Here is a 46,552-nt window from a genome sequence, read left to right on the forward strand (position 1 = left end):
CACGCGTCCAGGGTCCACGAGTGCTCACCTGCCAGCCGGCTACCGACCAGGAGTGTGCCGGATAACTCACTCCCAGAACTGATTAGGGTCGTTCACCACGCTGGACGACAGGAAAGGGTCGTTCATGACGTCGCCAACCACCGCCAAACGTCGCGAATGACTCATTCGGGACCTCCGACGCCCCCAATGACCCATTCGCGACACCCGACTCCGCGCGCGGCCGTGACTTTGCCGGAGCCCTGGCCTCCGACGTCATGAACGGCTCGTTCATGACCTTCAGGACCGCCGGCGCTCGTCCGGGGGCCCCGATCGCACCGACCGCGCTTCACGCCCCGCGCAGGTGATCGCGCAACGCCCGGGCCACCCGGGCCATCAGCACGTCCGCCTCGGGCTGGAGCACCGCCGGGACCCGGGACTCCGTCAGCGCCACCACCCCGAACACCCGCCCGTCCGCGTGCTCGACGACCCCGGCCTCGTGCCGCAGGTTCAGCAGCGTCCCCGTCTTCGACGACCAGCGGGCCGCGTCCGAGGCGAAGTCCGGGGTCAGGCGGTGGCGGATCACGTTGTGCGCCATCAGCTCCCGGACACCCGCGGCCACCGACGGGTCGATCCGCGACGGCGTCCACAGCGCCTGCAGCAGCTCGAGCACCGCCCGCGCCGACGCCGCGTTCGCGCGCGTGACGTCGAGCTGCGCCAGCCGGTGGCCTGCCCCGCCGTGCCCGCGCCGATCGCCAGCGCGTGCGCCAGATCGACCTCGCCCGCGTCGAACCGCTCAGCCGGGGTGTCGACGAGGTCCGCCATCAGGTGCCGCACCGCGATGCCGGACAAGCCCCAGCCCTCGAGCGAAAGCATGACGCCCGAAGGCGGGGTCAGGCCGAAGAGGACGTCGGCCGCCACGCCGTCGCTCAGCGCCGTGCTCAGGTACAGCAGGTCATCCACGGCGATCCGGGCCGGGTGGCGGAACCGCGTCAGCCCGATCGGCCCGGGCGTGGTGACCCCGCCGGGCTCGACCTCCAGCTGCGTCGCACCGTCCAGTTCGCCGCGGCGGACGCGCTCCAGAGTCGCCGCCGCCAAAGGGACCTTGACCAGCGACGCGATCGGGTACACCCGGTCCGGGTCGATCCCCAGCTCGTGCCCGGACCGCAGGTCGCGGACCAGGAACGACCCGCGCAGCCCACCTTCGTCCAGCTCGGTCCGCAGCTGCCCGACCAGCGCTTCGGCGCTCACGCCTCGGCTCCCAAGCACCGTGCGACCGCCGAAGACAGCCCGCCGAGCAGCCGCTCGGCGTCTTCGCCCAGCCCGGCGGCGACGCCGAAGCCGCGCGCCAGCGAGACCTCCCCGACCGGCCGCCAGTGCAGCCGCAGCTCGCCGGCCTGCGCGGCCGAGCACAGCAGCAGGTCCGCCGAGCCGAACACCGCCGCGGCGGCCTCGGTCAGGGAGCCGGCCACGGCGACCTGACCGGGCGGCAGGCCCACGACGTCGCGCACCCGCAGCAACCGGTCGCGGACGTGCGGGACGTCGTCCTCGGGCTGGATCCGGACGTGCCGCCGGGCGCCGCCGGACCGCCCGGCCCGCAACGTCTCCAGGTGCACGACCCGCGCCGGCGGCGGTGCCACGCCGGCCAGCCCCAGCGGCACGGACCACACGCCTTCGTCGGCCGGGACGGCGACCAAAGCCGCCCGCACCTCCTGCGTGCGGACGAGCTCGGCCCGCTCCCCCGGCGGCGCCACGCGGAACTCCAAATGGACCTCCAGTGCGCGGGCCTCGGCGGCCAGTTCCGCCAGTTCGCGCACGCCGCAGGTCTCCGGGACGGCCACGCGCATCGGCCGCAGCCGCGCGCGCCGCGCGTCGTACTCCAGCGCGTCGGCCAGCTGCACGAGCCGCCGGGCCGAGGGCAGCACGTCCCGCCCGAACGGCGTGAGCCGCGCCCGGCGGGTCGAACGGTCGAACAGGCGCTCGCCGAAGTGCCGTTCGAGCGCGGCGATGCGCCGGCTCGCGACCGGCTGCGGGATCCGCGCGACGGCCGCGCCCGCCGTGAAGCTCCCCGCCTCGCTCACGCTCACGAACGCCCTGCAGCCGCCGACCAGGTCCACGACGCCACTCTATGCGATTCCCGCATCGAACCGGTCGTTTCCGTCTTGGACAGCATGGGCGAACCCGGCGAAACTGCGGAGGTCGATCAAGATCGGAAAGGATCCCTCGTGCCGTTCCCCCACGTCCGGCGGGCCGCGCTCGCCGCGCTGGCCCTCCTGTCGCTCACCGCCTGCACCGCCGAAGCCCCCGCACCAGCGGCGCAGACGACGACGTCGTCGACCGCCGCGGCCGCCCCGCAAGCGGACTTCGCGCCCCTGGAGCGCGAGTTCGACGCCCGCCTCGGTGTGTACGCCGTGGACACCGGCTCCGGCCGCGAACTCGTCCACCGCGCCGACGAACGCTTCGGCTACGCCTCGACGCACAAGGCGTTCTCGGCCGCCGCCGTCCTCCGGCGCACGAGCCTCGACGGGCTGGCGAAGGTGCTGAAGTACACCCGCGCCGACCTCCAGCCGAACTCGCCGGTCACCGAAAAGCACGTCATCACCGGCATCACCCTGCGCGACGCGATGGACGCGGCGCTGCGCTACAGCGACAACACCGCCGCGAACCTGCTGTTCGAGGAGCTCGGCGGCCCGCAGGGGCTCGGCGCCGCGCTGCGCGGGATCGGCGACACGACCACGCACGTCGACCGGACCGAGCCGGGTCTCAACGACCTCGCGCCCGGCGACCTCCGCGACACCAGCACCCCGCGCGCGATGGCCACCAGCCTGCGCGCGTTCACGCTCGGCACCGCGCTGCCACCGGAGAAGCGGACCGTGCTCACGGACATGATGCGCGCCAACACCACCGGCGCGACGGTGATCCGCGCGGGCACACCCGCGGGCTGGGCCGTCGCCGACAAGACCGGCACCGGCGACTACGCGACGCGCAACGACATCGCGATCGTCTGGCCGCCGGGACGCGCGCCGATCGTGCTGGTGGTCATGTCCGACAAGAAGGCGAAGGACGCGTCCCCCGACGACCGGCTGATCGCGCAGGCGGCGAAGCTCGCCCTCAGCGGTCTTCGGTGAGGACGCGGGCTTCGAGGTCGACTCCGTGCGTGCCGACGACCTCGGCGCGGACGAGCGAGCCCGGCTCCGGCGCCGCCCCGGCGAACGTCACGTGCCCGTCGACCTCGGGTCCCTGGTGCGCCGCCCAGCCGATCCCGGCGGTTCCGACGACCACGTCGACGACCGCCCCGACCCGGTCCTCCGCGCGGCGGGAGACCAGGTCGTCGGCGAGGACCGACAGCTCCTCGACGCGCTCGGCGAGCAGCGGAGCCGGGACCTTGTCCGGCAGGCCGGCGGCCTCGGTGCCGTCCTCGTCCGAGTACCCGAAGACGCCGATGTAGTCCAGCCGGGCCTGCGCCAGGAAGCGCTTCAGCTCGGCGAAGTCGGCGTCGGTCTCGCCCGGGAAGCCGGCGATGAAGTTGGACCGCACCCCGGCGGCCGGCGCCACCGCCCGGATCCGCTCGAGCAGCTGCAGGAACCGCTCCCGGTCGCCGAACCGGCGCATCCGGCGCAGCACCGGGCCGCTCGCGTGCTGGAACGAGAGGTCGAAGTACGGGGCGACGCCCGGCGTCCCGGCGATCGCCTCGACGAGACTCGGGCGCAGCTCGGCCGGCTGCAGGTAGCTCACCCGGACGCGGCCGGCGACGGCGGCGAGCTCCGGCAGCAGCTTCTCCAGTGCCTGGAGATCGCCGAGGTCCTTGCCGTAGGACGTCGAGTTCTCGCTGACGAGCACCAGCTCCCGCACGCCGTGGCCGGCGAGCCACCCGGCTTCGGCGAGGATCTCGGCGGGCGGCCGCGAAACGAACGCGCCGCGGAAGCTGGGGATCGCGCAGAACGTGCACCGCCGGTCGCAGCCCGAAGCCAGCTTCAGCGGCGCGATCGGGCCGCCGCCGAGCCGGTGCCGCAGCACTTTCGGGCCGCTCGCCGGGCCGTGCCCGGGAACGTGGGCGACGGTCGCGGCGGGCCGCTGCACCGGCGTGATCGGCAGCAGCGTGCGCCGGTCGCGCGGGGTGTGCGCGGGCCGGGCTCGGCCGTGGAGGACGTCCTCGATGCGGTCGCCGATCTCCGGGTAGTCGTCGAACGACAGGACGGCGTCGGCCTCGGGCAGCGCGTCGGCGAGCTCGCGGCCGTAGCGCTCGGCCATGCAGCCGACCGCGACGACCTTCGCGCCCTTGCCGGACGCGGCGAGCACCGTGTCGATCGACTCCTTCTTCGCCGCTTCGATGAAGCCGCAGGTGTTCACGACGACGACGTCGGCTTCCGTGCCCGGTTCGGCGAGGCGCCAGCCCGAGTCGCCGAGCCGGGCGGCGAGCTCGTCGGAGTCGACTTCGTTGCGCGCGCAGCCCAGGGTCACCAGGGAGACGGTGCGCACGTCAGTACGTGACGACGTCGCCGTGGCCCGGCTGGTCGCCGATCGCGGCCACGAAGTCGCCACGGCCGGGACCCGGGTCGCCGATCGCCCGGGTCTGCACCAGCACCGGCGCGTCGACCACCGGCGCGATCGCGTTCAGGGGCAGGTAGGCGGTGATCACCATGCCGCTGGCCAGCAGCACGCGGGCCACCTTCCGGCGCCGGTCGCCGACTTCGTGGACGCCCACACACGTGCCCCACTGCTGCCCGGCCGCTGCCTCCGGGGTGCTTTCCTTGCGGCGACGGCGTTCTTCGGCCATGCGCTCGAGCATGCTCACGGTTCCCCCTCGTCGGGCCGGTGCCGGGTCGAGCCGAGAATCGCACGCCGCCCGAAACCGCCTCAAGGTCTTCACCGGAAGTGGCCGGAACCGGTCAGTGACCACCGAACAGGTTCCGGACCTCGGATTCGACGTCGTCGAGCCACGCGGCCCGGCGCGGCTCGTCCGCGTCGGCGACCACCCGCAGCACCAGCCGGCGCACGTCCGGCTCGCCGAGGTAGGGCGCCAGGCAGCGCTTCCAGATCGCGTCGAGCGGGTCGCCGAAGAGGGTCCGCTCGCGCTCCTCGGTGGTGTCGGACGTGTTCACCACCAGCAGCCGCCGCAGCGAGAGCAGCGACTCCGGCGCGCCGCCGGCGTCGTCGAGGCGGTACGCGACACCCGGGACGAGGATCCGGTCGAGCCAGCCGCCGAGGATGGCGGGCGGCTTGCCCCACCAGTTCGGGTGGATCGCGACGAGCCCGCCCGCGTCGCGCAGCTCGTCCCGGTGCCGCCGCACCAGCGGATCCGGTTCGGCGGCGAGGAGCTCCTCCGCCCCGGTCCCGCTCGTGTAGGCCTCGTCCGCGGTGAGCACCGGGTCGAAGCCTTCGGCGTACAGGTCGTGGAAGAGCACCGGCCGCCCGGCGCGGGTCAGGGAGTCGCGGACGCGCGCGGCGAGCGCGTGGTTGAAGCTGCCCGGCCGGGGGTGGGCCAGCAGCACCACCACCGGCCGGGACGTCTCGTCGATCACCGCGTCAGCTTGCCACGGCGGCCGGCCGGCTCAGCCTGCGTTCGCCAGCAGGCCCGGCCCCGACGGCGCGCTCTGCATCAGGCAGGCGTGGCACGGCATCCCGCGCAGCCCGTCGAGCACTTCGGCCTCGCCGGGGAAGATGTCCTCCCCGCACAGCGCCGTCAGGTGCGCCGGCACGGCGCCCGCGGGCGGGACGGGGATCAGGTGGCAGACGCGTCTGCTTTCGCCGACGACGCCTCGGCGTAGCCGCACCAACGCGAGCATCCCACCGTTTTCACCCATACACGAAAAGTAGGCCGATCGGCTCATCCCGGCTTCGTGCCCGCGCACCAACGATCTTCGGCTGGGGTGGTCCGGGATACCAAAGTCACGCCTGCGCCAGCACGGCCGCACCCAGGCGATGGCTCAGGTTGAGCGCGAGCTCGACGTCCAGGCGGCTTTCGGCGAGTTCGCGCGGCAGCAGCTCCTGCGCCTTGCGGACGCGGTACTGCACCGAGTTCTTGTGCATCGTCAGCTCGGCCGCGGCCGCCGTGTAGCTGCCGCCGGACGCGAGGAACACGCGCAGGGTGTCACGCAGCCGCGCGCAGTTCTCCTCGTCGGCGCTCAGCGGCCCGAGCGTGCTCGCGACCCACAGCCGGGCCGCGTTGAGGTCGGTCGTCATCAACGCGACCGTGCCGACGTCCCGGAAGGTCAGCACGCGGTCGCAGTGCTCGCCGGCGGCCAGCGCCAGCGCGTGCACCCGGCGGGCCTGCTGGTGGGTGTCGCGGAAGCCGGCGACACCGCTGCCGGGGTCGCCGAGCGTCACGCGCACGCCCGGGTCGGCCTCGGCGAGCACCGCGTCCAGGTGCTCGCGGCGGACCGACGCGACCGGCAGCCACGCCCACGCGCCCGCCTCGTCGCGGGGTACGAACAGCGGACGTCCCTGGCCGCCGGCGCGCTCGAGCACCGCACCCGCGACCGACTCCAGCAGCGACAGCACGTCGTGGGTCTCGGACGCGTGCCAGACGATCATCCCCACGTGCGTGCCGCGCAAGCGGTAGCCGATGACCGCCTCGGCCGCGTCGACGTCCGACGGACCGCCGTTCTCGCTCAGCAGGTCCAGCACCTTCGCCGCCCGCGCGGCACTCCGGTTGAGCAGCCACTTGTCGCGTTCGTCCTGGTAGACGTTCACGAGCTGGCGTACGACCCGCGTGATGAACTCGTAGGCGACCTTGAGCAGCCGGCGCATCATGGCCCCGAGCAGGGCCGCGTCGTCGACGAGCCGGATGCACTCCTGGAACCCGAAGTCGAGCATCGCGGCCTGTCCGAGGTCATACGCGCGGATCAGGTCGAACACCGGGGTGCCGCGCTGGGCCAGCCGGCGCGCGTACTCCATGGCCGCGGCCGGCGGCTCGACGTTCGCGGGGTCGATCCCGTGCTGGAAGATCTGCAGAGCGGTCTCGATGTTCTGGTAGACGCTCGCCGACAGCAGGCTCACCATGCGCTCGTCGTCGTTGACCAGCTGCGGCAGGTCGGCCGCGTACAGCTGGACCAGCTCCCCGGTCAGCTCGGCCGCCCGGTCCGCGAGCGTGGCGGCGATCTGCCGGATGCGGTCCGAGACGACCTCTTCGTCCACCATGGAGCCACTCTACGGGGTCGACGATCAAGCTCGTCCGGCGAACTCGTCGATCAACGCGAACGTTTCGGCCGGTGCCTGGACGTGGGGTACGTGACCCGCGCCGGCGACGACCTCGAACCGGGCGTCGGCGAAGGCGGCCGCGTAGACCTTGCCGAACTCCGGGGGCACGACGACGTCGTCGGCACCCCAGATGAGCAGCGCCGGGATCCGGACGCGCGCGAGCCGGCGCAGCAGCTTCGGGTCGGCGATCTCCTCGCCCGCGTAAACCCGCAGCGCGGCCATATCCGCCGGGTCCGGCCCGGGCGCGCCGGGCGGCGGCTGCGGCAGGCTGATGGGGTGGCCCTCGACCTCCGCGCCGATGCCGTCGAGGATCACGAGCCGGCCGATCCGGTGCCCGCGGTCGCGGACGGCCATTTCGGACGCGACCCAGCCGCCGAAGGAGCTGGCGACCACGAGGACGTCACTCACGTCTTCGTCGTCCAGCAGGTCGAGGTAGGTCACGGCGAGGTCGTCGACGCCGGAGAACCAGTCCGGTCGGGACGTGCCGGCCCAGCCCGGGTGCGTCGGCGCGAGCACGCGGGCGCGCGGCGCGAAGTGCTCGACGATCGGCTCGACGCCCCGCGGGCCGGCGCCGCCGTGCAGGACCAGCACGGTGCGGTCGCCGCGGCCGGTGTCGACGAGGGGGAGGTCCAGTCCCGGGTGGGGACGCAGTGTCCGGGTCATCTCGGGTTCCTTTCGGTCAGCGGTGAGCGTGGGCGAGCATCTGCTCGACCATGGCGGCGGGCGCGTCCGGCCGGAAGCAGGCTTCGAGGTTGTCCGCCGAGTCGCGGGCGGCTTCTTCCGCCCGCGGGAACAGCGCGGCTTCGTAGGCCGCGAGAGCGCTTTCGACGTCGTCGTGGGCAGCCAGCGCGAGGGCCAGTTCGGTGGCGTCGAGCATGGCCAGGTTCGCGCCCTCGCCCGCGAACGGCGACATGACGTGCGCGGCGTCGCCGAGCAGGGTCACGCCCGGCACCCGGTCCCACCGGTGGCCGGCCGGCAGGGCGTGGATCGGGCGCGGGATCAGGGTGTCGTCGCTCTCCTCGAGGAGGGCGCGCAGCCCGGCGTCGAAGTCGGCGAACACCTCGAGCAGGCGCGCGCGGTCGGCCAGGCCCGTGACCGCGGCGGGATCTTCGTTCTTGACGGCGGCGTACACGCGGATCCGGCCGCCGCCGTTGCGCTGGGCGATCAGGCCCTTCCCGCCGGCCAGCGCGAACATCGAACCCGGGCCGACGAGCGCGGCCACCGCCGGGTGCTGCTCGTCCACATCGGACAGTTGAGCCTCCACGAACGACAGTCCGGAGTAGACCGGGACGGCGGCGGACAGCAGCGGCCGGACCTTCGACCACGCGCCGTCGGCCCCGACGACCAGGTCGGCTTCGACGACCTCGCCGGTGCTCAGGGTGAGCCGGCCGGCGGACACCGCGGTCACCTTGGTGCCCCAGCGGACGACGTCGTCCGGCAGCGATTCGACCAGGATGCGTTTGAGGGCCCCGCGATCCACCTCGGGCCGGGTGCCGCCGCTCGCTTCGGCGCCTTCCTCGAACCGGACGACGCCGTCGTGGTCGAGGATGCGCAGCGCCTCGCCCTCTTCCCGCGCGATGGCGCGGAACTGCCCGGTCAGGCCCGCTTCGGCGAGGGCGCGCCGGCCGGATTCCTCGTGCAGGTCCAGTGTGCCGCCCTGGTCGCGGGCGGTGGGTGAGGCGTCGAGTTCGTGGACGGTCGACGTGATGCCGCGGGTGTGCAGGACGCGGGCCAGCGTGAGGCCGCCCAGGCCACCGCCGACGATGGCGATCCGGGTCATCGGGTCTCCTCGGGTTCGGGCCGCGGGGTGGCGAGCGCGCCGTTGAGCAGCGCGTCGAACGCCCAGCGCGCGCGGGCGGGGCCGGGGCCGGACACCAGGTCGGCGGCCAGCGCGGCGATGTGCGGATGGGTCTGCGGCGAAGCCGTGGCCAGAGACTCGGTCATGACCTCGTGCTCGCGGTCGGCGCCCGGCTTCTCGCGGCGGCTGCCGTGCTCGACGGCGGTCGCCGTGGCCGTCAGCAGCAGGACGTCGACCGCCCAGGCGGCCTGCCCGGGTGCCATGCCGCCTTCGTCGAGCAGCTCGAGCACCGCCTCGACGACGGCCAGGTAGTGCGGCCCGCTCAGCCGGGTCACCAGCGCGACGCGAGCGAGGCTCGGGTGCGCGAACAGCACCGAGCGGTAGGAATCCAGCACCGCCCACAGGCGCTCGCGCCAGTCCCCCGCCCCGCCGAGCTCGACTTCGGCGAGGAGTTCGTCGAGCACCGCGGCGTGCAGCTCTTCGGTGTCCTTCACGTACACGTAGAGGGAGGCCGCACCGGTGTCCAGCTCCTTGGCGAGGCGGCGCATGGTGACGCGCTCGACGCCCTCGGCGCGCATGACCGCGACGGCCGTCGCCACGATGCCTTCGCGGGTCAAGGCCGGTTTCGCCGGACGCTCCCGGCGGTTGTACGTGCTTTCCGGAGCCATGCGTCCACTGTAACGAACATGTTCGTTACGAGCACGTTTGCCACGAACATGTTCGTGCGGTGTCCGTCACAACCTTGAAGGCCACGCGAGCGTGTACGGGGCGACACGAACACTTGGTCATGCTCATCGTCATCGTCATCGTCCTCGCGGTCGTCCTGCTGACGACCCTCGACCCGTCATTTCCGGGCTACCTCGTGTTCACGGCCGGGGCGCCGGGATTCGCCATCGCGATACAGGGACGGCTGCGAAGCGTGCGCAGCCGCGCCGAGGCGACGTCCTACCTCGTGACCGACCAGCGGATCATCTTCGTCGCGCACTGGCCGACCGCGCCGAGTACCGCGGGTCGAGGCGGATGAGCGGGGCGTCGGGACGGTCACCTTCGGAACGAGCCGGTGGGCCCGGTGGAAGCCGGCGAACCAGCCGCAGTCCGGCGCGTGGGCGCCGTTCGCTCCGGACCTGCGCGCGATCGCGGACGCGCCCCGGGTAGCCGGGCTGATCCGCGAGGCCCAAGGAGCACCGCTGCGCCGTCAATCGAAAAGAATCGGAAATAATCGCGAAACAAGGACCAGCCCGCTAACTGGTCTGGACCACAGGTGAAGATCACCCGTCTGGCGGTTTCCCGTTCTACCGCAGAGGAAAAGCAAAGGTCCAGACCACCACACAACAACCCACCCGTATTTCGTTCGGAAAACCGGTTAAGCAACTTTCGGGGGGTGTGTCAACTCTTCACGGGCGGTATATCTGAATCCACCGAATCCCCGGTGGCCGGCCGCAGCGCCGGCCGGTTCGATGCCGCCCGCACCCGCCCCCGGAGGCACCCATGCACCGCTTCGACCCGGCCCGCGACCACGTCATCGGGCTCTACCGGATCGTGATCGGCTTCCTGTTCGCCTGCCACGGCGTGAAGACGCTCTTCGGCGTGCTCGGCGCGAAGGCGCCCGCGGCCGTCGGAGCGTGGCCGGGGTGGTGGGCCGCGGTGATCCAGCTGGTCTGCGGTGCGCTGGTCTGCTTCGGCCTCGGCACCCGGGTGGCCGCCGTGCTCGGCTCCGGCTCGATGGCCTTCGCGTACTTCACCGCGCACCTGCCGGACGGCGTGCTCCCGATCCAGAACGGCGGCGAGGCGGCGACCCTGTTCTGCTGGAGCCTGCTCGTCGTGGCCTTCGTCGGCCCGGGCCGCTTCGCGCTCGCCAACCTCCCCGCGTTGAACCGCGCTTCCGAACCGGCGCGGGCCCGCGTCACGGCCTAGTGGCGCGAGATCCCGACGCCGCTGCGCGCGTCGGGACCGTACTTCGCCAGCTCCGCCGCGAGGTCGAGCCGCCCGTTCTTCGAACGGTCGTCGTCGGTCAGCAGTTCGCGCGGGATGATCCAGACGACCTCGAACTCGAGCCCGCTGGGATCCTTGGCGTACAAGGACTTCGTGGTGCCGTGGTCGGACGAGCCGACCAGCGCGCCGGCCTCGGTGAGCCGGCCGGCGAGCCGCTCGAGGTCGCCGAGCGTGTCGACCTCCCACGCGAGGTGGTACAGCCCCACCGACGTCTCCCCCGCCCCCGAGTCCGCGGCGTGGGAGCCGAGCTCGAACAGGCCGAGGTCGTGGTCGTTGGCCGATCCGGGGGCCCGCAGGAACGCCGCGCCGCGGTGCACGTCGCCGCCTTCGATGTAGCCGAAGCCCAGCACGTCCCGGTAGAACGCGACGCTTTCGGCCAGATCGCGGACGTAGAGCACGGCGTGGTTCAGGCGAAAGATCGACATCGGGGCTCCCCGCGCGGCACACAAATCGGTTGAAGTTTCAACTGAAGGCTACCACGAAAGACGTGTTCGCCCACTCTCGGTAGCACCGGTGATCGACCGGGCGACAAACCTTCGACACCGCATCGAGGCCCTGGTCAGACGCTCCGGCGGTTCGTAGGGTGGTTTCACCGCAGGACACCGTGTCAGCTGTCCCGCGGGCGGTGGTGCCCCCGGATCCAACCTTTCCCCGAAGCCAAGTCCGGGGCGCCACCGCACTCCTCGGCCGACGGCGCCCCTCCTTGCACCCCAGCCCCGACTCGGCGCCCACCGTCAGTTCGATTTACATACATACACCACGTATGTATTCTCATCCCATGACGAAGCGGAGCGAATCCCTGGGTCAGGAGCACCGCGTCCGGCTGCCGGCCGGCGAGGTGCGGTACTTCGAGCGGGGCGAGGGCGCCCCGGTGGTGTTCGTCCACGGAGTGCTGACGAACGCCGAGCTGTGGCGGAAGGTGGTGCCGGACGTCGCCGCCGCCGGGTTCCGGTGCCTGGCCCCGGACCTGCCGCTGGGCGCGCACGACCTCCCGATGCGCGCCGACGCCGACCTCTCCCCCGTCGGCAACGCCGAGCTGATCGCGGACTTCCTCGACGCACTGGACCTGCGGGACGTCACGCTCGTCGCCAACGACACCGGCGGCGCGCTGACGCAGATCCTGCTCAGCCGCCGGCCGGAGCGGGTCGGGCGGGTCGTGCTCACGCCGTCCGACTGCTTCGAGTACTTCTTCCCGCCCGTCTTCAAGGCGCTGCCGCCGATCGCCCGGATCCCCGGTTCGATGGCGGTGCTCGGGCAGCTGCTGCGCATCCGCGCGCTGTACCCGTTGCCCCTGCTCTTCGGCTGGGTGGTCAAGCGGCCGCTGCCGGACGCCGTCGCGCAGGCCTACCTCTCGCCGCTGCGGAAATCCCTCGGCGTGCGCCGCGACCTGCGCAAGCTGCTGCGGGACGTGCACCCACGGCACACGCTGGCCGCCGCGCAGGCGCTGCGGACGTTCGACCGGCCGGTGCTGCTCGCGTGGGCCCCGGAGGACAAGCTGTTCCCGATCCGGCTGGCGCACCGGCTCGCCGCGCTGCTCCCGGACGCGAAGGTCGTGGAAGTCCCCGACTCCTACACCTTCGTCTCCGAAGACCAGCCCGCCGCGCTGGCCGGGCACATCGTCGAGTTCGCGGGCATCATGGCAGATTGAGCGGGTGCGACGTACCCAGCAGGACCGTTCCGCCGGCACCAAGGCCGCCCTGGTCGCCGCCGCGCGCGAACTGTTCGCCGCCCGCGGCTACCAGGCCGTCCCGGCGGACGAGATCACCCGCGCCGCCGGCGTCACCCGCGGCGCCCTGTACCACCACTACGCCGACAAGCAGGGCTTGTTCCGCGCCGTCGTCGAAGAGCTGGAACGCGAGCTGACCGAAGAGGTCGAGGCCGCGTTCGCGGGCGCCGCGGACCCGCTGACCGGCATGCTGCAGGGCCTCGGCGTCTTCCTCGACGCCTGCCTGCGCGAGGAGGTCCGCCGCATCTCGCTCACCGACGCGCCGGCCGTGCTCGGCTGGGACGTCTGGCGCGAGATCGAGGCGGAGTACGGCCTCGGCCTGATCGTCGCCGTGCTGGAGCAGGCCAGGGCGGACGAGCTGATCGTGGAAATGCCCGTCCGCGCCCTGGCGCAGCTGGTGCTCAGCGCGGTGATGGAGGCGGCGCGGATGATCGCCGCGGCCGACGATCCGGCGCGGACCCGCGCCGAGGTCCAGCAGGTCCTCGGCGGCTGGCTCGCGAGCCTCCTGCGGACCTAGCGCGTCCGGTAGGTGCCGAGCACCGCGGACCCGACCTGCGTGGCGGAAACCAGCGCGAGATCCGCGGGAGCTTCGAAGAGCCGCCTGCCCACGCCCACGACACTCGGGAACACGAGCAGCCGGTACTCGTCGACCAGGCCGTGGCCGGCGAGGGTCTGCGCGATCCCGACGGACCCGATGACGATCAGCTCGCCCTCGTGCCGCCGGACTTCGTCGACGAGATCTCCCTGCAGCAGCGAGGAGTTCTGCCACGCGGACACGTCGTCGAGCGTTCTCGAGGCGATCAGCTTCGCCGCGTTGTTGAGCCGGACGGAGAACTCGTCCGTGCGGCCCGGCCACAGCTTCGAGAAGAGCTCCCACGTCGTCCGGCCGAGCAGCAGGGTGCCGGTGTCGAGCAGGTCCCCGAGCCGGAACTTGTCCCCGGCGACGGCCTCCGGACCGTGCCGGAAGGCCCAGCCGCCGGTGGCCGTGCCGCCGGAGCCGTCCGGGTCCTCGACGACACCGTCCAGGGTGAGGAACTCGACGACGATCACGCTCATGACCACTCCCGGTGGGTTCGCACCGCGCCCTGGTGGCGCGGCTTCACCGGTACCTACCGGCGGCGCCCGCCGGATTCATCGCTCAGGCCGGACGGAGTTGTCCCGCCTTCGAGGCCGGGCAACCACGCGTAGTCGAACCCGGCCGGCCCGCGCACGACACCGATCGGAATCACCGGCCCCGCGTAGGACCTCGCGACCGGTGCCGTGCGCGACGCACTACGCGGTGACGAGCGAGAGGCCGTAGGTCTGCAGGATCTCGTTCACCGGCTGGAACCACGTCTCGCCGCCGGAGCTGCAGTTGCCCCAGCCGCCCGAGGTCACGCCCTGGGCCTGGTCGCCGGTGATGAAGGAGCCACCGGAGTCACCGGGTTCGGCGCAGACGTTCGTGCGGGTCACCTGGTAGACGGCGCCCTGGGAGTAGTTGACGGTCTCGTTGAGCCCTTCCACGACCCCGCAGTGCCAGTGCGTCGTCGAGCCCGAGCGGCACACCGACGTCCCGACCGGCGCGACCCAGGAGCCGCGGACGAGCGCGTCGCTGACCGTGCCCCAGCCGAGCACGACCGGCGCGGTCCACCAGCCGTTGCCGATGCGGATGAACGAATAGTCGTTGCCGGGGAAGGAAGAGCCGGCGAAGCTGCCCATCGCGGACCCGTCCCAGCCGACCACCGAGCTGCCGACGCCGCCGCAGTGGCCGGCGCTGACGAAGCCGCCCTGCACGGAGAAGCCGATCGAGCAGCGGGTGTTGCCGTTGATGTAGTAGGGATCGCCGCCGACGGTCCCCGCGGAGAACGGCTCGGCGGCCGGCGCGGTCGCCACCGTGACCGGGCCCGCTTCGCGCGCTTTCGCGAGGAAGGCGTCGACGTCGGCACCGTGCGCGCCGGGTCGCAGGGTGACGACGACGCTGCCGGCGCGCGGGTCGGTGCGCCAGCCGCTGACGGCCGCCGGAGCGGGAGCGGCCTTGGTGGCGGCGTCGATCGCGGCCTTGGTCGCGTCGAGCTTCGCGGCGCTGACCTTGGCCGACGCGGCTACGGCACCGGCTTGCCGGACGGCGTCCGCCGCGGCGGGATCGGTCACGCCGACGACGAGCTTGCCGAGCGCGGGATCGAACCAGGCACCCCCGAAGGCGGCCCCGGCGGCCTGCTGCGCGGCCGGCATCACCCGCGCGGCGGTCACCTCCTGGCCGAGCCGGGTTTCGGCTTGCGCGGCGGTCAGGCCGAAGTCCCGCTGCATGGCGGCGACCAACCCGGGCGAGGCGACGGCCGGGCTGAGGGACGACGAAGCGAGGGACGCGGTCAGGACGGCGGCGCCGCCGAGGGCGAGGGCGATTCTTCGACGCATGAGGTCTCCTTCTAGGCAGGGGGGAAAGAAACTCACCGTGCGCCGAGTGTGCGGGCGGGCCGTGGAGATGGTCCAGATTTGTCCGGTCTTCTGTCCGCAATTCGCGGAGGCGAACGTCTGTCCGATGTGGACTCGAAGACGGATTGCGTTGCGGGACAGGGCGTTTTCGGAACACGAAGAACCGCGAACAGGTGCCACCTGTCCGCGTCGACGAAGGTCTGGACCAAGTACAGCACGCGGGTGCGGGCAGTGAGCGGAACCAGAGTCTGCGGGGCAGCAGACGTGCATGAGCGTCCCTCTCAGCGGCACCCCGGCCGTTGACAGCCGTTGCCCATCCCGGCAAGAATCGTATTTCCTACAGGATTCTCGGTCAGTGGGATCGTTGACCGTCGTCACGGTGGCCGAGGCCTTTCTCGTCGACGTCGAGGTCACCACGCTGCTCCGTCCGGGCCGGCCCGCCACCCTGGACGGATGGCGGCGGGGCGCGCAAGTCCTCAATGGCTGACGCAGACCCGATCCCGGCCGGCGTTCTTCGCCGCGTAGACGGCCTTGTCCGCGGCCCCGAGCACCTCGTCCACCCCGCGGCCCGCGTCCGGGTGCACCGCCACCCCGATCGACACCGAAAGCCCGGCGATCCGCGTTCCGTCCGCCGCCACCACGGTCAGCTCGGCCACCGCGTCGCGGATCCGCTCGGCGACCGCCACCGAGTGGACGCGCCCGATGCCGGGCAGCAGCACGACGAACTCCTCGCCGCCGAACCGGCCGACCGAGTCGTAGATCCGCACCTCGCCCCGGACGGCTCCGGCGACCGCGCGCAGGACGTCGTCGCCCGCCAGGTGCCCGTGGGTGTCGTTGACGCGCTTGAAGTGGTCGAGGTCGAGCATCAGGATCCCGCAGTCGCCCCCGGCGCGCGCCGCCCGGCTCAGCTCGGCCTCCGCCCGCGTCCGCCACTCCGCCATGGTCAGCAGGCCGGTCTTGTGGTCGCGGCCGGCCCGCAGCTCCAGCCGCCGCCCGAGCTCCCCGCGCCGCAGCAGGACGATGGGCAGCACCAGCAGCGGGACGAGCCACGGCCGCGCGGTCAGCAGCACCGCGGCCACCGCCCCGAGGCACAGCGTCGCCGCGTCCAGCACGTTCTCCGACACCGACCCCGCCAGCGACAGCAGCGGGCGGTCCGGCTCGTGCAGCTTGAACCCGACCATCACCAGCAGCGTGTTGACCAGGAAGAACGTCAGCCCGGCGGCCACCGTCGCGGCCACGCCCGGAGCGCCGGGACCGGTGCCGAACAGGTCGGCTACACCCCGGGCGGCGAAGATGGTGACCACGTACGTCGCCACCGAGCACGTCAGCCGGTAGAGGCGCGCGCCGGGCACGCTCGCCATCCGCAGCCACAGGTGGCCGTAGATCAGCACGGTGAGCACGGACGCGAGCGCCGGCGGCGTCGACAGCGCCGCGGCGAAGAACCAGACCGAGCTGACACTGACGTGCGGGTTCCCGGCGAGGAACCGTTGCATCCGCTCGGCCTTCGCCGACAGCTCGGTCTGCACGACGGCCGAGCCGAGCAGGATGGCCAGGTAGAGCCATTCCCGCGGGGCCGGCGCCGCCGAGCGCACCGCGAACGGCAGCACGACGGCGGTGGCCTCGACGACCAGGTAGTACGGCAGCACGCCCGTCGGCGCGCTGCGCAGCCGTTCGGCCCGGGACGGGTGAACGGCGCTGACTTCGCCCTGCGGATCCACTTACCCTCCCGTGTCCGTGGATCAGCCGGGCTCCCCCGCCCGGCGGCTCCAGGATAGGCGCCCCGGGCGCCATCGGGAAGCCGCCGGACGGGCTGTCCGAAGTGGACGGTCAGTGGGCGAACGCGGTCAGGAAGCGATCACGGAAGGAGTCCATCTTCCAGACCGGGGCCCGCGCGGCCGGGTGCAGGCCGTCCGTCCAGCCCCAGCCGGAGATCCGGTCCAGCACCTTCGGGTCCTTCGCCACGATCGTGATCGGCACGTCGTGCACCGCGCCCTGCGGCGTGACCACCGGCGGCTGGTGGTCGCCGAGGAACACGAGCACGGTGTTCTCGTCGCCGTAGTGCTGCATGAACGAGATCAGCGTCTTCAGCGAGTAGTCGGTGGCGTCGCGGTAGGCGTCGCGGATCTTCGCCGGGTCCTTCCAGACCGATTCCGGCGCCTCCCCCGCGCCCGGCTGCGGCGCGAAGATCGAGCCGTCGCCGACCTGGTTCCAGTCCACCAGCCAGGGCCGCGGCGACCACGGCGCGTGGCTGGAGACGAGGTCCACCTCGGCCATCACCGGCTTCTGCGCGCTCTTCGCGAGCTCGTTGCGCTGCAGCATCGAGAACGTGTACTGGTCCGGCATCGTCGCGTAGGCGTAACCCGGACCCCGGTAGCCGATGTTCCGGAAGTCGTAGTAGGCGTCCGGGTGGTAGAACCGCTGCCCCTCCGGCCAGTCCTTCGTGTGCGCGGGGACGTCCCAGACGGTCTTCCAGCCCGCCTTCCGGAACGCGCCGCCGAGGGTCAGCCGGTCGCTGTCGAGGAGGTTGTTGTACCGCTGCTGGTTGTCGATCCACATGCCGGACTCGACGGTGGAGTGCGCGAGCCAGCTGCCGCCGCCGAACGTCGAGGACGACAGGAACGCGCTCTTCGCGCCGATGCCCGCCGCCTTCAGCTCGGCGGTGCCCGCGTCGAGCGTCGCGCCGATCTTCGGCGCGAATCCCGGGTCGTCGAGCGCCACGCGGCCGTAGCTCTCCACGAACGTCAGGATCACGTTCTTGCCGCGCAGCCCGTTCAGCAGCTGGTCACCTGGGGTGTTCCGGAACGCGTCCTCGGCGGCGAGCTCGCCGAACGGCCGCTGTTCCCGCAGGTCCGTGCTCACCTGGCGCAGGTCGTCGTAGGCCAGGGCGGCGGCGTTCTGGGCCGCGACCGGCTGGCCCGGCGCGATCTCGACGCCGAACAGCGAGCAGACGATCCAGATCACGCCGAGCACGGCCACCACCCGGGTCGCGCCGGTCCGCCGGCCGGCGGCGATCCGGGTCAGCCGCAGCATCGCGAGCACCATGAAGACGACGATCGCGATCGCCAGCACCACGGCGCCGGCGAGCACGGCGTACGTGCCGGCGTCGCCGATCTCCCCGGCGAGGAACTCGATGCCCGCGGAGAAGAAGCTCCAGTCGTAGATCGGGTCGAACGGCTTCTCGAGGGTCGCGTAGAAGCCGGTGTCGAGGGCCTTCAGCACGGTGAGCAGGCCCAGCGCCAGCCCGACCAGCACCGCGACGACGCCGCGCGCCCGCGGCGGCAGGACCAGCACGAATGCGGCCACGATCAGGCCTTCCACCGGGACGCGGACCAGCGCTTCCGGCGAGAACGCATTGAGGTCGTCCGGCGCGAGGAGTGCGAAGAGCACCAGGAGCGCGGCCAGGACGGTGAGCACCACGCCCGCGACGGCGTGCCGCCGGGCAGCCCGGGGCAGCCCGAAGTCGGGCAGCGGTGCACCTCCGTCCGGAGTGCGGCGGCGGGCGCGCCGCGGCAGCGGCAGACCGGTTTCAAGCATGGGGGCCTCACGTCGTGTTCGCGGTAACGAGCGCCCGCCCTGCGGCGGGCCGGCGCTCCTCACCCGATATACGGGCCGCGGCGGCGCGAGGTTCACGCCGCCGCGGCACGTCACGCCGCGGGCGGCCAGAGGTAGAGCTTTTCCGGGACGATCCGGACGATCAGCCGCCGCGCGTCCGGTTCCGGGGGCGGCGTCTTCCCGCCCATGTACCGGTCGTACATTTCGTGCAGCAGCACCTTTTCCGGGTCGTCGGTGATCTCGACGCGGCCGCGGATCTCGACGTACCGGCCGGGGTTGCCCGACACCAGCAGGCTGACCCGCGGGTCGCGCCGCATGTTCCGCGTCTTCAGCCGGCCCTCGACGGTGCTGAACAGGACGGCGTCGCCGTCACGCTTCACGAAGATCACCGACGACTGCGGCCGGCCGTCGGCGTTCGCGGTGGCGAGCACCGCCGTGTGCGGACCGTCGAGCACTTCGCGGGCGGCTCCGGTCAGGGGCACGGTCATCAGGACGTCCTTTCGGAAAGCCATCGGGAAAAGATCAGCGGGCCGGGGTGGAGCGGCCGGATCTCGGCGGGGTCGCGAGCGCCGGCGTGGACGGAGTCGAAGTGCCGGGTGAACCGGAGCGGACCAGCCCGCCGCCCTGCCGCCCGGGGGCGCCGACGACGGCGACCACCCGTTTTTCGTTCGGGGAAGTGCTCATACCCGTACCGACCGGGCGCGGCCCGGAAAGGAATCGGCTCTACCCGAACGGGCCGGATCCAAACCCGCGACGCCGGCTTTCACCCGGGAAAGGGGCGGTATTACCCACGACAGGTGAGTGCCGGCGGCCGTTCGGTTGCGGGCCGGTTGCGCCGGTGTTCTCCTCGGAAGGTCCGAAGATCGGATTCCGAACGGAAGGCCTGTAGCGATGAACCTGTTCGACAAGGCGAAGGAAGCGCTCGGGAACAACCCCGACAAGGCCGATCAGGGTGTCGACAAGGCCGCCGACGCCGCCAAGCAGCGCTTCGGCGACCACGCCGACAAGATCGACCAAGGCTCGGACAAGGTGAAGGACTACCTGCACAAGCAGGACGGCCGTCAGCAGGACGCGCCCCCGCAGTGAGTCCGGGCCGGTGATCACCCAGCCGTCCGGGGGAAGCACGCTTCGCTCCCCGCTCGGCTGGGTATCACCGGCTCCGTGGTCGCCACCTACCTCGTCCCCGTCCGGACCGCCCTCATCCTCTTCCCGTTCCTCGTGCTGGCCGTCATGCTCCCGGCCGCCTTCGTCAGCTACCGCCGCCGGGGCCGCGCCGGCGGGTGGCCGACCTTCGTCTTCTACGCGTTCCTCTTCTACCTGCTGGCGATCGCCACGCAGACGGTGCTGCCGCTGCCCGCCGACCCGGCGTTCTGCGCGGGCCACACGTACGCGAGTTCTCCGCAGTTGCGGCCGTTCTACTTCGTCGAGGTGGTTTCGCAGCGCGCCCGCGGGCACTGGGGCCCCGGCGCGCTGCTGCACAACCCGGCGGTTTGGACCACCGCGCTCAACGTCGTGATGCTCGCGCCGTTCGGGTTCTACGTCCGCTACGCGCAGCGGATGCGGCTCGTGCCCGCGACGCTGATCGGCTTCGGCGTGTCGCTGTTCTTCGAGCTGACGCAGCTGACCGGCCTGTGGTTCGTCTACCCGTGCCCGTACCGGCTGTTCAGCGTCGACGACCTGATCCTCAACACGGCGGGCGTCGTGGTGGGCTGGCTGCTGGCCGGTCCGCTCGGCCGGCTGCTGCCCTCGCCGGAGCCCGAGCACGACCGGCGCCGGTACGCCGAGAAGGTCACGTTCACCCGCCGGCTGTTCGCGCTGGTCACCGACCTGCTCGGGTTCGCCGCGCTGCTCGGCTTCCTGTTCGGCCTGCTGACGCTGTTCGGCGAGGACCTGGAGCACCGCGACACGCCGGTCGTGATCCTCGCCCTCGTCTGGTTCGTGGTGCTGCCGGCGGTGACCGGTTCGACGCCCGGAAAACGGGCGATGCTCCTGCGCGTGGTGCGGCGGGGCCGCCGCCGGGCCGGGCCCATCGCGCTGCTGGTCCGCAACGGCGTGCTGCTCTCGCCGCTGTGGCTCGCCTGGCTGCTGCTGGACCTGGACCACTGGGACCTCGGCAGGCACCCCGAGCAGCTGCTCCTGCCGGTCGCACTGGCCGCGTCGGTGTTCGTCGTCGGCGTCTGGACGCCGCTGGCGGTGCTGCTCGACGGCGAGCACCGGGCACCCTACGAACGGCTGACCCGCACGGTCGACGTGGCCATCGTGCCCCCGGGCACCCCGGCGCCCGCACCGCCGGCCGAGCCCGCCCGGCCGGACGAAGTCCTCAAAGGACGGTGACGGGACACCGTGCTGCCCGGGCTCGGGGGCGCTGGTAGATGGCGGCCGGAGCAGGTCGAGCCGCCGGCCCGCGTCCCCGATCCCCCGTCCTGGAGCCCGCATGACCACCGATGCGACGCGGCCCCGGCAGCGGTTCTCCGGTGACGGCCGGTCCCTCGACGTCCACGAAGACGGCGACCTCGAGGTGCACACCCTGCGCGGCGAGTTCGACTTCGCGGTTTCGCCGACGCTCGCCGAACTGCTCCCGGCCGATCCCGGCGCCCGCCGCATCGTGCTGGACCTGCGCGAGGCCGAGTATTGCGCCTCCAGCTGCCTGCAGGTCCTGCTGAGGCTGAGCGGCCGGCTGCGCGAGGCCGGCGGCCGGCCGGCCGTCGTGACGACCGTGCCGGCCGTGGTCCGGCCGATCGAGCTGCTGGGCCTCGGCGACGTCATGCCGCTCCACCCGAGTGTCGCCGCGGCGCGCGCTTCCTGGGAAGAAGAAGCATGACGGCCTCCGATATCCGTGTCGGAGGGGCCGAATCCGGGCATGAAGGAGGGGAGGGCTTCTTCCCGGGGCCCGGCACGGCGAAGGAGGCGGACGTGAACCTGCGAGCGATCCGGCACGAACTCGGCATCACCGCCGAGCTCACCGAGCTGGCCAAGGTCCGCCACTGGGTCCGCACGGCCCTCTGCGGTCTCCCGGCGAGCGTCGTCAGCACCGCCGTCATGGTGGTGGACGAGCTGACGTCCAACGCGCTGCGCCACGGCCGCGCGCCCTACCACGTGCGCCTGCTGACCGGCGCCGCGAAGCTGCGGATCGAGGTCGAAGACGGCGGCGGTGAGCCGGCCCGCCGGCGGGCGCCGTCGGACCAGGGCGGCCGAGGCCTTCTGCTGGTGGAGCGCTGCGCGGCGGCCTGGGGCCAGCTGCGCCGGCCCAGCGGCAAGACGCTGTGGGCCGAGCTGGCCACCGACGACCTCCCGGGCGCCCGTGGCTGACCCCGGTGCGCACCGCGCGCCGGGCGAGGCACGCACCCGGCTCGACTCCTCGGCGCTGCCCGGCCAGTGACCGGAGCCGGAGGCTGATCGCCGGTAGCTCGGCGGCGATCGCCTAGGCCTCCCCGCGCGCGAGCTTCGACGGCCACCAGGTCCGGCGCCCGACGTCGACCGTCAGCGCGGGCACCAGCAGCGACCGCACCAGGAACGTGTCCAGCAGGACGCCGAACGCGACGATGAAGGCGATCTGGGCGAGGAACAGGATCGGGATCACCGCGAGCGCGGAGAACGTCGCCGCGAGCACCACCCCGGCCGAGGTGATCACCCCGCCGGTCAGCGACAGCCCGCGCAGCGTTCCTTCGCGCGTGCCGCGGGCCAGTGCCTCCTCGCGGACCCGCGTCATCAGGAAGATGTTGTAGTCGATCCCCAGCGCCACCAGGAAGACGAACCCGAACAGCGGCACGACCGGGTCCGCCCCCGGGAAGTCCAGGATGTGGTTGAACACCACGGCGGACACGCCCATGGTCGCCGCGAAGGACAGCACCACCGTCGCGATCAGCAGCAGCGGCGCGAGCAACGATCGCAGCAGCAGGGCCAGCACGAGGAAGATCACCAGCAGCACGATCGGGATGATCAGCGCGCGGTCGTGCTCCGACGTCTTCTGCGTGTCGAGCTGGATCGCCGTCGGGCCGCCGACTTTCGCGTCCGCGCCGGGGATCGCGTGCACGGCGTCGCGCAGCTTGCCGACGGTCGCGACCGCCGCCTCGGAGTCCGCCGGATCGTTCAGCACGGACAGGATCTGCACGCGGCCGTTCACGACCTTGGGCCGGCCGTCCGGGCCGGGCAACGGGACCGACTGCGCCACTCCGTCCATTGTGGACGCATTCAGCACGTCGGGCAGCGCGCCGGCGTCGGCGACCGTGATCGCGGGCGCGCCGAGGCCGCCCGGGAAGTGCCGGCCGAGGATCTCCTGCCCGGTCCCGGACTCCACCCGGGTGAGGAAGACGTCGGACTGTGCGGTGCCGGATGCCTTGAGTTGCGGAAGGAACGCGACGCCGACGCCGAGGACGAGCGCCGTCACCACCCAGACCGTGCGCGGGCGGCGGGCGACCAGACGCGCCACGCGGCCCCAGATCCCGGCGGTCTCCGGGTGCGGCGAGCCGAGCGCCGGCTTGAACGGCCAGAACGCGCCGCGCCCGCACAGGGCCAGCGCGGCGGGCAGGAACGTGGTGGACGCCAGCAGCGCGGCACCGATGCCGATCGCCGCGACCGGGCCGAGGCCCTTGTTCGAGTTCAAGTCGCTGAACAGCAGGCACAGCACGCCGAGGACGACGGTGCCCGCCGAGGCCGCGATCGGTTCGAGCGTCGCGCGCCAGGCGAGTTTCAGGGCGTCGAACCGGCTCGGCGTGTCTCGCAGCTGCTCGCGGAACCGCGCCACGGTCAGCAGGGCGTAGTCGGTCGCCGCGCCGAAGACGAGGATCGAGAGGATGCCCTGGCTCTGGCCGTTGAGCGCGAGGACGTCGTTCTTCGCCAGCAGGTAGACCACGAGGCTGGCGAGCCCGAGCGCGAACACCGCCGAGAGCAGCACCAGGAACGGCAGCAGCGGGCTGCGGTAGACCACGATGAGGATCAGCGCGACGACCCCGCCGGCGACGAGCAGCAGGATGCCGTCGATGCCGCCGAACGCCTTCACCAGGTCGGCGATCTGCCCGGCCGGCCCGGTGACCAGCACGGTGAGGCCGACCGGAGCGCCTTCGAGCCTCGCGCGGACCTCCTTGACGACGTCGGCGGGATTGCCGTCGGCGAGGATCGGCACGGCCAGCTGCACTGCCTGGTCGTCCCGCGGGGCCTGCTCCGGCTGGCCGAGCGGGCCGACGACGCCGGGGATGCCGCCCAGCTCCCGGGCCCTGGCGTCGAGGAACCGGCGGTCGTCGGCGGTCAGGCCGCTGGTGCGCTCGGCGACGACGGTCGCGGGCAGCACCTGGCGCGGGGTGAACGCCTTCTGCTCGTCGGAGACCTCGGTGGCTTCGGCCGAGCGGGGCAGGAAGGCGGCGTTGTCGTTCTTCGCGACTTCGCTGAGCTTCCCGGCGAACGGCCCACCGAACCCGCCCAGCCCCAGCCAGGCGATCACCAGAAGGGCGGGGATCAGCCAGCGGAGGCGGCGCGGCTTCTCGTTCATGGTCGCTAAGGTCCTTTCGAAGGCCAACACGCCCAATTGTTCAGCAAGCTGAACATTCTGCACGACGACCCGGAGTGACGGTGAGCACAACCCCCGAACCCGACCTGAGCACCTGGCCGACGGGCCGGCTGCTGGCGGTCGCCGCGCGCCTGGTGGAACACCGCTGGGCGGCCGTGCTCGACGGCATGGGGCTCACCCACGCGGGGCTGATCGCGCTGCACACGTTGCGCGACGGGCCACTCCCCCAGCGGACGCTGGCCCAGCGCTGCCAGGTGACCGACCAGACGATGAGCCGCACCCTCGACCGGCTCGCCAAGGCCGGGTTCGTCACCCGGACGCCGGACCCGGCGGACGCGCGGCGGCACCTGACGCGGCTGACGCCACGCGGCCGGGCGGTGCACGAGCGGGCGGTGCGGGCCGAGCCCGCGTTGCTCGGCGTCCTGGGCGAGGACGACGCGTTCCGGGCCGGGCTGCTGGACGTGATCACCCGGCTGTCCACGGCAGATCGAGACCAACCGGTGACCTGACCGGCCCGTCCCAGGCAGGCGGGCGTACGCAAGGCGCCGGGGGCCGCGGGCGAACTCCGGCGCGGTCATTCCGGCGATTCATCCCTCGCGGGCGTGGGTAGGTCTTCTTCCATGTGGATCGCGGTGAGCACCCCAGTCGCCCTCCTGATCGCCACCGTTCTGATGGAGCGGTTCGAGCGACGATGCAGCCTGGTGCCCAGCGCGGAACCGGATCGCCCGGAAGCCCGCGGCTGACCGTTCCCCGCGCCCCCGATCGCCGGCGCCCGGACCGAACGCGAAGCCCTTCTTCTGTGATCCACGTCTCACTCCTCTCCGTCGAGAACCCCGAGGCCACCCCGCGGCGACTGACGAAGCAGATCCGGCGAACTCCGGATCGGGGAGGAGCACACCATGCGCAGCAAATCCACCCGCACGGTGATCGGCCTGGCCGCCGCGGCCGGGCTCGTCACGGCGGTGAGCATCGGCCTGGCCGGCGGCGCGTCGGCGACTGTGGGGATTTCGGGGACTTCGGGGAATTCGGAGGGGACCATGACGAACGCGAACCACGGGCAGCCGCCTCAGGGGGCCAGGGCCACCGTGCAGGTGAGCCCGAACCCGACGACCCGGCCCGGCCAGGAAGTGACCATCACGGGCGACTGCGGCGGCGGCACGGGGCTGAAGTCCGTGCTCGGCGGCTTCCCGGAGCACCCGGCGCTGGAGAACATCCGGATCATCGACGCCGGGCCGGACCACTTCGTCGCCAAGGCGACCGTGTCCCAGCACATCGGCAACGGCGTCGGCCCGGTCTTCGTCGACTGCGGCGGCGAAGCCGGAGTGACACTTCTGGTCACGCACGTATAACTCGAACGGACCCGCTCACCGGAAGCGTTCCGGTGAGCGGGTCATCCAGGGAATTTCGCGGAATTCAGCAGGTCTTCCACGCGAAGTGGTAAATAGTGTCGACACTCGCGTGCTCGGAATCCATTTCGATGTAACTCGCCCCGGCGGAGGTGCCCGCGTCCGCCCGCAGTTCCGCATTGATGTTCAGGTTGCGGTCCTCGCCGCACGGGGCGAACACCAGCGCCGCGACGTCGGTGGTGTCACTCGCCCGCCACACGCCGTGGAACGGGCCCGGGAACGTGTGCCGGACCCGCGCGGTCGGTGACGTGCCGGCGAAGTAGTAGTTGGCCTGCTCGAGCGCGCTCGCCCCGCTCTCGATGTGCGCGTGGCCGCGGTAGTCGACCTCGGCGATCGCGTACGTGAACCCTTGGGGCACATGGACGAGCACGTTGATCTGGCAGTTCTTCCGGGCGTCGAGCGCGGACGCGCCGCCGCCGGCCTTGGCGGTGAAGTTCGCGTAGTGCACCGTGAACGACGTGTTGTCGGACGCGACGTCGGCCGACGCCGCAGCCGTGCCGGCCGGGCAGCCGGACCCGTTGATGGTCTTGATGTCGAGCGTGATCTTTTCGGTCGGAGCCGAAGCCGCCGCGGAATCGACGGGTGCGGCGAGGGCGGACAGAATCATTCCGGCTACGACCACCATACCGAGCATGACGCTCCTCCAAATGGGCCACGGTGCCTTTTTGATCACGATGATCACGCGCGGAACGGATCGTAGCGCGAGCACAACCTATTCGACGGCCACTGAACGGAGTAATACGACGACTCGGAGTGCGGGAAATCCATTTCCCGCTATTTCGCTCTTCAACCGTGTTGCATATCGGAAAATCGACGGTCAGGACTGGTCCAGACCAGTATCGCGTCGGAGCGAGTACGGCGGCGTCGCGCCGCCGAGCAGGGCCTCGGCGTCCAGCGTCGAAGCCCGGCTCCCCCGCTCCGCGAACCGCCGCGCCACCAGCGCACCCGGTTCGCCGACGCGGTCCGCGCGCCCGGAGAGGAACGCCCACTCGTGCTCGTCGGAACCGAAGTACAGCACCGTCGGAAACACCTCGCGGAACCGCCGCCACGACGCCAGCAGCGTCTCGTTGCGCCACAGCGTCGGGCAGCCCGACTGGCAGGTCACCACCCCGCCGGGCGCCAGGAGCCGGGCGCACCGGCCGAGGAAGTCCGTGCCGTACAAGCGGTTGTGCTGCGCGTCCGGGTCGGTGTTCTCGTCCGGCAGGTCGATCACGACCACGTCGTAGGTGTCGCCCCGGGCTTCGGCCGCGGCCAGGAACGCCCAGCCGTCCTCGAAGGACACCCGGACCGGGCCGTCGTCTTCCAGGGCCCGCGTCAGATCGGCGGGCGTGTAGCCGTAGGGCAGGTGTTCGGCGCAGGCTCGTACTGCCTGCTCGTCGATGTCGACGTGGTCGACCCGCGAAGCCCCGGCGGCCACCGCCAACTCGGAGGCGACGCCTTCGCTCGACCCGATGACCAGGACCCGCCGCACCTGCTCGGCCAGCAGCAGCGCGGGCACCATCAACGCCTCGTGGTAGACCAGCTGGCTCGCTTCCGTGCTTTGGCGTTCCCCGTCGCAGAACAGCGAAATCCCCTGCGCGGTCTTGCCGATCAGCACCTCCTGGTACGGCGTGCGCGCGCTGAACACGACGTCGTCGACCTCCCAGACGCGGGTGAGGCCGGCGCCGACCGGCTCGTGGATCGTGGGCATCAGCGTTCTCCCCGGTGCAGGACGGACAGGTGGACCGAGGCGGCGTCCAGCGACTTCGCCAGCAGCCGCAGCGCGTGCTCGGGGTCGGCGCGCTCGCCGCAGGTGAAGACGTCGGCGAACAGCGAGCCGTGCTCGGGGTAGGTGTGCACGGACGCGTGCGACTCGGCCAGCAACGCGATCACCGTGGCACCCTGCGGCGCGAACCGCTTGGCCACGACGTCGACGACCGTCGCGCCCGCCTCCGTCACCGCCGCCCGCAGCAGCTCCCCCAGCCGCGCCGCGTCGTCGAGCAGGCCCGGGTCGACGCCGTGCAGCTCGGCCAGCACGTGGCGCCCGGTGAACCGGCCGACCTCAGGCATCTCCCCACGTCCCCAGGCAGTAGGTGCGCAGCGGCTCGATGCCGTTGAACCCGACGGACGCGTAGCTCGCGGTGTAGGCGCCGGTGCCCGGTAGATCGAGCCGGTCGCCGGTCTGCACCGACAGCGGCAGCTCGTACGGCGTCCGCTGGTAGAGGACGTCGTCGCCGTCGCAGGTCGGGCCGGCGAGCACCACCGGTCCGCTCGGGCCGTCGTGCGCGCCGACCGGCTCGAACCGGTAGGCGATCGCCTCGTTTTCGGCCTCGGCGAGCCCGTTGTAGCGGCCGATGTCGAGGTAGACCCACCGCCGCTCGCCGCGGTGCGCGACCAGCACGACCTCGGTCCGCAGCAGGCCCGCGTCGGCGACGAGCACCCGGCCCGGCTCCAGCATCAGCTCGGGCCGCTCTCCGGGGAAGTACGTGTCGAGCGCCGTCGCGATCGCCGTCGCGTACCGGGCCAACGACGGGACGGCGGTCCGGTGCGTGGTCGCGAAGCCGCCGCCCAGGTTGAGTCGCGTCATCGCGACGCCCTGCGCCGCCGCTTCGGCGAACAGCTTCGCCGCCGTGGCGATCCCGATCTCCCACGCGGCGACGTCCGGCTGCTGCGACCCGACGTGGAAGGCGATGCCCGGCCGCAACCCGAGCGCGGCCGCGCGCAGCACCAGATCCAGGGCCTCGGCCGGTTCGCAGCCGAACTTCCGGCCGAACGGCGTCACCGAGTCCGGCGCGTCGAGCACCATGCGGATCGACACGGCCGAGCCCGCCGCGTGCCGGCCCAGGTGGTCGACGTCGCCGGGCGCGTCCGACGTGAACTCCCGGACCCCGCGCTCGAAGGCGTACGCGATGTCACGGGGTTTCTTGATCGGGTTGCCGTAGGCGAGGCCGGCCGGGTCGGCGCCGCGCTCGAGGCACAGCGCGAGTTCGGCGGGGCCGGCGACGTCGAAGCCGGCCCCGGCGGCCACCAGCGCGTCGAGCACCGGGGGCGCCGGGTTGGCCTTGACCGCGTACCGGATCAGCGCGCCCGGGAACGCCGAGCGGAACTCGCGCGCCCGGGCCGCGACGGCGTCGGTGTCGACGACGAGGCACGGGGTCGGCGGGTCCCGGTCCTCGAGGAACCGGCGGAGGGGTTCGGCGCACACGGCGCCAGTGTCGCAAACGGCGTCAGACGAACCGCCACAGGTGGTCCGGTGACCCGTTGTCGTCCCACTGGGTCACCTGCGCGCCGTCCGCCGTGGACTGCTGGTCGACCGCCACGACCTTGCCGCTGCGGACGTTGACGAGCTTCGACCAGCCACCGCCGGCGTCGACGATCCGCCAGTTGTGGTCCGGGGTGCCGTTGTCCTGGTACTGCTGGACGTGGGCGCCGTTGTCGAGGCTCTGGTCGTGCACCGCCAGGATCTTGCCGCTGTTGCGGTTGACGATCCGGACGGTCCCGTCGCCGTTGTCGACCACCGCCCAGAGGTGGTCGGCGCTGCCGTTGTCGGACCACTGCGTGACCTCGGCGGTGTCGGCCAGGGACATGTTCGACACGGCGAGGACCTTGCCCGAACGCTGGTTCTGGAGCTTGCGCCAGACCGTCGTGGCGGCCGCCGGGCGCGTCAGCAGAGCCAGGTAGCCGCCGGCGACCGGGCGGGCCTGGAAGCCGCGCTGGGTGGCGTCGGCGACGACGTACCAGTCGGAGAACGGCACCCGTTGCGGAGTGGTGTTGGCGTAGCTGTAGACGCCTTCGACCAGGGTGTTCCGGATGTTCGGCTGGTCGGTGAGCCACGCCGCGGTCCACAGCTCCCAGTCGGCCTTCGTGTAGTTGTTGCGCGGGTCGAGCAGGACTCCGTGGGCACCCGCACGAGCCTGGTACCAGGCGGCTTCCTGGGTCGCGACGCCGAGCGGGACCAGGTCGAGGCCGAGCACGCGGTCGGCGAAGCCGTTGTACTTCAGGCTCCACGTGCCCGGCTGGTCGTAGGCCAGCTTGAGGTGCTGGTTCGACGAGTCCTGCGCGAGCGTCACCCACTGGCTGACGTAGCTGCGGGAGGTCGACCGGTACCGCTGGACGTCGGCCGCGTTGCCGGTCGTGGCGGCGATGACGCCCATCGCGCCGACGCCGATGATGCCCTTGAGCGCGAGGTTGGCGCTGTGGGCGATGAAGCCGGTGAAGTCGTCGGTCTGGTTCTGGAAGCCGGGGTCGAGCGTGTTGGCGATCAGGTACTCGGCCCACTGCCGCAGGATCCGGTAGTGGGTGGTGGCGAACGCGCTCGCCTCCGCCGCCGGGAGCCGCTGCACCAGCGCGGCGGCCATGATCAGCAGGTTGGCCGACTCCTCGACCGGCATGCTCTCCTCGTTGCCGTCGTTGTGCCCGGTCGCGTCCGGGTAGTGCGTCCCGAGGTCGTGCTCGGCGAACTGCATCGGCCAGCCGCCGCGCTCGGCGTAGTCGAGCAGCGGCTCCAGGATCAGCCGCAGGTAGGCCGGGGAAAGGTAGAGGTAGGCGGGGAACGCCGGGTAGGTGACGTCCACAGTGGACATGTTGCCGTTGGAGGAGATTTCTTTGAGGAACGCCCACGGCGCGCCGCCGCGGTCGACCAGCTCGGTGCCGCCGAAGGCCTGGCGCAGCGCCAGCGCGCAGATCCCGGCGTAGTGCTCGCCGGTGCTGCCGCCGCCGGCCGCCGCGACGGCGTCGTCGTGCAGGCGCTGGTCGATCGCGGTGGCTGCACTCAGCGCGCTCGCGTAGTCGTTGGCGAACCAGACCGCCATGTCCTGCCAGCTGCCCCAGTAGTGCGTCCACCAGGGGCGCAGCTCGGCGCCGAGGTAGCGGACGGCCGGGGTGCGGACGTGCCCGATCGAGAGCGTGAACAGGTTTGACGAGCCACCGGCCGGGACCGTGCCCAAGTTCTTGTTGAAGGCCAGGACCGGCCAGCGGTCGTTGATCGCGCGCGGCTGCGCGGTGTCGCTGGTGTTCGGCAGGGAACCCTGACCGGCCGAGGCGGCGCGCACGACGGTGTCCTGCCCGATCTGCCAGCTGATCCCGGACGTCGGGGCGGCGAGCACGAGCTGACCCCAGCCGGCCTGGTCGCCGCTCTCCTGGAGGACGCCCGGGCTCGCCGGGGTGCAGCTCAGGAGGGTGTAGCCGGCCGATTGCTGCTGGGTCCAGGTGACCGGGGTCGCGGTGTTGCCGTGCACCCACTCGGCGGAGGTGTCGAAGTGCAGGTCGACGGCGTGCGCGCGGCCGTCGGCGCTGGCGGCCTGGAGGGTCACGTAGCCGAAGGGCACGCACTGGCGCTGCAGGTTCGCCGGGTCGACCGGCGAGAAGAACGTGACGGTGAGGTTCACGCCGCCGCCGGTCAGGACGTAGGTCGAGCGCGTGCCGGTGACCTGCAGGCTGACCTGGGTCATCGGGGTGAGGGCGGGCCCGGAGGGCAGCGCGGGCGAGCCGGCGAAGACGTACGCGGCGCCGTCGATGCGGGCGAGGCCGCAGAGGGCGGTGGTGTGCCCGGTCCAGAAGCTCGACCAGGTGCCGGGGAGGTTGTCGGCGGGCTGCCAGGCGGACAGGTAGGGCGAGCGGACGATCAGCGGGGTGGCCGGCGGCCGGATCGGGCCGAAGGTGCCGGCGGTGGCGGCCGTGCCGGGCAGCCACAGCGCCGCGGCGACGGCGGCGGCCGTGCCCCCGGCGAGCCGGAGCAGGTCCCGGCGGGTGAGGTGAGCGCGTTCTCGGGAGGACATCGGTGGCCCCTTCCACGGCGTGCGAGCCGGTGCGGGGATAACTTTTACATCGTTGGTACAACGTTGTAAATCCGCCGTTGGTCGGTGTGGTGATTCTTTTGCGGACCAGTGGGGACGCAGGTCCGGTGGCGATTTCCGGTGGCTCAGGCGGCCCGGGTCAGGCGGTGCGGCGCGGCCGGTCCGAGGGCGGCCAGACGTACGGCAGGTCCGGCGAGACGTCCGGGAACTGCGTGGCGTAGTGATCGGGGTCCTTCCGCACGAGGGCGGACTGGTGGCTGCGGTGGAGGGCTTCGTCGCCGAGCCACGGGGGCAGATCGCCGGTGGCCGCGAGTTCGGCCTGGGTGCGGACCGGGGCACTGCCGAGCGACGGCAGGTCACCGATGGCCGCCGGTCCCGCCGCGGCTCCACTCGCTCGCTCGCCGGCCCCCGCGCCGCCGGCTGCTTGCACGTACTCGTCGGCCAGCTTGACCGCGCACGTGTCCGCCGCGCCCAGGGCGCGCCACACCGCGCACACCTCGAGGCCGTAGCGGGTCAACGCCTCCTCGTACCCCGTCCACATCTTCGCCGCCGGGTGGTGGCGCCAGCCGTAGCCCGGCACCACCAGCGCGCGCAGCACCTGGAGTGCCTCCACGCGCTGCTTGCCGAGCCGGCGGCGCTCGAGCGTGCGGGCGCTGGCGGTGAAGTCGGCACACGGCAGGAACGTTTGCATCCCGGCCGGGTACCCCACCCGCGCCCGGGAATGCGGGAAGATCGGGGACATGCACGCCGACCTCGTCTTCACCCGCGGCCCCGTGCTCATCCCCGGCGGCCGGGCCGGGTTCGCGGCCGTCCGCGGCGATCGGATCGTCGCCGTCGGCGACGATCCCGGACCGCTGATCGGCCCCCGCACCGACGTCATCGACCTCCGCGGCCGCCTGCTGCTGCCCGGTTTCCAGGACGCGCACGTCCACGCCGTCGGCGGCGGCATCGAGCTCGGCCGCTGCGACCTCACCGGCGCGACCACCATCGTGAGCTGCCTCGACGCCGTCGCCGCGTACGCCAGGGCGAACCCGCGCCTCGAGTGGCTCACCGGCAGCGGCTGGTCCCTCGACACCTTCGCGGGCGGCCTCCCCGACCGCCGGCTGCTCGACGCCGTCGTCGCGGAAAGACCGGTCGTTCTGGTCAACCGCGACCACCACGGCGCCTGGCTGAACAGCGCCGCGCTCGCCCGCGCCGGGATCACCGCGAGCACCCCCGACCCGCCCGACGGCCGCATCGAGCGCGACGACGATGGCCCCACCGGCGTCCTGCAGGAGGGCGCGATGGACCTCGTCACCCGGCTGCTGCCACCGGTCACCGAGGTGGACGAGCTCACCGGCCTGCTGCGGGCGCAACGGCTGCTGCACTCACTCGGCGTCACCGCCTGGCAGGACCCGCTGCTCGGCGAGTACGGCGGCATGCCCGACCCGTCGCGCGCGTACGCCACGGCGTCGGAACGCGGCCTGCTGACCGCCCGCGTCACGGGCGCGCTCTGGTGGGACCGCGCCCGCGGCGCCGAGCAGCTCCCGGACCTGCTGGAGCGCCGGGAGTCGTTGCGCGACAGCGGTTTCCGCGCCGGCACCGTCAAGATCATGCTGGACGGCGTCGCCGAGAACCACACCGCGTCCCTGCTCGGGCCGTATCTGCGGACCGGCCACAGTGGACTGAGCTTCGTCGACCCGGTGGCGCTGCGCGAGCACGTCACGCTGCTCGACGCACACGGCTTCCAGGTGCACTTCCACGCGCTCGGCGATCGTGCGGTGCGGGACGCGCTCGACGCCGTCGAGGCCGCGCGCGCCGCCAACGGCGCGACGGATCACCGGCACCACCTCGCGCACCTGCAGGTGGTGCACCCCGACGACGTCCCGCGGTTCCGGAAGCTCGGCGCGACCGCGACGATCCAGCCGTTGTGGGCCGTGCACGAACCGCAAATGGACGAGCTGACCATCCCCTTCCTCGGTGCCGAGCGGGCGTCGTGGCAGTACCCGTTCGGCGCCCTGCTGCGATCCGGCGCCACCCTGGCCGCCGGGAGCGACTGGCCGGTGAGCAGCCCCGACCCGCTGCAGGGCATCCACGTGGCGGTGAACCGGATCCCGTACGGCGAGGACGTGCCCGCGTTCTTGCCCGGGCAGCGGATCGACCTGGCCGCGGCGATCGCCGCGTACACGGCGGGCTCGGCCTACGTCAACCACCTCGACGACACGGGCGCGATCCGGCCCGGCCACCGCGCCGACCTGGTGGTGCTCGATCGCGACCCCTTCGCGGGCCCCGACCGGGAGATCGGGGCCGCGAAGGTCGCGATGACGTTCACCGGGGGCCGGTGCGTCCACGAGCCATGACGGCCGGCTCGGGTTCGACGCTCACCCGCGGGCGCAGCGGCAGGTTCTCCAGCCCCTCGACGTCGAGCACCAGGAACCAGTGCGCGTTGGCCGGGATGTGGATCTTGAACATCGGTGCGGTGGCCACCCCGCCGTGCATCCGGTAGTACTGCCGGCGCTGGTAAGCCTGGAAGTTGACCTCCGTCAGCAACCTGACGTTGGCCATCGCCTCCAGGCGGATGGTGACCACCGCGTCTCTTCGCACCTTTCCGAGATCGAACACGTTCGCTTCCATTTCGCCCCATTCCACACGTGGTTGTCGTGAGTTCGATGTCGCGGGCAGCGCGGATCGCGCCGCGGAACGCGACGGGAGGAAGTGCGGGGCGAGGTCAGCCGGGGCCGGTGCCGGGCTCGCAGGCCCGCCAGAGCGGGTGGAAGTCCTCGTGCGGCGGCACGGACGACCGGGTGGGGCGGGGTCCGTGGCCGGGGGTGAGGAAGGCCGCCGGGATCGTGGGGGCGGTCCCGCAGGTGGCGTCGACCGGGGCCGGCGAACGCGGCTCCGGGGTGCGGTTCGGGCTGTGCCGAGGATTGCGGACCGGCTGCGACACGGTGGTGTGGTGGTGGCCGGACCGCGGCTTCGCAGCGACGGGTTCGACGCTCGGACCAGGCCGGTCGTACGTCCGGGCTTGAGCGGGTGTCCGCACGGTGCCGTGGACTGCGCCGGGGGTGCTTTCCTGGTGCGGCGGCGCGATTTCCGCTTGGCGGCCGGGCCGGACCGGCCGGACCGGCGGTTCGCCGGCGGGATCCGCCGCGGGCGGGTCGACGGCCTCGGCCACCGGCGCGACGATCGGCTGGACCACGGGCTCGACGACCGGCGTGAGAACGTCGCCGACGGGCTGGGTCACCGGCGACAGGACATCGGCGACGGGCTCGACCAGCCCGCCGACGGAATCGACCACGGGCAGGACGACGGCCCGCGTCGCGGCGAGAACCGGATCGAGCACGGGAGCGGCGGTCCGGACGACCTGCGTGAGCGGCTCGACCACCGGCGCGGCGGCGCGTACGACCTGCGATGCAGGCTCGGCTACCGGCGCGATGGCACGCACGGCGGGCTCAGTGATCGGCACGGCAGTACCCACGATCCGCGAGACCGGCTCGACCACGGGGACTGCGGAGCGCACCGCCTGTGAGACCGGCTCGACCACCGGCGCAGCAGCACGCACGACCTGCGACACCGGCTCGACCACCGGCGCCGCGGAACGCACAACCTGCGAGACCGGCGCAACCGCCCGTACCGACTGCGACACCGCCCCGGCCACCGGAGCCACCACACCGGCTACCCCTGAGCGATCCCCGTTCGGCGCCTGAATCGCCCCACCCGACGGCTGTCCCTCGAGTACCCCCGTCACCACCTCGCCGACCGGGGCCGGCGGCCGCGGGGCCGCCTGGGCGTGGCCCGACAGCCACCACGACACCAGCCAGAAACCGGCCAGTGCCCCGGCCAAGACCAGCAAGCGCCGGGCGGCGATGTGCGCGCCCCCCTCGTCGCGGGCCCTGGTCACGGTCGGCGAACCTCCAGAATGCGAGAAACAGGTTTGTGGCCTACCCTCCAACGCGCCTCTCCACACGCGCGCTACGCGCCGCCTGCCGCTACCACTCGACCGGCCTAGTGCTTTGGCCTCGGCACGCCTGAATAAAGCCGCCACTTGGGGGACGCCCCTCCCCCAGCCGCAGTCAGGCTTCCTGAGAACGCCGGTGCGAAGAAAGTGCACCCAGCGCGAGCACGCCGTGCTGGAGTCCCTCGCGGAACGTCGCGCGCTGGCCCGGGCTCAGGTCGGCGAGCAGTGCCTCCTCGACCTTCGACACGGCGGGCGCGCAGTCGGCCAGCAGCCGGTGCCCGGTCTCCGTCAGGCCGGCCAGCAGGACGCGCCGGTTGTCCGGCTTGGGGGTCCGCGCGATCAGGCCGCGCTTCTCCAGCGCCAGCACCATCTCGTGCATCGTCTGCGGACGCAGGAACGACCGCCGGGCCAGCTGCGCCGACGACAGCGCGCCGCTGGCCTCCAGCACCGTCAGCGCCGTGTACTGCAGCGTCGTGAGCCCGAGCGGGCGCAGCGCGTCGTCGAGCAGTGCCCTGATCACCAGCTCCAGCCGTTTGACCAGGTAGAGAGTCAACGGCGGGCTAGCGGGCTGCTGCTCCGCGGAGGTGCTCACGCCGCTCATCATGGCACGCACCCGCGACTATGCTCCGATCATGGACCTCGGTCGGCAGACCCGCGTGCGACAGGCGTTCGACAGCTTCTTCGGTCCGCCCGAGCCACCGGATGCCGACCACGTCCTCGACCTCTTCCGCCGCACCGCCGAGACCGTGCCCGCCTACCGGAAGTTCCTGCGGGACCACGGCATCGCGCCCGACGACATCACGACCATGGCCGGCTTCCGGCAGCTGCCGCTGCTCGACAAGGCGGGCTACCACCGGAAGTACCCGCTGCCCGAGCTGTGCCGCGGCGGCAGGTTCGACGAGCTCGACATGATCGCCGTCTCGTCCGGTTCCAGCGGCCGGCCGACGATCTGGCCGCGCGCGCTCGAAGACGAGCTGCACGTCGCCCGCCGGTTCGAAACGGTCATGGTGGACGCGTTCGAGGCCGATCGGCGCAGCACCCTCGCCGTCGTCTGCTTCCCGCTCGGCACCTGGGTGGGCGGCTTGTTCACCACGGCGTGCGTGCGCCACCTCGCGGCCAAGGGCTGCCCGATCACCGTCGTCGCGCCGGGCAACAACAAGGCGGAGATCCTGCGCGTGCTCCCCGAGCTCGCGCCGCACTTCGACCAGGTGGTGCTGCTGGGCTACCCGCCGTTCGTCAAGGACGTCGTCGACACCGGCCTCGCCGAAGGCGTCGACTGGCCCGCGTACGCGATCAAGCTCGTGCTGGCGGGGGAAGTCTTCAGCGAGCAGTGGCGCGAACTCGTGGCGCGGCGCGCCGGCGTCGCCGACCCGATCCGGGACATCGCGTCGCTCTACGGCACGGCCGACGCGGGCGTGCTCGGCACCGAAACCCCGCTGTCGGCGGGCATCCGCCGGTTCTTCGCCGACCACCCGGACCTGGCCCGCGAGGTGTTCGGCGACGCGCGCCTCCCGACGCTCGTGCAGTACGACCCGGCGAGCCGCTTCTTCGAGGAGCACGAGGGCACACTCGTCTTCACGGGCGACGGCGGGATCCCGTTGATCCGCTACCACGTCGCCGACGACGGCGGACTCGTGGCGCACGCGGAGCTGCTGGACTTCTGCGCCCGCCACGGCTTCACGCCGCCGCCCGGGCCGGAGCTGCCGTTCGTGTACGTGTTCGGCCGGTCGCTGTTCACGGTGTCGTTCTTCGGCGCGAACGTCTACCCGGAGAACGTCACCGTCGGCCTGGAGCAGCCCGGCATCAGCGACACGGTGACGGGCAAGTTCGTCATCGAGTCGGTCGAAGACGCCGACCGCGACCGCCGGCTGCGGATCACGGTCGAGACGGCGCCGGGGGCGGCCGCCGACGCCGGGCGGATCGCGGACGCCGTGCGCGACCAGCTGGTGCGGCTCAACAGCGAGTTCGCGCACTACGTCCCGGCCGAGCGGCAGCTGCCCGACGTCGTCCTGCGCCCGCCCGGCGACCCGGAGTACTTCCCGGTCGGCGTGAAGCACCGCTACACGCGGCCGTCCTAGGTCCGCGCGAACTTGCGGAACCGCTCGCGCCGTTCGCCGGCCGACGAGCCGTCGGCGATGTCGTCGTCGAACCACGAACACAGCGCCGCCCACAGCTCGGCGCGGGCTCCGAAGTCGTCTTCCGCCACCAGGGCGTGCTCGAGCTCGGCGATGTCGGCGGCCAGCTGGTCGAGGCGCTGGTCGCATTGGCGGACGTACTCGCGGACCACGATGTTCGCGTCCAGGCCCGTCTTCACGTGCCGGCCGGCGGCGCCGCGCAGCTGGGCGTGCAGCCGTTCCTCGCGGTACAGCGGGAATCCCGCGATCGACCCCGGGTAGCCCGAGTCGGACGCCCACGCGCGGAACGCGCAGATCGCCTGGTAGCGCGTGTACCAGTCCTGTTTGCCGGCCGCGAGCTCGGTCAGCTTGCGCCAGGCGTCGCGGTCGGCCGCGCGCCAGCGGTCGCGCGTCCGGGCGTCCGGGGCCGGTCCGGGGTCGAGGACGCGGGCACGCCAGAAGTGCGCGCGGCAGGCGGCGATCTCCCCGACGAGCTGCCGGACGTAGCTGACCTGTTCCCAGACGTGGGCGCGCTGCGGCCGCCGCGGCGCGGCGCGGTCCGGGGAGAACGTGACCATCTCGAAGACCCGGAACAGCTCGTGCCCGCGCAGGGCGGCGAGGTCGGGGTCCTCCTCCATCACCCACGACCGGCGTTCCGGCAGCCGCCCGCTGTGGCTGATCGTCGCCGCGTGGTAGAGCTCGCGGACCGCGCGGCGGGCGACTGCGTCCAGTGCTTCGCCTTCGAGACGCGGATTGCGGGCGCGGTCGCGGAGGTCGCGCTCGCCGCGCGGGCCCACTTCGCACATCGCGATGGCGTACACGCTCGCCGCGTTGTAGCACTCTTCCCACGTTTTGCGCGCGCCCGCGGCTTCGACGGTTTCGTCGATCGCCCGCGGCTGCGGCGGCCAGCGGCGATCCGGGCAGACGTCGGCGAGCCGCACGCGACTGCCCGGGTACGCGACGGCGGGCGCGGGGACCGCGCCGGTCACCGGCTCGACGTCGGCCATCGCGCGCCGCACCACCGCCCAGACCAGCGACAGGTCGAGCGCGCGGTTCGTCAGCTGCTGCCAGCTGCCGCGCCAGCGCCGCCAGAACCGGCGGTAGTCCGCGACGAGCCGTTCGATCTCGTACTGCGACAGGGCGCAGAAGTACGAGCGCATCTCGGCGGCCCGCTGGTTGTACTCGGCCAGCTGCGCCGGCGTCGCGTCGTGGACGACGAGCTCCTCGACGGGAACCCGCATGATGCGGCGGTGCAGCTCGAGCCGCTTCTCCGGCGGGATCGCGGACGGCCGCACGCGCACGTCCAGTTCGACGTAACGGCGGAAACGCAGCTCCAGCGCCTCTCGCAGCTCGGCGCGGCGCAGGGCCCGCGCGTCGCCGGGCGCACCCGCCGTCGTGCGCCGCACCCACCACGAGCCGGCCACGGAGTCGCCGTGCCCGAGGACGAGCGCGTGCCGGTACCGGGCGATCAGCAGCGCGACGGCCCGCCCGCGGCCCGCGTGGCGGGGCTGGCGCGCGAAGTCCGGGCCGATCCACCACCGCGCCAGCTTCGGGTGCCCCCGGCTGCAGACGGTGATCACGTCGTCGTAGGTGGCGAGCGCGTCGAGGTGCAGGTCGAGCTGTTCCTGCAGGGCGGCGATCTCGAGTCTGATGTAGACGTTCGACGGGTCGAGGCTCACCGCGCGGTAGTACTCGGCGAGCGCTTCGTCGTAACGGCGGTAGGTGATGAAGTGGTTGGCGCGCTGGTAGGCGTCGAACAGCTCGTACGGGATCTTCGCGCCCCGCCAGGCGGCCCAGTGGATGTTGGTGCGGACGTAGGCGCTGCGCGGGATGACGAGCGCGGCGACCGCGTTCGCCGCGCGGTGCAGCACGCGCGGCCAGTTCTCGTCCTCGATCACCAACGGGCCGGCGGCGAACCGCGGGACGCGAACCAGCTCCAGGATCAGCTGGTAGCGGCCGGTGGTGTTGCCGGGCCGGACCGTGCCGGTGACGGTGAACGCGGCGGGCGGCTGGACGAGCCGGACCAGCTTGGTGGCGGCCTTCCACCAGCCTTCCGCGGAGTCGCCGGCGTGCTCGACGATCTGGATGAAGTCGTACGAGCTCCCCGCCCCCGGGACCGGGGTCGGGGTGTAGAGCCGGGAGTCGTTGAGGATCCGCTTGAACGCGGCGGTCAGCTCGACGGCGGAGTCGATCTCGCGGTCGTGGCTGCCTTCGGGGCGCTCGTCGGCGAAGAGGCGGATGTCGATCTGGTTGGCGCGGAAGGCGGCGGCCTCCAGCCGGGCCCGGCCGACGAAGTACAGCGTGAGCACCGCGGAGATGACCACGACGGAGGTCTGCAGCACGGTCCAGGTGATGACGCTCGCGACCTTCGGGTCGCGGACGAAGGTCCAGCCCTGGAAGAACGGCAGGTACGGCACGACGGCGAAGCCGGCCGCGACGAGCCCGGCCGCCACCGCCGCGAGCCACCACCTGATCCGGTGAGCCGCCGGAAGTTCAGCCTGATCGAAGCCGCCGTGACGTCGCGCGGGCACCGTCGATCACCCCCTCGTGTCGCCAGGTTACTGATCCAGCCAAAAGCAGGCCGACCCCCACGCGGCACGTAACCGTTGCCACGAAGCCATTCGGCCGTGGCTGTGGTCGGATCGGTAACCATCTGCACAGTACTCGCGGAGGGGGTGCGATTCGTTACGGCCCGTGATCCGCGAGCTCGGCGATCACCTGGGCGTGGCACAGTTCGGGGACGCACCAGCACCCGAGCCGCTTCCCGCGCAGCTCAGGCAGCATGGCGAGCAGGTCCGGCCGGGAAAGCAGGTGCGCGCGGTATTTCGTGACGACCTCCTCCCGGGTGCCGTCCGGGCCGGGCCGGAACGGGCTGGCGAGCTTAGACCCGGCGAGGTGCCAGCCGCCCCGGTGCATCGGCCGCCCGACGTAGACGACGTCGGCGTAGGCCGGGTCGTCGCGGTGGCCCTTGAGGTTGACGACGGTGGTGGGCATGCGGGCTCCTTCCTCGCGCCCAGCCTGGCGCCCCCGGGCCGGAGCCGCCAGGGGGATGACACGGCAGCTCGACCACCGGCCGGTCTCGCGGGAGAGCGGCCCGACCCGGCCGAAGCCGATCACCGGGCCGCTCCCTTCACCCCGGCCAAGGACGCGCGGTGGTCGGCATAGTGCATATGCACTATGCTGAAGGTTCACGGTTGAGCCGTCAGCCGCTGCCGGACGTTCCGCGCCGGGCCGGCGGGCTGCCTTGACGGGTGCCGCTCCGGCCCACGTCCGGTCCGCCCCCGCTGCCTGACGAAAGGGTGTGCCCGCGATGGTTCCTGAACCTCGCTCGGCCGACCACGAGCTCACCACCACCACCGGCTGGCTGACCGCCGGTCGCATGTCCCTGCGCGTCTCGCGCCCGACCCCGCGCACCGTCGCCGTCGGGGTGTCCGGCGAGGTCGACCTGAGCACCGCGCGCGAACTCGACGAAGTCCTGCGCGACCGCGTCCGCGGGCCGGTCGGGGAGGTCGTCATCGACCTCTCCGGCGTCACGTTCTTCTCCGTCGCCGGCCTGAACTCACTGCTGCGCGCCCAGCTCCTCGCCGACTCCGCCGGAGCGCGCCTGACGGTGGACCCCGGCCGCTCGCGTGCCGTGAAGCGGCTGTTCACGTTGCTGCCGATGGACTTCTACGGCGTGGTCAGCCCCCGGCCGATCGGCTGACCACTCACGACGACGATCGCCCCAGCCGCCGGACGGCCTCGACGATCGTCACGTTCGGTACGCCTTTCACCAGGTACTCGGTGACGCCGGCCGCGGCGAGACCGGCCATCGAGGCCCGGTCGGCGTAGGCGGAAAAGGCCAGGATGGCGGTGTCCGGGCTGCACCGGGCGATCTCGCGCGCCGCCCGGGCCCCGCCGCCGCCCGGCATCCGGACGTCGAGGACCGCGACCGCCGGCCGGTGGTGCTCGGCGAGCCGGATCGTCTCGTCGACGTCGCCCGCGACCGCGACGACGGCGATGTCGGGCTCCTCGTCGAGGACCTCCTTGAGGACGGCGCGGATCAGCTCGTCGTCGTCGGAGATCAGCACCCGCACCTCGGTCACGGTTCCAGTCCCGCCGCGTCGGGCAGCATCGGCAGCCAGAACTCGACGGCCGTGCCACGGCCGGGCGCGCTGGTCACCGACAGCCAGCCGTGCGCCGCTTCGGCCCGTTCGTGCATCTCGACCAGGCCGAAGTGGCCCGCGCCGGCCTCGTCCGACGCCGTGCCGGCACCGTCGTCGGTGATCCGCACGAACGTTCCGTTGTCCACTGTGGACAGATGGAGGTCGACCCGGGTGGCGCGGGCGTGCTTGTGGACGTTGCTGAGCGCCTCCTGGCAGATCCGGTACACGGTGATCGCGGCGGCGGGCGACGGCTCGGCGGTGAGCTCGTCCCGCAGCGTGTGCGCCAGCCCCCAGCGGCCCGCGACCTCGTCGACGTAGGTGGAGACGGCATCCACCAGGCCGTGCCGGTCGAGCTCCGGCGGACGCAGCCGGGACACCAGGCCCCGCAGCCGGGCGACGGCGGCCCGCACCGCCTCGTCGAGCCCCGTGACGGCGCCGGCGTGCGGCTCCGGCAGCCGGGAGGCGAGCAGCTGCAGGCGCATGCCGACGGCCACCATGGACTGGATGGACTCGTCGTGGACGTCCCAGGCGATCCGGCGCCGTTCGACCTCCTGCGCGTCGACGAGGTGGCCGACGAGCCGGCGGCGTTCGCGCAAGGCCTGCTCGGCGTTGCGGCGTTCGGTCATGTCGCGGGTGACCTTCCCGAAGCCCTGGAGCCGGCGCTGCCGGTCGAACAACGCCGTGATCACCACGTTCGCCCAGAACCGGGTGCCGTCCTTGCGGACGCGCCAGCCTTCGTCCTCGAGCCGCCCCTCCTCGACGGCGATCTCCAGTTCCCGCGCCGGCTTGCCCGCCGCGATGTCTTCCGGCGGGTAGAACATCGAGAAGTGCTGACCGATGGCCTCCTCGGCGGACCAGCCCTTGATGCGTTCCGCACCGGCGTTCCAGCTCGAAATGTGCCCACCCTGGTCCAGCATGAAGATCCCGTAGTCCTGCACACTCTGCACCAGGAGCCGGAACCGCTCTTCGCTCTCGCGCAACGCCTCGACGGCGTTGCGGCGATCGGTCATGTCGCGGGTGACCTTCCCGAAGCCCTGCAACCGGCGCTGCCCGTCGAACAACGCCGTGATCACCACGTTCGCCCAGAACCGCGTGCCGTCCTTGCGGATCCGCCACCCCTCGTCCTCCAGGCGGCCCTCCTCGGCCGCGATCTCCAGTTCCCGCGCGGGCTTACCGGCGGCCAAGTCCTCCGGCGGGTAGAACACCGAAAAGTGCCGGCCGATGATCTCGTCCGCCGACCAGCCCTTGATCCGCTCGGCCCCCGCGTTCCAGCTCGTGATGTGCCCACCCTGGTCCAGCATGAAGATCCCGTAGTCCTGCACGCTCTGCACGAGCAACCGGAGCCGCGCCTCGCTGTCCCGCGGGGCCTCGCCGTCGACGTCGCGGTCCGTCAGGTCGCGAATGACCGCCTCGAACCCTCGCACCCGGTGCCGCTCGTCGAACAAGGCCGTGATCACGACGTTCGCGAAGAAGCGCGACCCGTCCTTGCGGACCCGCCAGCCCTCTTCCTCCAGCCGTCCCCGCCCGGCCGTGCTCTCCAGCTTCCCCGGCACATCGTCGCCCGGCGGGGAAAGCACCGAGAAGTGCTGCCCGGCCAGCGCCCCCGCCGGCCAGCCGGTGACGCGCTCGGCCTCGGCGGTGCAGCTCGCCACGCGGCCCTCCGGGTCCAGCATCACGATCGCGCGGTCGTCCATGCGGCAACTCTGCCGGATGGCCGCCCGCCCGGCACGCCGCGTCAGCCGGCGAGCTCGGCCGACGGGGCGGACAGCGCACACCAGACCACCTTTCCCGGGCCGCGGCGCGTAGTCCCCCACGCCAGGGACAGGCGCTCGACGAGGGCCAGGCCCCAGCCGCCGTCGGCGGCCGCCGCACGGGCGGCGCCGGGTCGTCGTCGAAGACCTCGATGCGGACGTGCCCGGCCCCGACGCTCAACCGGAGGACCGGGCGGCCGGCGCCGTGCCGCAGGGCGTTGGTCGCGAGCTCGGTGACGAGCAGCAGCGCGTCGTCGATGACGGTGTCGCAGGCCCAGGCCGTCAGGGTGAGCCGCGCGAACCGGCGCACGACCGCCAGGCCGCCTGCCGGATCGGTCAGGCCGCACTCCGCGGTCAGCGGCGCCTGGATGTCCACGACGTCAAGCGTGCCGGGAGCGCCCCCGCGGCACGAGATGCAAACCGGGACCGCTCGGCTGATGCAGGTGCATCAGGCGAGCAGGCCTTCCCGGCGGGCCACGGCGACCGCTTCGAGCTTCGACCGCGCGCCGAGCTTCTCCAGCACCCGCTGCACGTGGTTGCGCGTGGTGTTGCGGGAGACGCCGAGGCGCTCCCCGATCTCCTCGGTGGTGGCGCCCTCCGCGAGCAGGTCGAGGGTCTCGCGCTCCCGCGCGGTCAGTTCCGCGCCACGGGCGGGCACCCGGCCGGAGAGCCGGTCGAAGATCTCGGGCAGCAGCTCCGGGTCGAAGACGACGCCGCCCGACGCGACGTCGCGCACCGCGGACTCCAGCACGCCGAGCTGTGACGACTTCAGCAGGAGCCCGGCCCCGCCCGCCTTCGCGACCTGTACGGCGACCGACGGCGTCGCGTCCCCCGTCAGCACCAGCACGCGCGCGCCGCCGGAGCCGAGCTCCGCGATGACGCCGAGAGCGTCGCCGTCGGCGAGACGCCGGTCCAGCACCACGACGTCCGGTTCGTGTTCGCGCGCGTCGGCGACGGCTTCCGCGCGGGACCGGGCGCGGCCCACCACGGTGATCCCGTCGGCGCGATCGAGCGCCAGCTGCAGCGCCTCCGCCACCATGTCGTGGTCCTCCACGAGGAGGACACGGACGGGACGGGGCTCATCGGCGCTGCTCACGGGGTTCCCTCGCTGGACGGATCGGGCCGCCCCATCCTAAGCGCGTCCGCACCGGGGGTGCGGACGTCTGTCACCACGCCGGCGAGCTCTGCCGCAGCAGTCCCTCGGGCCCGGTGACCGGCAGCCAGTCGAGGAGGTCTTCGTGGCGGCCGCCCGTCCGGAACACCGGCGGCCGGAACGATCCCGGCGGCGGCCCGGCGACCCGCAGCACGTCCAGGAACCGCGCGACCGCGCGCGGCGACGGCAGGACTTCGGCCCCGCCGAGGTAGGCGAGCGTCTTCGGCTCGCCGCCGCCCGCGGGCTCGACCACCGCCGACCAGCCGTGCACCTCGTCCCAGATCAGCGCGAGGTCGTGCCCCGGCAGGTCCGGGAGCTCGCGGTCGAGAGCGACGTAGCCGGAGGTGGGCACGTCGAGGTCGATCGAACACGACTCGAACCCGACGCCGACGGCGCGGGCGACCCGGGCGAGGTAGGCCCGCAGACCGCGGACGAAGTGGTATTCGATGTCCTTGCCGAAGTCGATGAGGGTGTTCATGGTCTCGCCTCCCACGCCGCCGCAGGACCGGAATACCCCCTTCGGGCGAAGATCACACTTTCGGTCACTCCTCGATCGCGCCGCCGACGGCCCGCAGGTGCGCGCGGAAGGTCAGCGCCGGGTCCGCTTCGCGCGCGGCGAGGAACTCGGAGAAGCGGACCTGCTCGCGCAACGGCTCGCCGGCCCGGATCCGCTCGGCCTGGCGGCGTTCGGTGTCGCGGATGCCCTCGGCGAGCGTGAACAGCTCATCGGCGCGATCCCGCGGGAGGAAGACGACACCGTCGTCGTCGCCGGCGACGAGGTCCGCCGGCCCGATCCGCCAGGTGCCGACGATCGCACCGCCGTCGACGCGCGGACCGAGGCTCAGCGGGCCGGTGGGGATCGAGCCGAGGCTGAACACCGGCAGCCCGATCGCGCGGATGTCGGCGGTGTCGCGGTGCAGGCCCCAGATCACGACCCCGGCGAGCCCGGCCGCGCGCGCTTCGAGGACGACGAGGTCGCCGACGCAGCTTTCGTCGAGGCGGCCGCCGTTGTCGACCACCAGGACCCCGCCGGCGGTGGCCTGTTCGAAGGCCTCGAGAAAGACGTCGACGCTGCCGACGTGCCGGGCCGGGACCGCCGGTCCGAGCAGGCGGGTACCGGGCACCACCGCGCGCGTCGCCGCCGGGGCGCAGCGCACCGGGAGGCCGGCGCGGAGGCACGCGTCGGCGAGGTGGGCGGTGGTGAGCGTTTCGAAGCGGGTGCTGAGATCCATGCCTCGAAGCTAACCACCGTTCCGGCTTTCGGTGGTCACCCAGGCGAGGTAGTCCGCGCTGCCGCCTTCGATCGGGGTCGCGATCACCTCGGGCAGGTCGTAGCCGTGCAGCTGCCTGAGGCGCTCGGTCAGCGCGGGCACCCTGGCGGCGGTCGTCTTGATCTCGACGCGCCATTCCCGGTCGGTCCGCACCTCGCCTTCCCAGCGGTAGACGCTGGTCACCGGCCCGACGACCTGCGCGCAGGCCCCGAGCCGCTCTTCGATCGCCTTCGCGGCCAGGTCGCGGGCCGCGGTCTCGGAGTCGGTCGTGGACGTCACGATCACGTGCTCTGCCGCCATGCGGTGAGGTTACCGGCGGTGCGGGCGGCGCGGCGATGAGCGGGAAAGCCGGCCACGGCGGAACCCTGCGCCGCCGGGAACTCGCCCCTACGTCGTGGACTTCGTGGTCGTGGTCGTCGGCGTGGTGGTCGTCGGCGGCGTGGTCGTGCGGGTCGGCGTCGTCGTCCTCGGCGGGGTCTTGCGCCGGGTCGCCGGGGCGCTCGTGTGCGGGGCCGCGACCGTCGCGTGCGTTGTCTCCGGGGTCTCCGGGGGCGGCAACGTCACCAGCGTCGGCGTCTCGGACGCCGGACTCGTCGCCGGCGGAGTGCCGCCCGACGGGCTCCCGCCCGAACTCGCCACCGCCACCGCCACCCCGCCGATCGCCACCACCGCCACCGCGCACAGCCCCACGACGACCCCGCGGCGCGAGGCCCGCCGTCCCGGGCTCGCCTCGGTCTTGGCGCGACCCAGCGACGGCGGCGGCGCGCCCGCGCCGAACCCGGGCGTCGCCAGCTCCTTCGTCTCCTCGCGCGGCGCCGGCACGCGCGGGACCGGGGCCGGCG

General features: G+C 72.6%; 48 protein-coding genes and 2 pseudogenes. 16 read left to right on the forward strand and 34 right to left on the reverse strand.

Annotated elements, in window-relative coordinates; translation table 11 throughout:
• Positions 1-325 precede the first annotated feature (325 nt).
• Together AB0N03_RS46030 and AB0N03_RS46035 are read right to left on the reverse strand one after the other, a co-directional pair.
• Positions 326-1,227, reverse strand: a pseudogene (locus AB0N03_RS46030) (serine hydrolase).
• Positions 1,224-2,093 carry a LysR family transcriptional regulator gene (locus AB0N03_RS46035; RefSeq protein WP_364386717.1) on the reverse strand — a complete coding sequence of 290 codons (870 nt, stop codon included), beginning with the start codon at positions 2,091-2,093 and terminating at the stop codon, positions 1,224-1,226. Before AB0N03_RS46035 ends, AB0N03_RS46030 begins: the two are co-directional and overlap by 4 nt.
• Before the next feature lie 108 nt (positions 2,094-2,201).
• Here AB0N03_RS46035 and bla point away from each other — a divergent pair, with 108 nt between their 5' ends.
• Positions 2,202-3,104: a class A beta-lactamase gene (gene bla, locus AB0N03_RS46040; protein WP_364386718.1), complete on the forward strand. Its 903-nt coding sequence runs from the start codon at positions 2,202-2,204 to the stop codon at positions 3,102-3,104.
• On the opposite strand, the gene rimO is transcribed toward bla, so the two are convergent.
• The 8 genes from rimO to AB0N03_RS46080 form a co-directional block, all read right to left on the reverse strand.
• Positions 3,088-4,455 carry a 30S ribosomal protein S12 methylthiotransferase RimO gene (rimO, locus tag AB0N03_RS46045; RefSeq protein WP_364386719.1) on the reverse strand — a complete coding sequence of 456 codons (1,368 nt, stop codon included), beginning with the start codon at positions 4,453-4,455 and terminating at the stop codon, positions 3,088-3,090. The genes bla and rimO overlap by 17 nt on opposite strands.
• Position 4,456: 1 nt before the next feature.
• Positions 4,457-4,771, reverse strand: a complete 315-nt coding sequence (locus AB0N03_RS46050; protein WP_364386720.1) for a hypothetical protein — start codon at positions 4,769-4,771, stop codon at positions 4,457-4,459.
• Between the two features lie 94 nt (positions 4,772-4,865).
• Complete coding sequence (locus tag AB0N03_RS46055; RefSeq protein ID WP_364386721.1) at positions 4,866-5,498, reverse strand: NAD(P)H-dependent oxidoreductase; 633 nt, start codon at positions 5,496-5,498, stop codon at positions 4,866-4,868.
• Between the two features lie 30 nt (positions 5,499-5,528).
• The gene (locus AB0N03_RS46060; protein WP_364386803.1) at positions 5,529-5,762 is read right to left on the reverse strand and encodes a hypothetical protein; all 234 of its coding nucleotides are present in this window, start codon (positions 5,760-5,762) and stop codon (positions 5,529-5,531) included.
• Between the two features lie 103 nt (positions 5,763-5,865).
• Positions 5,866-7,116, reverse strand: a complete 1,251-nt coding sequence (locus AB0N03_RS46065; RefSeq protein ID WP_364386722.1) for a helix-turn-helix domain-containing protein — start codon at positions 7,114-7,116, stop codon at positions 5,866-5,868.
• Between the two features lie 24 nt (positions 7,117-7,140).
• On the reverse strand, positions 7,141-7,839 hold the full coding sequence (locus tag AB0N03_RS46070; RefSeq protein WP_364386724.1) for an alpha/beta fold hydrolase: 699 nt from the start codon (positions 7,837-7,839) through the stop codon (positions 7,141-7,143).
• 16 nt (positions 7,840-7,855) lie between these two features.
• On the reverse strand, positions 7,856-8,956 hold the full coding sequence (locus tag AB0N03_RS46075; protein WP_364386726.1) for an NAD(P)/FAD-dependent oxidoreductase: 1,101 nt from the start codon (positions 8,954-8,956) through the stop codon (positions 7,856-7,858).
• Positions 8,953-9,642 carry a TetR/AcrR family transcriptional regulator gene (locus tag AB0N03_RS46080; protein WP_364386728.1) on the reverse strand — a complete coding sequence of 230 codons (690 nt, stop codon included), beginning with the start codon at positions 9,640-9,642 and terminating at the stop codon, positions 8,953-8,955. The genes AB0N03_RS46075 and AB0N03_RS46080 overlap by 4 nt, the downstream gene beginning before the upstream one ends.
• Before the next feature lie 119 nt (positions 9,643-9,761).
• On the opposite strand from AB0N03_RS46080, the gene AB0N03_RS46085 reads away from it, so the two are divergent.
• Positions 9,762-9,998: a hypothetical protein gene (locus AB0N03_RS46085; protein ID WP_364386730.1), complete on the forward strand. Its 237-nt coding sequence runs from the start codon at positions 9,762-9,764 to the stop codon at positions 9,996-9,998.
• 464 nt (positions 9,999-10,462) lie between these two features.
• On the forward strand, positions 10,463-10,888 hold the full coding sequence (locus tag AB0N03_RS46090) for a DoxX family protein (protein ID WP_364386731.1): 426 nt from the start codon (positions 10,463-10,465) through the stop codon (positions 10,886-10,888).
• Here the strand turns inward: AB0N03_RS46090 and AB0N03_RS46095 are convergent.
• Complete coding sequence (locus tag AB0N03_RS46095) at positions 10,885-11,391, reverse strand: VOC family protein (RefSeq protein WP_364386733.1); 507 nt, start codon at positions 11,389-11,391, stop codon at positions 10,885-10,887. The two genes, AB0N03_RS46090 and AB0N03_RS46095, sit on opposite strands and share 4 nt — an antisense overlap.
• Before the next feature lie 353 nt (positions 11,392-11,744).
• Between AB0N03_RS46095 and AB0N03_RS46100 the strand changes: the two genes are divergently transcribed.
• Together AB0N03_RS46100 and AB0N03_RS46105 are read left to right on the forward strand one after the other, a co-directional pair.
• Positions 11,745-12,614 carry an alpha/beta fold hydrolase gene (locus tag AB0N03_RS46100; RefSeq protein ID WP_364386735.1) on the forward strand — a complete coding sequence of 290 codons (870 nt, stop codon included), beginning with the start codon at positions 11,745-11,747 and terminating at the stop codon, positions 12,612-12,614.
• Positions 12,615-12,618: 4 nt separating this feature from the next.
• On the forward strand, positions 12,619-13,209 hold the full coding sequence (locus AB0N03_RS46105) for a helix-turn-helix domain-containing protein (protein ID WP_364386737.1): 591 nt from the start codon (positions 12,619-12,621) through the stop codon (positions 13,207-13,209).
• On the opposite strand, the gene AB0N03_RS46110 is transcribed toward AB0N03_RS46105, so the two are convergent.
• Both AB0N03_RS46110 and AB0N03_RS46115 read right to left on the reverse strand, forming a co-directional pair.
• Positions 13,206-13,748, reverse strand: coding sequence for a dihydrofolate reductase family protein (locus tag AB0N03_RS46110; protein WP_364386739.1), 543 nt, complete (start codon positions 13,746-13,748; stop codon positions 13,206-13,208). The genes AB0N03_RS46105 and AB0N03_RS46110 overlap by 4 nt on opposite strands.
• A gap of 216 nt (positions 13,749-13,964) precedes the next feature.
• The gene (locus AB0N03_RS46115) at positions 13,965-15,086 is read right to left on the reverse strand and encodes a S1 family peptidase (protein ID WP_364386741.1); all 1,122 of its coding nucleotides are present in this window, start codon (positions 15,084-15,086) and stop codon (positions 13,965-13,967) included.
• A gap of 382 nt (positions 15,087-15,468) precedes the next feature.
• Here AB0N03_RS46115 and AB0N03_RS46120 point away from each other — a divergent pair, with 382 nt between their 5' ends.
• Entirely contained in the window at positions 15,469-15,591 is a 123-nt protein-coding gene (locus AB0N03_RS46120; RefSeq protein ID WP_364386743.1) for a hypothetical protein, read from the forward strand.
• Here the strand turns inward: AB0N03_RS46120 and AB0N03_RS46125 are convergent.
• The 3 genes from AB0N03_RS46125 to AB0N03_RS46135 form a co-directional block, all read right to left on the reverse strand.
• Positions 15,581-16,822, reverse strand: a complete 1,242-nt coding sequence (locus tag AB0N03_RS46125) for a GGDEF domain-containing protein (protein ID WP_364386745.1) — start codon at positions 16,820-16,822, stop codon at positions 15,581-15,583. The two genes, AB0N03_RS46120 and AB0N03_RS46125, sit on opposite strands and share 11 nt — an antisense overlap.
• A 109-nt stretch (positions 16,823-16,931) precedes the next feature.
• A complete protein-coding gene (locus AB0N03_RS46130; RefSeq protein ID WP_364386747.1) occupies positions 16,932-18,638 on the reverse strand; it encodes a sulfatase-like hydrolase/transferase in 1,707 nt (568 codons plus the stop codon).
• A gap of 110 nt (positions 18,639-18,748) precedes the next feature.
• Entirely contained in the window at positions 18,749-19,144 is a 396-nt protein-coding gene (locus AB0N03_RS46135; RefSeq protein WP_364386749.1) for a PPOX class F420-dependent oxidoreductase, read from the reverse strand.
• Positions 19,145-19,547: 403 nt separating this feature from the next.
• Between AB0N03_RS46135 and AB0N03_RS46140 the strand changes: the two genes are divergently transcribed.
• The 4 genes from AB0N03_RS46140 (at position 19,548) to AB0N03_RS46155 (ending at position 21,965) form a co-directional block, all read left to right on the forward strand.
• Complete coding sequence (locus tag AB0N03_RS46140; protein ID WP_364386751.1) at positions 19,548-19,742, forward strand: antitoxin; 195 nt, start codon at positions 19,548-19,550, stop codon at positions 19,740-19,742.
• A 75-nt stretch (positions 19,743-19,817) separates the two neighbouring features.
• Positions 19,818-20,990: a VanZ family protein gene (locus AB0N03_RS46145; RefSeq protein ID WP_364386753.1), complete on the forward strand. Its 1,173-nt coding sequence runs from the start codon at positions 19,818-19,820 to the stop codon at positions 20,988-20,990.
• A gap of 100 nt (positions 20,991-21,090) precedes the next feature.
• On the forward strand, positions 21,091-21,477 hold the full coding sequence (locus AB0N03_RS46150) for an STAS domain-containing protein (RefSeq protein ID WP_364386755.1): 387 nt from the start codon (positions 21,091-21,093) through the stop codon (positions 21,475-21,477).
• 92 nt (positions 21,478-21,569) lie between these two features.
• A complete protein-coding gene (locus tag AB0N03_RS46155; RefSeq protein ID WP_364386757.1) occupies positions 21,570-21,965 on the forward strand; it encodes an ATP-binding protein in 396 nt (131 codons plus the stop codon).
• 112 nt (positions 21,966-22,077) lie between these two features.
• On the opposite strand, the gene AB0N03_RS46160 is transcribed toward AB0N03_RS46155, so the two are convergent.
• Positions 22,078-24,141 carry an MMPL family transporter gene (locus AB0N03_RS46160; protein WP_364386759.1) on the reverse strand — a complete coding sequence of 688 codons (2,064 nt, stop codon included), beginning with the start codon at positions 24,139-24,141 and terminating at the stop codon, positions 22,078-22,080.
• A 74-nt stretch (positions 24,142-24,215) separates the two neighbouring features.
• On the opposite strand from AB0N03_RS46160, the gene AB0N03_RS46165 reads away from it, so the two are divergent.
• Both AB0N03_RS46165 and AB0N03_RS46170 read left to right on the forward strand, forming a co-directional pair.
• A complete protein-coding gene (locus AB0N03_RS46165; protein WP_364386761.1) occupies positions 24,216-24,668 on the forward strand; it encodes a MarR family transcriptional regulator in 453 nt (150 codons plus the stop codon).
• A gap of 390 nt (positions 24,669-25,058) precedes the next feature.
• On the forward strand, positions 25,059-25,508 hold the full coding sequence (locus AB0N03_RS46170; RefSeq protein WP_364386763.1) for a hypothetical protein: 450 nt from the start codon (positions 25,059-25,061) through the stop codon (positions 25,506-25,508).
• A 64-nt stretch (positions 25,509-25,572) separates the two neighbouring features.
• Here AB0N03_RS46170 and AB0N03_RS46175 read toward each other — a convergent pair whose 3' ends face one another.
• From AB0N03_RS46175 to AB0N03_RS46200, 6 genes are all read right to left on the reverse strand, one after another.
• Positions 25,573-26,199: a DUF4360 domain-containing protein gene (locus tag AB0N03_RS46175; RefSeq protein WP_364386765.1), complete on the reverse strand. Its 627-nt coding sequence runs from the start codon at positions 26,197-26,199 to the stop codon at positions 25,573-25,575.
• Between the two features lie 183 nt (positions 26,200-26,382).
• Positions 26,383-27,255 (reverse strand): spermidine synthase, encoded by an 873-nt coding sequence (locus tag AB0N03_RS46180; protein WP_364386767.1) that lies wholly within the window; start codon positions 27,253-27,255, stop codon positions 26,383-26,385.
• The gene (gene speD, locus AB0N03_RS46185; RefSeq protein WP_364386769.1) at positions 27,255-27,614 is read right to left on the reverse strand and encodes an adenosylmethionine decarboxylase; all 360 of its coding nucleotides are present in this window, start codon (positions 27,612-27,614) and stop codon (positions 27,255-27,257) included. The genes AB0N03_RS46180 and speD overlap by 1 nt, the downstream gene beginning before the upstream one ends.
• Positions 27,607-28,749 carry a type III PLP-dependent enzyme gene (locus tag AB0N03_RS46190; protein WP_364386771.1) on the reverse strand — a complete coding sequence of 381 codons (1,143 nt, stop codon included), beginning with the start codon at positions 28,747-28,749 and terminating at the stop codon, positions 27,607-27,609. Before AB0N03_RS46190 ends, speD begins: the two co-directional genes overlap by 8 nt.
• Before the next feature lie 22 nt (positions 28,750-28,771).
• Positions 28,772-31,321 carry a DUF5127 domain-containing protein gene (locus AB0N03_RS46195; RefSeq protein WP_364386773.1) on the reverse strand — a complete coding sequence of 850 codons (2,550 nt, stop codon included), beginning with the start codon at positions 31,319-31,321 and terminating at the stop codon, positions 28,772-28,774.
• Positions 31,322-31,478: 157 nt separating this feature from the next.
• Positions 31,479-32,030 carry an MSMEG_6728 family protein gene (locus AB0N03_RS46200; protein ID WP_364386805.1) on the reverse strand — a complete coding sequence of 184 codons (552 nt, stop codon included), beginning with the start codon at positions 32,028-32,030 and terminating at the stop codon, positions 31,479-31,481.
• 49 nt (positions 32,031-32,079) lie between these two features.
• On the opposite strand from AB0N03_RS46200, the gene AB0N03_RS46205 reads away from it, so the two are divergent.
• Positions 32,080-33,678, forward strand: coding sequence for an amidohydrolase (locus AB0N03_RS46205; protein WP_364386775.1), 1,599 nt, complete (start codon positions 32,080-32,082; stop codon positions 33,676-33,678).
• Here the strand turns inward: AB0N03_RS46205 and AB0N03_RS46210 are convergent.
• The 3 genes from AB0N03_RS46210 to AB0N03_RS46220 form a co-directional block, all read right to left on the reverse strand.
• Positions 33,647-33,940, reverse strand: coding sequence for a DUF1883 domain-containing protein (locus AB0N03_RS46210; RefSeq protein ID WP_364386777.1), 294 nt, complete (start codon positions 33,938-33,940; stop codon positions 33,647-33,649). The genes AB0N03_RS46205 and AB0N03_RS46210 overlap by 32 nt on opposite strands.
• A gap of 106 nt (positions 33,941-34,046) precedes the next feature.
• Positions 34,047-35,219: a hypothetical protein gene (locus tag AB0N03_RS46215; RefSeq protein ID WP_364386779.1), complete on the reverse strand. Its 1,173-nt coding sequence runs from the start codon at positions 35,217-35,219 to the stop codon at positions 34,047-34,049.
• 172 nt (positions 35,220-35,391) lie between these two features.
• Complete coding sequence (locus tag AB0N03_RS46220; protein ID WP_364386781.1) at positions 35,392-35,880, reverse strand: MarR family transcriptional regulator; 489 nt, start codon at positions 35,878-35,880, stop codon at positions 35,392-35,394.
• Positions 35,881-35,908: 28 nt separating this feature from the next.
• Between AB0N03_RS46220 and AB0N03_RS46225 the strand changes: the two genes are divergently transcribed.
• Positions 35,909-37,354, forward strand: a complete 1,446-nt coding sequence (locus AB0N03_RS46225; RefSeq protein WP_364386783.1) for a phenylacetate--CoA ligase family protein — start codon at positions 35,909-35,911, stop codon at positions 37,352-37,354.
• On the opposite strand, the gene AB0N03_RS46230 is transcribed toward AB0N03_RS46225, so the two are convergent.
• Together AB0N03_RS46230 and AB0N03_RS46235 are read right to left on the reverse strand one after the other, a co-directional pair.
• Entirely contained in the window at positions 37,351-39,921 is a 2,571-nt protein-coding gene (locus AB0N03_RS46230; RefSeq protein WP_364386785.1) for a hypothetical protein, read from the reverse strand. The two genes, AB0N03_RS46225 and AB0N03_RS46230, sit on opposite strands and share 4 nt — an antisense overlap.
• A 154-nt stretch (positions 39,922-40,075) precedes the next feature.
• Positions 40,076-40,384 carry a DUF4326 domain-containing protein gene (locus AB0N03_RS46235; protein WP_364386787.1) on the reverse strand — a complete coding sequence of 103 codons (309 nt, stop codon included), beginning with the start codon at positions 40,382-40,384 and terminating at the stop codon, positions 40,076-40,078.
• Between the two features lie 316 nt (positions 40,385-40,700).
• Between AB0N03_RS46235 and AB0N03_RS46240 the strand changes: the two genes are divergently transcribed.
• Positions 40,701-41,093 (forward strand): STAS domain-containing protein, encoded by a 393-nt coding sequence (locus tag AB0N03_RS46240; RefSeq protein WP_364386789.1) that lies wholly within the window; start codon positions 40,701-40,703, stop codon positions 41,091-41,093.
• Between the two features lie 4 nt (positions 41,094-41,097).
• Here the strand turns inward: AB0N03_RS46240 and AB0N03_RS46245 are convergent, their stop codons facing one another.
• The 6 genes from AB0N03_RS46245 to cutA all read right to left on the reverse strand — a co-directional run bounded on the left by AB0N03_RS46245 (position 41,098) and on the right by cutA (position 46,010).
• A complete protein-coding gene (locus tag AB0N03_RS46245) occupies positions 41,098-41,475 on the reverse strand; it encodes a response regulator transcription factor (protein WP_364386791.1) in 378 nt (125 codons plus the stop codon).
• Positions 41,472-43,229, reverse strand: coding sequence for a PAS domain S-box protein (locus AB0N03_RS46250; RefSeq protein WP_364386793.1), 1,758 nt, complete (start codon positions 43,227-43,229; stop codon positions 41,472-41,474). The genes AB0N03_RS46245 and AB0N03_RS46250 overlap by 4 nt, the downstream gene beginning before the upstream one ends.
• A gap of 505 nt (positions 43,230-43,734) precedes the next feature.
• Positions 43,735-44,382, reverse strand: coding sequence for a response regulator transcription factor (locus AB0N03_RS46255; protein WP_364386795.1), 648 nt, complete (start codon positions 44,380-44,382; stop codon positions 43,735-43,737).
• Between the two features lie 70 nt (positions 44,383-44,452).
• Positions 44,453-44,917 carry a DUF6292 family protein gene (locus tag AB0N03_RS46260; protein WP_364386797.1) on the reverse strand — a complete coding sequence of 155 codons (465 nt, stop codon included), beginning with the start codon at positions 44,915-44,917 and terminating at the stop codon, positions 44,453-44,455.
• Positions 44,918-44,981: 64 nt separating this feature from the next.
• On the reverse strand, positions 44,982-45,671 hold the full coding sequence (locus AB0N03_RS46265; protein ID WP_364386799.1) for an RraA family protein: 690 nt from the start codon (positions 45,669-45,671) through the stop codon (positions 44,982-44,984).
• A 9-nt stretch (positions 45,672-45,680) separates the two neighbouring features.
• Positions 45,681-46,010, reverse strand: a complete 330-nt coding sequence (gene cutA, locus AB0N03_RS46270) for a divalent-cation tolerance protein CutA (RefSeq protein WP_364386801.1) — start codon at positions 46,008-46,010, stop codon at positions 45,681-45,683.
• A gap of 94 nt (positions 46,011-46,104) precedes the next feature.
• Between cutA and AB0N03_RS46275 the strand changes: the two are divergent.
• Positions 46,105-46,552, forward strand: a pseudogene (locus AB0N03_RS46275) (hypothetical protein); the annotation flags it as partial.

This window comes from Amycolatopsis sp. NPDC051061 (genome assembly GCF_040682935.1).
In the GTDB taxonomy this organism is placed as follows: Bacteria; Actinomycetota; Actinomycetes; order Mycobacteriales; family Pseudonocardiaceae; genus Amycolatopsis.

Bases quoted from the DNA above. Each gene is read 5' to 3' on its own strand.
- AB0N03_RS46225 (WP_364386783.1), top strand. From the start codon at position 35,909: ATGGACCTCGGTCGGCAGACCCGCGTGCGACAGGCGTTCGACAGCTTC.
- AB0N03_RS46260 (WP_364386797.1), bottom strand. From the start codon at position 44,917: ATGAACACCCTCATCGACTTCGGCAAGGACATCGAATACCACTTCGTC.
- AB0N03_RS46130 (WP_364386747.1), bottom strand. From the start codon at position 18,638: ATGCTTGAAACCGGTCTGCCGCTGCCGCGGCGCGCCCGCCGCCGCACT.
- AB0N03_RS46180 (WP_364386767.1), bottom strand. From the start codon at position 27,255: ATGCCCACGATCCACGAGCCGGTCGGCGCCGGCCTCACCCGCGTCTGG.
- AB0N03_RS46220 (WP_364386781.1), bottom strand. From the start codon at position 35,880: ATGATGAGCGGCGTGAGCACCTCCGCGGAGCAGCAGCCCGCTAGCCCG.
- AB0N03_RS46060 (WP_364386803.1), bottom strand. From the start codon at position 5,762: ATGCTCGCGTTGGTGCGGCTACGCCGAGGCGTCGTCGGCGAAAGCAGA.
- AB0N03_RS46090 (WP_364386731.1), top strand. From the start codon at position 10,463: ATGCACCGCTTCGACCCGGCCCGCGACCACGTCATCGGGCTCTACCGG.
- AB0N03_RS46195 (WP_364386773.1), bottom strand. From the start codon at position 31,321: ATGTCCTCCCGAGAACGCGCTCACCTCACCCGCCGGGACCTGCTCCGG.
- AB0N03_RS46115 (WP_364386741.1), bottom strand. From the start codon at position 15,086: ATGCGTCGAAGAATCGCCCTCGCCCTCGGCGGCGCCGCCGTCCTGACC.
- AB0N03_RS46235 (WP_364386787.1), bottom strand. From the start codon at position 40,384: ATGCCCACCACCGTCGTCAACCTCAAGGGCCACCGCGACGACCCGGCC.
- AB0N03_RS46240 (WP_364386789.1), top strand. From the start codon at position 40,701: ATGGTTCCTGAACCTCGCTCGGCCGACCACGAGCTCACCACCACCACC.
- AB0N03_RS46110 (WP_364386739.1), bottom strand. From the start codon at position 13,748: ATGAGCGTGATCGTCGTCGAGTTCCTCACCCTGGACGGTGTCGTCGAG.
- AB0N03_RS46100 (WP_364386735.1), top strand. From the start codon at position 11,745: ATGACGAAGCGGAGCGAATCCCTGGGTCAGGAGCACCGCGTCCGGCTG.
- AB0N03_RS46250 (WP_364386793.1), bottom strand. From the start codon at position 43,229: ATGGACGACCGCGCGATCGTGATGCTGGACCCGGAGGGCCGCGTGGCG.
- AB0N03_RS46070 (WP_364386724.1), bottom strand. From the start codon at position 7,839: ATGACCCGGACACTGCGTCCCCACCCGGGACTGGACCTCCCCCTCGTC.
- AB0N03_RS46265 (WP_364386799.1), bottom strand. From the start codon at position 45,671: ATGGATCTCAGCACCCGCTTCGAAACGCTCACCACCGCCCACCTCGCC.
- AB0N03_RS46075 (WP_364386726.1), bottom strand. From the start codon at position 8,956: ATGACCCGGATCGCCATCGTCGGCGGTGGCCTGGGCGGCCTCACGCTG.
- speD (WP_364386769.1), bottom strand. From the start codon at position 27,614: ATGCCTGAGGTCGGCCGGTTCACCGGGCGCCACGTGCTGGCCGAGCTG.
- AB0N03_RS46175 (WP_364386765.1), bottom strand. From the start codon at position 26,199: ATGCTCGGTATGGTGGTCGTAGCCGGAATGATTCTGTCCGCCCTCGCC.
- AB0N03_RS46085 (WP_364386730.1), top strand. From the start codon at position 9,762: ATGCTCATCGTCATCGTCATCGTCCTCGCGGTCGTCCTGCTGACGACC.
- cutA (WP_364386801.1), bottom strand. From the start codon at position 46,010: ATGGCGGCAGAGCACGTGATCGTGACGTCCACGACCGACTCCGAGACC.
- AB0N03_RS46080 (WP_364386728.1), bottom strand. From the start codon at position 9,642: ATGGCTCCGGAAAGCACGTACAACCGCCGGGAGCGTCCGGCGAAACCG.
- AB0N03_RS46140 (WP_364386751.1), top strand. From the start codon at position 19,548: ATGAACCTGTTCGACAAGGCGAAGGAAGCGCTCGGGAACAACCCCGAC.
- AB0N03_RS46135 (WP_364386749.1), bottom strand. From the start codon at position 19,144: ATGACCGTGCCCCTGACCGGAGCCGCCCGCGAAGTGCTCGACGGTCCG.
- AB0N03_RS46160 (WP_364386759.1), bottom strand. From the start codon at position 24,141: ATGAACGAGAAGCCGCGCCGCCTCCGCTGGCTGATCCCCGCCCTTCTG.
- AB0N03_RS46150 (WP_364386755.1), top strand. From the start codon at position 21,091: ATGACCACCGATGCGACGCGGCCCCGGCAGCGGTTCTCCGGTGACGGC.
- AB0N03_RS46200 (WP_364386805.1), bottom strand. From the start codon at position 32,030: ATGCAAACGTTCCTGCCGTGTGCCGACTTCACCGCCAGCGCCCGCACG.
- AB0N03_RS46170 (WP_364386763.1), top strand. From the start codon at position 25,059: ATGCGCAGCAAATCCACCCGCACGGTGATCGGCCTGGCCGCCGCGGCC.
- AB0N03_RS46065 (WP_364386722.1), bottom strand. From the start codon at position 7,116: ATGGTGGACGAAGAGGTCGTCTCGGACCGCATCCGGCAGATCGCCGCC.
- AB0N03_RS46095 (WP_364386733.1), bottom strand. From the start codon at position 11,391: ATGTCGATCTTTCGCCTGAACCACGCCGTGCTCTACGTCCGCGATCTG.
- AB0N03_RS46205 (WP_364386775.1), top strand. From the start codon at position 32,080: ATGCACGCCGACCTCGTCTTCACCCGCGGCCCCGTGCTCATCCCCGGC.